This window comes from Legionella sheltonii, from assembly GCF_026191355.1.
GTDB classification, from domain to species: Bacteria; Pseudomonadota; Gammaproteobacteria; order Legionellales; family Legionellaceae; genus Legionella; species Legionella sheltonii.
In genome coordinates, this window is the sequence record NZ_JAPHOQ010000016.1 from 57,672 (window position 1) to 100,560 (window position 42,889).

The window sequence follows — 42,889 nt, forward strand, 5'->3', positions numbered from 1 at the left end:
CATCTTCTTCTTGGAGATGTGCACTATCACGTAATAAGAGCTCACATAAATCTTTAGTTCCGTACGTGCAATAAATGGGTTTATTGAAACCATTTTTTACTAATAAAGGTAGATAACCGGTATGATCAATATGGGCATGTGTGAGAATGACAGCATCCAATATTTCGGGATTAAACGGCAGTGGGCTCCAATTTCTTAGACGTAACTCCTTTGGACCTTGAAAAAGCCCGCAATCCACCAAAATATTTTTTTTATCAACTGAAAGAAGGTACTTGGAACCTGTAACAGTTCCATTGGCGCCAAGAAATGTCATTTGCATAATAATTAATCCTTTAATAACAGCGCAGATAAAAAAATTTAATTATTAAAGTCGTAATGTTAGAACATCACATGGGGCATGATTAACCGTAGCATGCGCTGTACTGCCTAAAAAGGAATGCAAACCAATAGAAGAGTGGCTTCCAATAATAATAAGCTGGCAATTTAATTCTTTAACTTTATTAAAAATATGTTCTTTGACTGAGCCTACTTCAACAAACTGTTGTTCTTGAGGGATATTATAATTTTCACCCAGTAAGGCTAAAACGGTTTGCGCATCATCTTTGGCAGGATTTGCTAATTCTGTAAAACCTAGACCTTGGGCTAGTTGGAAACTCGCAGGAAGCTCTATAACATGCAACAGGTATAATGTAGCATTAAACTGTTTGGCAATAGAAATTGCTTTTTCTGTGAGATGATTATGCTCCTTGAGCAAATCCGTAGCAAATAAAATATTCTTATACATAGAAGCCTCACAATGGTATTTATTATTGTAAATAATAGTAGATTCCTTGATATAAGTACCTATTTTACATTACAAAATATGAAATAATTTAGTTTAAATGGCTGATAGGTGGTGTTATATTGACCATATTTTTTAGAGATTGATCATGGTGGATATTTGATGGTGTCTAATTAGTCATTTATGCTGAGACTACACGATTGCGCTACATCTGAAACCAGGATTTATTTCCTTCAGAGGAGTCAAAACAAAATCTCGAGAGTGAATGTGTGGATGAGGAACGATGAGTTTCTTAGATTGAACAACACGATTTTCATACAAAAGAAGATCTATATCAATAATTCTAGGACCCCAGCGTTTTTTCCGGATTCTTCCTTGTTTCGTTTCAATTTTTTGGCATGCATTGAGTAGTTCTAAGGGAGATAAAACTGTAGCAAGCTCAACCACTGCGTTACAAAAATCTTGTTGTCCTTGTAATCCCCAGGCTTTAGACCAATAAAAGGATGATACTTTAGTAACGACAGTACAGCGCAACGCTTTTATTGATTTGATTGCTTTACGAAGTTGGCGTTCAGGGACGTGCTGATTTGATCCCAACCCTAAATAACAAACATTCATTATTAATCGCTTGTTTTTTTGCTTTTTGGCTTACGTCGACGTTTACGCTTATGCGTGTCAGGTGTTAATTGCGCAACCATATTCGCTTGTTCCGCCTCATCTGCGTCCTGGAACGCAGTCCACCATTGTGCGAGCTCTATGGACTCATCTCCTGCAAGAGCACGTAATGCCATAAAATCATAAGCTGCCCTAAAGCGTGGATGTTGTAAGAGGTTAAAGGCTCTTCCTCCGAGTCTTTTGGCAAAACGATACTGTAGTAACCAAATTTCACGAATAATTTGTGTATAGCGTCTGGGGATGGAAATAATTTTGTTTTGCTCAGCAAGCACCAGTGACATTGCTTTTTCTATAGATGGAAGTGGATCAATTCCAGTTTTTTGTAAGTCCTTTGAACATTCAATCATAGGAAACCATAAAAGGACTGCAAATAAAAATGCCGGAGTAACTGGTTTATCTTCCTTGATGCGCGTATCGGTATTTTCCAGAGCAATGGCTAATAAGGCATTTACAGGATACGAACTGTTTAATAGGGCATTGGTTTGTGGACATAAATATTGAAACAAACCATATTGCATAAGCAGCTTTTGAACCACCTCAGCATTGCCGCATTGGTATAATTTGGTCATTTCATCGAATAAACGTGAATTGGAGACATGCGTTATGAGATGGCTAATTTCAGGGAAAGGAGCCTCTGTTTCGGGTGCAAGTTTGAAATTTAATTTTGCACTAAATCGAATCGCCCGTAACATCCGCACGGGGTCTTCCTGGTACCGTTTTGTTGGATCGCCAATCATACGAATGAGCTTTTCCTCAACGTCTTTTACACCACCAGTAAAATCAATAATAGTGGAATCATTAATATTGTAGTACAGCGAGTTAATTGTGAAATCGCGTCTCCAAGCATCTTCATCGAGTGAGCCATAGGCATTATCACGAACCAGCATTCCGCGTTCGTTTGTTTGTTGGCTTTCATCAGCAGCCATGTGTCCTCGGAAGGTGGCAACTTCAATAATTTCTCGATGAAAAAGTATATGAACAAGCTTGAATCGCCGACCAATAATTCGCCCATTTCTGAATAAATTCTTGACTTGATTTGGTGTCGCATCGGTTGCAACATCGAAATCTTTGGGGGCTTTATGCAGTAATAAATCTCGGACACTTCCGCCCACAATATAGGCTTGAAAACCAGCACCAATTAGGCGGTTCAGTACTTTGAGCGCGTTGCTACTAATGTCCGCTTTAGATATGGAATGTTTATTCCTTGGGATTATGTAAGCTGAAGCAACAGGAAGCACATGTGCTCTGTTTTTCTTTAACAGCTTTTTGATGAATTTGATGATCTCTTTATCTCACAAGATTAACGAAACGTTGAATATTATATCGAAGCAAAAGAATAAAGTGAATATTTGCCTTTATAAACATCTATTTTTAAGTCAAATTTGTATGGTCAAGGTTACAGAAAAGCTTAGGTAATTATTAGATTAAGAGTATATCATATAGTTTTTCAATTTCTGACATCTGAGGCTTCGATGGATTTTATTGATGTTATTGCGAGTTTAATCGTTTTAATCATATTAGAAATTGTTTTAGGAATAGATAACCTGGTTATTTTGTCCATTTTATCTGAAAGATTACCTCCAGAGCAGAGAAAAAAAGCGAGGCGTTGGGGGCTAACCCTCTCCTGGATAATGCGGTTGCTCTTACTTGCGGTTGCGGTGGATTTGATCAAATTAACTAAGCCCTTGCTGACAATAAATCAGATTTCGTTCTCTGCACGTGATTTTTTTCTCATGCTAGGCGGTGCTTTCTTAATCTGGAAGGCTACCGATGAAATTCACCAGGATGTCACTGAAGATAGCGTATTAGTGAGTGAAAACAAAAAGCATTCATTTAAAGCAACATTCAGGATGGTTATTTTGCAGATTGTAATCATGGATATTATCTTTTCTCTCGATAGTGTCTTAACTGCCGTGGGCTTGACCTCTCGATTTTGGGTTATGGCTCTAGCTATTACTTGTGCCATTTTTATTATGATTTTTGCAAGCGAAATGGTTAGTGCGTTTATTAAACAACACCCGACGATTAAAATGCTTGCCTTGAGTTATTTAATTCTAATTGGCATGGTGTTAGTTGCCGATGGATTTTCTTTTCATATTCCTCGAGGGTATATCTATTTTGCAATGGGTTTTTCCTTATCAGTTGAGTCCCTTAATTTATTAAAGCATTCACGAAAAAAAAGTAAACGGAAATCTGGAAATTAATTATGTTATATATTAAAGCGTTTCATATTATTGCGATAGTTGCATGGTTTGCTGGATTATTTTATTTACCGAGATTATTTGTTTATCACGCGGATACTTATGACGAGACAAGTGTTATCCGTTTTCAAATAATGGAAAAAAGATTGTACTACGGAATCACCTGGCCTGCGGCATTACTGACCACTCTCTTAGGATTGTGGTTGCTCAGCTACAATCCTGCTTATTACCTTAAGGCAGGATGGATGCATGCTAAATTGAGCCTTGTTGTTCTTTTATGGGTTTATCACCTGCTGTGCGGACATTATCTAAAAGCATTTGCTCAAAATAAAAATCAAAAAAGCGCACTTTTTTTTCGCATTTATAATGAAATTCCAACGTTATTCTTAATAGCAATCGTGTTATTGGTTGTAGTTAAACCGTAACTTGAGTGTTGATGGAAATCATAATGTGGTTGCTTAGCCCGGGGTAGCAGCCGAACCGGGCTATATACTTTGCTGGGGATGGCTTATAGTCTTATTCCATTTCCACCATGTCAAAATCTTCTTTACCGGCGCCACAATCTGGACAAAACCAATTTTCTGGCACATCTTCCCAACGTGTACCCGGTTCAATTCCATCCTCTGGCCATCCTTCAGCTTCATCATAGATAAAACCACAGATGACGCAAATATATTTTTTATACTCTTGCATGATAGTACTCATTATAAAAGGGCTTAATTTAGCTATTGTGGAACCCAATGTAAAGATTAACCTCTTTTTTTTGCCAATTTTTCGCAATGTCTGTATTATTATATCGCAAAATTATGGAGATTTTTATGACCCGTTCAACAGATTTATTTCATCAAGCCCAAGACCTGATTCCTGGTGGGGTTAATTCACCCGTACGAGCTTTTAAAGGGGTTGGTGGTGATCCTATCTTTTTTAAACAAGGTAAGGGGGCATACCTTGTCGATGTTGATAATAATGAATACATTGATTACGTTGGGTCTTGGGGACCATTAATTCTTGGTCATTGTCACCCGGCTGTGATTGAAGCGGTAAATAAGGTGCTTCATAGCGGTATGAGTTTTGGAGCACCTACAGAACTTGAAGTACTCTTGGCTGAAAAAATTATCTCTTTAATTCCTTCAATTGAAAAAGTACGGATGGTGAATTCTGGTACTGAAGCCACGATGACTGCTATTCGGTTGGCTCGTGGTGTTACCAAGAAAAATAAATTTATAAAATTTAATGGTTGTTATCATGGACACAGCGATAGTTTACTCGTCAAAGCGGGCTCTGGTCTTCTTACCTTAGGTATTCCCTCAACGCCCGGAATTCCACAAAGTGTTACAGAACATACTTTAACCGCCAATTTTAATGATCTAGAGCAAACCGCACAATTATTTGAAAAATTTCCTGACGACATCGCCGCAGTGATTTTAGAACCTGTTGCGGGAAATATGGGTTTCGTTTTGCCAGATTTAGAATTTTTGCAGGGATTGCGCCAGTTATGCGATCAATACAACGCCTTATTGATTTTCGATGAAGTCATGACTGGTTTTAGAGTGGGGTTAACTGGAGCTCAAGGCGTATTTGGAATCACTCCTGATATTACTACCCTGGGTAAAGTTATTGGTGGGGGCATGCCAGTCGGTGCTTTAGGTGGAAGAGCAGAAATAATGTCCTTTCTAGCACCTGAGGGGCCAGTGTATCAAGCAGGGACACTCTCTGGAAATCCATTAGCCATGGCCGCAGGTCTTGCAACTTTATCTGAAATCGAAAAAGCTGGATTTTTTGATTCGTTAAGTCAGTCCACAAAAGCGTTAATCCAAGCTTTAGCCTCTGTTGCTGAAACATTAAATATTCCATTTTTTACTGCTTCATTAGGTGGAATGTTTGGCTTTTGTTTTACGGAGAAAACTCGCATTGCAGATTATGCTGACATCGCTGCATCTGATGAAATTTTATTCAAAAAGTTTTATCATGGAATGTTAGGAAAAGGCGTTTATTTTGCTCCTTCTATGTATGAGGCTGGATTTGTTTCCAGCGCACATGGAGAACATGAGATTGTTAAAACTCAAATGGCTGCAGAAGAAGTTTTGAGCCAATTAAAAAAATAAACAAACTTCTAACCCATCAAGAGTAAAATCGAGTTTCCCCCTGCAATAGCATTGCATTTCAGGGGGAAAATTCTTGCCCCGATCGAGATGATATGGGTGGTAAATAGGATGTATAAAAAGATAAAAAATAAATTTTTAAAGGTACTAGACAGTAATTTTTCCTCATGTCATATTCAGAGTGGGTCTTGAATTAACAAGGAAGGCTATAATGTCGGGAATGACAAAAAAGGAATTCATCAAATCAATGCCACAGGGAATTGTCCCTCTTTTCTTTATTCAAATAGTCTCCACTTTAAGTTTTAGCGTTCTTTACTCTACGCTCGTTTTGTACATGAAAGGGAAGTTGGGGCTTCAAACCAGCACTGCGAATAGCATTATGGGAGTCTTTATTGCATTCAATTATGGCTTGCACTTGCTTGGTGGTTTTTGGGGCGGACGCTTGCTCTCTAATCGCGCATTGTTTTGTGCAGGAATGGTGGCGCAAATTATAGGTTGTATCTTATTATCGTTTGGTGATATCTCATTCCTTTATTATGGATTGGCAGCTTTTTTAACCGGGTCCGGTTTAAATGTAACCTGTTTAAATTGCATGTTAACCCAACGTTTTTCCCCAGAAGACACTCGTCGAGAGGCCGCTTTTCTCATGAATTATGCGGGAATGAACATTGGCTTTTTTGTTGGTTTTAGCATGAGTGGCGTATTTCAGCTCACTCAGAATTACGAACGACTTTTCTTAATGAGCAGTTTAGGAAATTTAATTGCTTTGATCATCTGCTTGTATTGTTGGCATCAGTTATCAGATAGGGAAACAATTTTTTCTCAAAAGGACAAGCTTTCTCAAAAAAGAGCTGCTCTTTTGGGATGCGCACTAATTATTGTACTGCCTTTCTTGTTGAGTGAATTGTTGCATTACGCTGACTGGGCTAAAAAGTTAGTCCTTGTGACTGGCGCGCTTATGATTGGAGTTATTTTATATTTAGCAAAACAACAACCAACAAAAGAAGCCAGAGATAAAATCATTGCTTTTGCCGTACTTATGGTTGTCGGAACCGTTTTTTGGATGCTTTATCAAATAGCTCCTATGGGGCTTACTGTCTTTATTGATCATAATGTCCAGAGAGAGTATGCGAGCTGGATTATTCCACCACAATGGTTTCAAAATATAAATACTGTGGCTATAGTTATTGGTGGTCCATTATTAGGCGTGTTATTGCATAAAATGCGCAGAAACGGGGTGCAAATTAATATTCCTACTCAGTTCGCGCTGGCATTGCTCTTTATTGGAATGGCTTTTGTTATATTGCCTATTGGTATCGCGTACGCTAATTATGAAGGGCTAGTGAATCCTAGCTGGATCATTATTAGTTATATCTTACAAAGTTTAGGGGAGCTTTTAATATCCCCAATTGGTTATGCTATGATAGGCTATTTGGCTCCATCATCATTACAGGGTGTAATGATGGGCATGTGGATGCTCAATACGGGTGTTGGTGCAACTTTGTCTAGCTACAGTTCAAACTTGATGATTGAGGGGCAAGACAGTAGTTCACCTTTAGTGACTAATAGTGGCTATAGTCATGTATTTTTAATGTTAGGGTTATTTGCAATTGGTGCTTCAATTGTACTTTTTATCATCGTACCTAAGCTGCGAGAGCTAATTCAGGAAAAAAAGTCACCTGAAGCACAAGAGGCCAAAGGGATGGCGACGAATCGAGTGGTTGTATGTGAGTAATTTTTTTGTACCGATTAATAAGGCAGAGCTGAATTGGCATGGTACTCTGCCTTTTTCAACACAATATGATGATGTGTACCATTCTTCTGAAGGGGGAATGCATCAATCCCTGCATGTCTTTATTGATGGAAATGATCTAATTAAGCGTTGGCAATCACTTTCTAATCATAAGCCCCAAAGATTTACCATTGCAGAGACTGGTTTTGGAACCGGCTTAAATTTTCTTGTAAGTTGGAGTTTGTGGGAACACTATGCGCCTGAATCCTGTCAATTGCATTTCATTTCATGTGAAAAACACCCTGTATCTCTTACTGATTTAAAACGCAGTCTCGCTTTCTGGCCGCAATTGGAAAAGCAGGCTCAACAACTGATAGCCAGTTACCCTGTATTGACGCCTGGATATCATCATCTGTCATTTTGTGATGGCAAAGTGACCTTAACATTGATGCTGGGAGAGGCATTGGAATGCTATGAACAGCTGTTAATTTGTGGGGAATCCTCACTTGAAAGGCAGCTTCGAACAGTTTTTGTCGATGCCTGGTTTTTAGACGGTTTTGCTCCATCTAAGAATAAAAGTATGTGGTCTGATGCGCTCTTTAAAACAATAGCCATGCTATCTGATGAGCACACTACCTTAGCAACTTATACTGCTGCAGGTTCTGTTAAAACAAATTTAATCCAAAATGGGTTTGTTGTTGAAAAAAGAAAAGGCTTCGGACGAAAACGGCATATGCTTTGTGCCCGTTTTGCTGAAATGCCAATCTACAAAGCAGCAAAACGACATACACCTTGGCATGTGAGCGTACCTGAAAAGTACGCCAACAAATCAGCTGTTATTTTAGGAGCAGGTTTGGCGGGGTGTTTTACTGCATATACCCTGAGTAAAAGAGGGTGGAAGGTTACCCTTATTGATGAGTTAGCTCAGGTAGGTCATGGCGGTTCAGCGAATCAGCAAGCGGTTTTGTTCCCTAAGCTCTCTGCTTACAATTCACCCCTAACACAGTTTATGCTGGCAGCATTTTTATATGCTGCACGAGTTTATCAAGGTATTTTAAATCAGACAAAGATAGGGGAGTTGTGTGGCTCTTTGTTACTTGCATATTCTGACAAGGAAAAGACAGCGCAATCTAGTTTACAATCCTGGCTGGCTCATTATCCAGAGTTGGGTTCGCTCGTAGATAAACAAGAAGCCTCTGTTTTAGCCGGTTTTTTGTTAGATAAGCCTGGATTGTATATTCCATTGTCAGGATGGATAAATTCTCCAGAATTATGTCAGTTTTTAATTCATCGGGAAGGTATTACTTTGTTAACGAATACTTCAGTAGACCAATTGATTTTTGATAAACGCTGGATAGTAAATGATTTGGAAACTGAAGTACTCATTTTAGCCAATGGTTATAAAATTAATTCGTTTAAAGAAACGAAGCATCTGCCTGTTAAGCCTATTCGCGGTCAAATGACAGCCATTCCGTCAACGGAGCAAAGTGCCTGTTTAAAATTACCTCTATGTGGTGATGGTCATGTTCTTCCTGCTTTTAAAGGGATACATCAATTAGGCGCCACTTATGAGTTAAAATCAGCCGAGTCTCAAATTAAATCTCATGATGATCAGATCAATTTAGCGAAACTTGGGCAACTGGCTCCAGAAATTTCATGGTCTGATGAAGTAAGCAATCATTGGGCTGGGGTAAGGGCATCAACACCGGACTATCTGCCTTTAGTCGGTAAAATTGCTGAGGCGGAACAGTTTTTACATCAATTTGCCCAATTGGAAACGAATGCAAAACGTTGGATAGCGCAAGGTGGACCTTACTACCCTGGGCTTTACGCCTGTGCTGGATTCGGTTCCCGCGGTCTTACAACCATTCCTTTATGTGCGGAATGGCTCGCGTCAGTAATTAATAATGAAATAAGTTGTTTACCCAGAAACTTGCAACAGGCTTTATCACCCGCACGTTTTTTACGTAAAAATATAATTCGTGGAGCTATTAAAATCGATTGAGATGAGATTCTCATTAGAGCATAATAATAAATCTGTAGTCCTCGTCATCTCTCGCTATCGAGATAACGACAAGAAACCAGAGTTTCATCGCTGCACCTAGACTACGATAGTTCATATATTTAAGATCAAGGAGTGACAATTAATGGCTGGTTCCATGGGCAAAGCCTTCAAACAGACAATCAAAGAAAATAAACCCTTACCCGTATTGGGTGCCATCAATGCTTATTCTGCTATGCTCGCGCAATCTGCTGGAGCTAAGGCAATCTATCTTTCAGGAGCAGGTGTTGCAAATGCCTCTTATGGCATACCTGATCTTGGCATGACCAATTTATCGCAAGTGCTCGAAGATGCACGAAGAATTACCGAAGCCTGTTCTCTGCCTCTTTTGGTTGACGTAGATACTGGATGGGGACATGCATTTAATATAGCCAGAACAGTAAAGTTAATGGAAAAAACAGGGGTTGCCGCAATACATATTGAAGATCAAGTATTGGCAAAACGATGTGGACACAGACCCAATAAAGCCATTGTATCCATGAAAGAAATGGGGGATCGAATTAAATCTGCTGTTGATGCACGACAAGATCCTGATTTTGTCATTATGGCAAGAACAGACGCCTATGCTGTTGAAGGCATGAACGCAGCGATCGAACGAGCTTTGCTGTGTATTGAATTGGGGGCAGATATGATATTTCCTGAGGCGATGACTCGCCTCGATGAATATCAAACATTTACGAAGGCAGTTCCTGTGCCTGTGTTGGCGAATATAACGGAGTTTGGTAAAACTCCTTTATTTAGTCGAGAAGAGCTCAAACAAGTTGGTGTATCACTGATTCTATATCCTTTAAGTGCATTCAGAGCAATGTCTCAAGCTGCTTTAAATACTTATAGGACAATTCTTCGAGATGGAACGCAAAAAAACATATTGGATAAAATGCAAACTCGAGAAGAATTATACGAAGTACTTGGTTATTATCAATACGAACAAAAACTAGACCAATTGATGGAGGAAGACAATGAGTGTTAAAAGCGGCGGTTTAGCCGGTGTTGTTGCAGGACAATCAGCAATATGTACAGTTGGACTAGCAGGTAAGGGGTTAAATTATAGAGGCTACTCAATTGATGATTTAGCTGAACACGCTACGTTTGAGGAAGTAGCCTATTTGTTACTCTATGGGAAACTGCCTACTCAAAAACAATTAGATGAATATACAAAAAAACTGACTCAGTTAAGAACATTACCAGAAAGTTTAAAAACAGTTCTTAAATTAATTCCTAAAAACACTCATCCTATGGATGTGTTGCGAACCGGATGCTCCTTTTTGGGAACAATTGAACCTGAAGATAATTTTTCTCAGCAATATCATATTGCAGATCGTTTGTTGGCTTTATTTCCAGGAATGATGTGCTACTGGTATGCATGGCATTTCCATAATAAAGAAATATCTGGTTTAAGTGATCAAGAAACCACTGGAGCTCATTTTCTTGCTTTATTACATGGAAGAAAACCGAGCAAACTAGAAGCTCAAATGATGAACGTATCCTTAATTTTATATGCAGAGCATGAGTTTAACGCCTCTACCTTTGCTGCGCGAGTTACTGCGGCAACGCTTGCTGATTTTTATTCTGCAATTACGAGTGCAATTGGTACATTACGTGGTCCTTTACATGGAGGTGCTAATGAAGCGGCAATGGACCTTATCGGACGTTTTAAAAGTCCTGATCAAGCCGAAACTGAATTGAAAAAAATGTTGCTTAATAAAGCGCTCATCATGGGATTTGGACATCGTGTGTATACAACAAGTGATCCTCGCTCTGACATTATTAAAAAATGGTCATTTCGCTTAGGTGAGGAAAAAGGCGACCTTCTTTTATATCATATTTCTGAACGTATTGAAGAAGTGATGTGGAATGAAAAGAAATTATTCCCGAATCTGGATTTTTATAGTGCTTCAGCATACCACTATTGTGGCATACCCACATTCTTGTTCACTCCCATTTTTGTAATGTCACGTATTACAGGATGGTCAGCACATGTGTTTGAACAAAGAGCAAATAATAAACTGATAAGACCTACTTCTGAATATACTGGGCCTGAGCCACAGAAGTTTCTTCCTATTGAATCGAGAGGATAATTGCGAAATCCATGCGTCAATTGGAGCGTGGATGTAGTTTGGCAATACCATTAAGTTAAGGAGTTTTTCTTCTCCTTCGTCCCCGTTTCCCGAGCTTTGCTAGGGATCTCCTTTTGTAACACTGTGCCATAGCGTGGGAGATCCCGCTCGGGATGATGGAAGTAGTAGAGGAGAGGGGATTACTTAACTGATGAGAAAATATTATTTATACACAGAGGTTATTATGCACAGTTATGTAGAAGATAACATTAAGCCTGATTACGATCAGGTTATGATTGATATTGCTGATTATGTATTAAACAAGAAAATTGATAGTGCTTTAGCATATGAGACAGCACGTTTATGCCTTATGGATACATTGGGGTGTGGGATTCTGGCATTAAATTTCCCTGAATGCACCAAACTTTTAGGCCCAATTGTTCCCGGTGCTACCCTCGCTGGCGGGGCTCGGGTTCCTGGCACTGCATATGAGTTAGACCCAGTACAAGCTGCTTTTAATATTGGCGCTATGATACGTTGGCTTGATTTCAATGATACTTGGCTTGCAGCGGAATGGGGGCATCCTTCTGATAATTTAGGCGCGATCCTTGCTGTTGCAGATTATATGTGTCGACAAAATTGCTCCAAAGGTAACCCCCCAATTTTAATGCAAGACGTACTTACTGCGATGATTAAGGCACATGAAATTCAAGGGTGTCTCGCTCTTGAAAACAGTTTTAATCGAGTGGGATTAGATCACGTCTTTTTGGTCAAAATTGCCAGTGCAGCTGTTGCTGCTCAATTGTTTGGTGCCGATAGAGATACGATGTTAAGAGCCTTGTCCCAAGTGTTTGTCGATGGCCAAAGTCTGCGGACCTATAGACATGCTCCGAATGCCGGTTCTAGAAAGTCATGGGCTGCAGGGGATGCAACATCCAGGGCAGTCCGATTGGCATTAATTGCTAAAGCTGGGGAAATGGGTTATCCCAGTGCATTAAGTGCCCCAAAATGGGGTTTTTATGATGTTCTTTTTGAAAAGAACGTATTTAAATTTCAACGTCAGTATGGCAGCTATGTTATGGAAAATGTTTTATTTAAGTTATCCTATCCCGCTGAATTCCATGCACAAACCGCCGTTGAGTGTGCCGTGATGTTGCATCCAATAGTGAAACAGCGATTCAATGATATAGCTCGAATTGATTTAGTAACACATGAGTCGGCAATTCGAATTATTAGTAAGCAGGGGGTTTTGCATAATCCAGCAGATCGAGATCATTGTTTACAATACATGGTTGCTATAGGTTTATTATTTGGCGATTTAAAAGCTGAGCATTATGAAGACGATATTGCCTCAGATCCACGAATCGATGCATTGCGTGCCAAGATGCATGTTACTGAGGATCTGCGTTTTTCAAGGGATTATCTTGACCCAGAAAAGCGTTCTATTGCAAACAGTATTAGGATAATTTTTAACGATGGTACTGAAACTGATTTGATTACAGTGGAATATCCAATTGGCCACAAACGGAGACGTGAAGAAGGTATCCCTGTTTTGTTATCCAAATTTAAAAAGAATTTAAGTACGCAGTTTCCAGCAGATCGCGTTGAACGTATCATGCAAGTAATGAGTGATACAAATACACTGGCTGCAATGAAAGTAGAAGATTTTATGCAGCTATGGGTTGTCTCATAGCCTTTAAGTACTGTATTGAACCTCGGGATTATTAATAACCCGAGGTTCTTGTTTCTAATCGCTTACCTTTGCTTATCCCAATTAAATGTATATAATTTGATCAGGTGTCCGATGATTGTCAGGGAGAGGCGATGAACCTAAAACAGACTTATCTCTCTGTGTTATATTCAATGATGCTTGGAGCTTCTGTTTTTGTAGCGCATGCTTCTTCAATTAACACGAAGGACGCGGTGAATGGAAAAATTGTTTCTGTATATTTGCTTATAGATAAACCGGAACAGCTTCAACAATACGTTAATGATTTGCTTAAACTACAAAAACCGAATTTTAATCGTGTGCTCTTTTCATTTGTCCGACCAACATTAATCGATTATCAGAGTGGTAGCCTCGCTGATACGGGAATATTGGGCTATTATACGGATCATGATGGCAAGGGCGCCCAAGCTTTTAATGCATTAAAATCAGCGATCAAATTATCCAAACAAAAGAACATTCAAACATTCCTCTCTGTAGGGGGGTGGAATTACAGCTGTAATTTTGATTTAACTCAAGAGGCTTGTGGTCCTCGTTCTTCAGCTATAAACCAGATTTTTTATGATTGGTTTCCGGACCCATCTGATAAAGATCAAGCGAGCAAGGCAAAAACCTCTTATGCAAATATAGTCAAATTAGCGAATGATTTAGGTGTGGACGGTATTGATATTGACTATGAAGAATTTTGGCATGCTGATCAATATGCTGTGACTTGGGGACCCAGCTCGGGTGGTGAGTGGTCAACAGATATAGCCCAAAGAATACTTGATGCGGGTGGACCCAATTATGAAAATCTTATGAAATATGGAATCAGTTCAGGTTCTTCATTTGTTATGCCAAAGACAATTGATAAAGTTGATGCAATTTTACATACAATAATGGATGATCCGGGAGCTAAATACCTTAAGTTTTCTACAGCTGCGCCCCCAGTTGGGGCTCGTCCAATTACAGGTTTTGTCTATGGAGACAAACTCCCCGATATCTATACGAAGGGTGGTCTTTGGTGGAAAGGAAATCTGAAAGGGTTATGGTATAACCTGATGAATAAGGATGAAGCGGTTGTGTCACGTTTTGATAGCTTGGGTGTGATGACCTATGATTTGTGTTGTGATGACCCAACTGTATGTGCGCCTTACGCTGACGGACCTTTGGATTTGCCTGGTCAAGTCAGTGCTTATCTGAAGGATTACACGAATTGGTTGAAAGCAGAGAGTGTAAGCAAACCTAGCCTAACAATTGATAACATTGGAAAAGTAACTTTTTTACCTGCCAAGTATCATATTCAAGCAAAAATTCTCTTTGGGTTTGAAGTAAATCAGCCCGCTTATCCTAAAAATATTAATGGCCAACTACAGCTAACCAATGAATTAGTTAACAAAATTCTTGATCAGCAAAAGCACAGTGGAGGCGTTATGATCTGGCAAATGTATTCAAAACAAAATACTGAGGTTCCAGATTCTACTACAGTAAAATATACGATTAATCAAAGTTGTAAGACTTTTTTAGCGAATGATAAACGATATGATTGCAATGCTGATTTTCCCAGTGTTCCGAAATAATTTTTATTTTCAATGATCTTAAAAATAACTATATGATTCAATGGGATGCACAAAATTCATTTCCCAGGGAAAAGCCGAGCAAGAAAAGGAAATCATGATTTATTCAGAACAAATCAAAACTTAAGTACGCTAAAGGACACCAGAAAATTTCTCCAGCACGTTAATCATCAAGCTGTAGCAAAGATGCTTTAGAAAAATCTCGCTTTAATGCAGTTAAGGGGGCTAGTGAGCGCCAATTAACTTGTTAGAGAACCAGTACAAAACTGATATTAAACGCACAGTTTTTACAGTGTCTATAATTTTCTCTGTAAGCCTGAAGCAGCGAGTATTTTGGTTGATATTTCTTCTATAGAATATTTTGTCGAATTAATGTAAGGAATTTTTTCCTTTTGATACATCGCTTCTACTTCATTTACTTCGAGACGACATTGCTCAGGTGAGGCGTACTTGCTGTTGGGTCTACGCTCAGCTCTAATGTGTTGCAAACGTTGTGGATCAATGGTTAATCCAAAAAGTTTATTTTTATAAGGTCTTAGTACTTCAGGTAATTTAAAACCTAATATTTCATCTTCAGTAAAAGGGTAATTTGCAGCTAGAATTCCATATTGAAGTGCCATATACAAACAACTTGGTGTTTTTCCACAACGTGAAACACCAATGAGAATAATATCCGCCTTGTCATATCCACGAGTTTTTACTCCATCATCATGAGATAAGGCAAAATCTATTGCTTCAAGTCGATGCAAATAAAGTTTACTGTTTACCACTCCATGAGTTCTTCCAACAGTATAAGAAGATTTTTCATTCAGCTCTTCTTCCATAGGGCCGATAAAAGTATTAAATAAATCAAACACACGCGCATTGGCTTTTTTAATGTAATTTCTGATTTCTGGGTCAATCAAAGTCATAAATACCAAAGGTTTAATTCCCTGTTCCTCAAATGCACGGTTGATCTGTTCCACTGCGTGTTCCGCTTTTTTTAAGGAATCGATATAGGGAATAGTAAGCTTTTCAAATTTTATATTTTCAAATTGGGTAATTAAGCTATGGCCAAAAGTTTCGGCGGTAATTCCTGTACCATCAGAGATCATAAAAACATAGCGCTTCATATGCTGCCTTAATAAAAAGTATCTATATTATATTTTAAAATGAATTAGTTAATATCACCAGTAAGTGTACTTATTTAGATCTATCTGCTATCTTAAATTTAAGAAAAGGATATTTAAGGTTACTATGGAACAAGATCGATTTAGCAGCAACAGTAAACTCTATATTTTAGGCATGATATGTTTGGTTCTTTGCCTGGGGTTATTTTTCTTTAGTTTATATATCTTGCCCTACCTGGCTTGGGGGCTAAATTATAATGTGCCTGCTATTATTTTAGATCTTTTGAGCTCATTGCAAGATGACTATAATTATAGTGTTGGAGCCAGTAAGATTCTTGTTTGGCTTATATTTTTTGTGCCGAGTATGATTACCGGACTGATCTCCTATTTTGTATCGAATTACATAGATAATAATCTTTATAAATCAGAGTTGAATATAAAAGAGGAGCAAGAAACTCCTCCAAGTAAACAAATTGGGAAAGAAATAAGAGAGTCTGCTGGCTTTGGATTAAAGATTCTTGGGTTAATGATCCTGATTGTTCTTGTAATTTTTTTATTGCAATATCTCATCCAATCAACATCATAGCAAACGGCAGGAGAAGTTATGGCCTATTTAAAACGCTGGAAAATTAAAAAAATTACTAAGCGAATAAAAGCGATGCAAGCCAATCGGGTAAATAATCAACCCGGAGATGAAATGCTAAAAAAGGAAATTGCTTACTATTTTGAGCTTGCATCTATATACGGTAAGTTAAAAGGCAATAAAAAATTCCCTTATGCAAATTTAATGTACATGGAATGTTATAGAGCCGCTGCAGGATTGGATGATGCAGAGGCTAATTATCAATTAGGGCAAATGATTCTTGAAGAAGCTAAATTCAGACAAAATTTAGAAAAAGAAGGTGTTTTCAAGAGCGAAACGAATTTAAAAAAATGCAACCAGCTTTTTGAAGAGGCACATGCTTATTTATCTGCGGCAATCGCATTAGGTCATGTCGGTGCAAAACGGTTAAGAGGCCTAAGCTTTATTAATGGTTGGGGACTTGAAGCTGATAAGAAGGCCGGTTTTGAGTTAATTGTTGCAAGTATTGAGGAAGAAGGTTCATGGGATAGAGTACCGCAAATTTTTGCGTCCATGGGCCTGAATAAGCCTGAATTTTTTTCACAAATTATGCAACGCAGGAAGTCATCATAAGCATATAGTCTGGGTATATGGTAAGACATTGCCCAGACATTTTTTTTTACCTTCGTTAGGTCAAAAAATTGCGCATAGTGCTTTAGCTGCTCCTTGAGACATTGGTCCAGCGAGCTTTGCCTATTGAGTCACAAAAATTACCTTCTACCAGTAAGTCTCTCCATGACATGATTTTAATACTCTCCTGTGTTCATTACCTGTATGAACTTAATAAATTAACTTGGGTATACTTAAATCAACATGTGTCATAAGGTCAAATATTTGCGTATGCCTTATCTTTTCCTCTTGAAGTTATTGATAATCATGCTACTTTTGGCGACCTGGGAGAGGGTTCAATGCAAATGGCTAACATGAATAATGAAATGGTAATAAAAATAATTTCTACTGCGCATCATGTTGGCTTTGGTGAAGGATTAGAGTAGCTATGAGTTTATCCAACTCCATATAATTTTCTTCTCTCTCATAAAACTGTGTGAACCGTACTTTAAATTGGTTTTTAAGGAATGTGTAGATGAACATTTTAGTTACTGGTGGTAGAGCACCTGCTACCATGGATATTATGCGTAGCCTCATGAATCAGGGATATCAGGTTTATAGTGCCGAAAGTATGCTTTTTCCACTCGCGAGATGTGTTAAAGGAATAAAAAAGCATTTTGTAATCCCTAAGCCCAACCAGGATCTCGCCGCGTTTATAAAAGCATTAAAAGAAATAGTGATTCAATATAAAATTGATCTACTTATTCCTACATGTGATGAAATTTTTTATATCAGCAAAGGCTATGAGGAACTATCAGAACACACTAAGGTTTTTTGCGAACCTTTTGAGCGTTTAAATCAGTTGCGTCATCAATATACGTTTAATCAACTTGTGCGCGAATATGGTTTGACTGCGCCTCAAAGTTGGTTAGTTAACACAGATAAGGACAAGCAAAATCTTCCTCGGGACGCAGCGTTGGTTTTAAAACCTGTTTTTTCCCGTTTGGGTTCGCATACGCTCATTAAACCGTCACCCAAAGTTCTTGCTAATCTTACCATTAATGAACCGTATATTGCGCAAGATTTTATTCAAGGAAAAGAATACAGTACTTATGCTATTGTGCGTAATGGAGAGGTATTAATTCAATCGTGTTATTACTCTAAATATCGGGTAGGGCGCTCTACTGGAATTTACTTCGAGCCTGCAGAAATAAAACCAATTACCGAATTTATCAAAACATTTTGCAAACGTTTCCAATTTAGTGGCCAAATTGGGTTTGATTTTATTTTGATGAACGATATGGCCTATGTTTTAGAGTGTAATCCAAGAGTAACTAGCGGATTCCACCTTCTAACCGATAAAATTGATTGGCATAGTATTTTAAGTGGGCAGCGTCAATATGATATTCCCAATATGCAACATATGCAGCCGTTCATGCTTGGCCAGGGAATGATGCTTCATAGCTTCAAATATTTGCTAAAAAATCCAGTTCGTTTCATCAAAGACTACCGAAGAGCACATGATGTATTAAAAAACAAAGCATATCCCTGGTTAAGGTTTAAAAGTACCCTGATGATCCTGAATGTGCTTTGCCGAGCAATCAGAGTGAAGAAAGGATTTTACCCGGCTTCAACTTATGATATTGATTTTAATGGAGTAGAGAATCCATCAAGATAAAGTTTATTAGCTACCGCCTGGGTGAACGCAGGGTAACCTTTCTTGCCGTCATCCTGAGTGCAATGAGGGTTCTTCGACTTGGGCACAGTGTTGCAACCGGAGCTTCCTCATTGCACTCGGAGCGAGGGTAATAAATGCCCCCAATTTCTTTATTGCCTATACTTAAAAGAGTTAATGCTTTAAGGATATAAAAAATGAAAAGAATATTTTTGTTTGGTGTTGGATTTTTACTGGGCACCCAAATTTTTGCTCTTAACACATATACACCTACAGCGAATTTAGATGTAAATAAGTCCTTATTACCATCACCTTTTCCTGTTTATATTCTTGGAAATAATGGAGTTATTAATCATCCTTATCCAGGTGCTAAACAGGCTTTGTTACCCACAGATAATAGTTACACTCTGGATCCAGGTTGTTATATTGCATGTTACTCGCATAACCAAGGTATCTATCCTGTGGCTGAAAATATTTATGTAATGGGGCAAATCCGGGTTAGAGGAAGATATCTAGATCGGATATGCGAGCCAGAAGGATATAAAGGAATAGATATAAGTAAGATAGCCCATTTTAAATTTCTCTGTTCGGTAAAAATCGATGCATGTAAAAATAATTCATGTTGGGCTGGAGGCGATACAGGGGGTTGGTTTGGCGTGCAGTAATACAGCTAAAGCAAGGAGATTTTCCGATAGGTGGGATGACGGGTTTACCTGGTTTTTTGAATGGCAAGGAGTTATAAATCGATGAAAATAGCAGTGTGTAGTGATGAGCTCTATCCAGTTAATGAGTTCGTTGTACAAGAGCTTGAGCGTTTAGGGCATCAAGTGGTCCTTTTTGGGGCAATCAAAACAGGGCAAAGTGAACCATGGATAAAAACTGCGCATGTTGCCGCTGATGCAATTCGTAAGGGTGAGTGTGATGAGGGAATTTTCTTTTGCTGGACTGGTACAGGTATTTCGATCGTGGCGAATAAAATTCCTGGTATAAGGGCTGCTCTTTGTACTGATGCTCAAACAGCAAAGGGTGCAAGAATATGGAATTGCGCGAATGTTTTGGCTCTATCCAATCGTTTGTTAACCCAAGATTTGGCCAAAGAAATTTTAGATTCTTGGTTTAATACTCAAACTGATGAAAAAGGGAAAGCGGTTATTAAAGAAATTGATGCAATAGAGCGGGGATATCATTAACTTAGATTCATTGAAATTACCATTAAGTCGCTGACCCGATTCCTATGTGGTTAGACCATTTTTAATATAGCATAATTAAGTACTTGTATCATTATGACTTTTTGGGCTAAATTAGACTTTTGCCTGCATGAGGTTTATTTATGTTAAAACGTGATATTTCAACAACTAACATTCTAATTGTCTCTGCAGGTGGAATGATTGGTTCCGGATGGTTATTTAGTCCATTCATTAGCGCCCAAATGGCAGGTAGTAATTCATTAATTTCATGGGGTATTGCTACTGTTTTTATGCTATTTATTGCACTCCCTTTATGCGAGCTTGGAACGATGTTTCCCATTTCTGGAGGAATGTCTAACTATCCAACTTTTACCCATGGGAAGGAAGTCGGATTTTTGTTTGCATGGACATCGTGGTTGTCTTACGTTGTTATGACTCCTATAGAAATTCAGGCAATTCTGCAATATTCAAGTCACTTTTTTCCAGTATTAATTGTCAAAGACTCAACAACGTTTACGCTTTCTGGATATGGTTATGCTGCTGCAATAAGCATCATGCTTTTTGTCGTTTTATTGAACTCCTATGGAATTAAATTGCTGGTTGAATGCAATAAGTATGCAAGTATTATTAAATTTATATTACCAAGCATTGCGATCGTTTCTTTACTGCATGTTGCACCAAACCTTGGCAACGTTCAAATTGATTTGTCTGCAAAAGAAAGTTGGATAAACATTTTCACCGCACTTTCTGCTGGAGGTATTGCCTTTGCGTTTACTGGATTCCAGAATGGTTTGATATTGGCTGGGGAGGTAAAAAATCCTCAGCGAAATATCCCCATTGCGATATTAGGGGCTGTGCTGATCGGGTTTATTTTGTACTTTATGTTGCAATTGAGTTTTATCGCAGCAGTTCCTCAGAAATTCCTAACGAATGGCTGGCATGCCCTAAGTTATCCAGGTGATAGCGGACCTTTAGTGGGCTTAGCTTTACTTTCAGGACTTAGTGTTGTAGCAACTTTACTGTTAATTGATGCTGCTTTTTCACCCTTTGGAACAACGCTTGTTTATACAGCCGCAACTTCGCGCATTTTATATGGGATGGCACTAAATGATCATTTACCCAAAATCTTTTTAAAGGTAAATCGACATAAGATCCCTTATGTGACGCTGTATGCAAATTTATTGGTTGGAATGCTTTCATTTCTACCATTTCCTGGGTGGCAAAAGTTGGTGGCTTTTCTTTCTTCAGCAAGTATTTTGTCCTATAGTATCGGGCCTATATGTCTTTTAGCAATGCGTAAATTACAGCCTCAAACACCAAGACCTTTTAGACTTTCCGGTGCCTTAGTTTGCTCTCATATTGCATTTTATTTTTGCAATTTAATGCTGTATTGGTGCGGGTTTTCGATCATATGGAAACTGGATATTGCTTTACTTATTGGTATTCTGATTTATTGCATTTACCATCGAAAAAATTCTTGGGATAATAGCGCACTTTTATATTGGTTTTTATTTTATATGATGACGATACTGGTTATCTCCTATTTGGGTGTTTTTGGAGGTATTGGTATTTTAAAGTTTCCCTTCGACTTGTTGAGTTTATTACCCTTAAGTATCTTTATTCTTTATTCATCTCAAAAATTGTTGAGTCCTGAGCATCATGAACATATTGTCTCTCCATCAGAAGAACCCACTGTAGTGTTAGAGGAGAAGATTCTTACATAAAGTCATTGTATTTAAGGGGAGTAGGATTCTGAATGGGAAGTATCCCTAACATTCTTAGTCATAGGGGTTGCACTTCGGCGCTGAATGGGTAAAGCTATACTTTATGTCACCTATTAGGGTAAATGTCGTGCGCTATTCTAATTATTTGTGGGCCTTTGCTGCTTTTTTCTTTAACCAAATGGGCTATTCTCAGACGCTTTCGGAAAAAATAGATGGGATTATTGCACAACAATTACCCCATGCAACTGTTGGCATCCTTATTAAAGATGCCCAGACCGGACAAGTCGTTTACAGTCGAAATGCTGATAAGCTACTATCTCCAGCCAGTGGTATGAAGATACTTACAGCTGCAGCAGCGCTTTATCAATTAAAACCAGACTATCGTTTTATAACAACACTGTCTCGGAAAAATCAGGATTACTATATTCAATTTACAGGTTCACCCTCTTTTACAGTCGGGAATTTGAATTCTTTGTTACAAAATTTGCAAAAAAATAGCGAAAAGGTAATCAACGGCAATGTGGTAATTGATAGCTCACAATATCAATCTCCGAATTATCCAAGTGGAACCTCTTATGATGATTTAGGGTGGTACTATGCTGCTCCAGATACAGCGGCAATATTGAATGAAAATAAAGTGACGTATGAATTAATTAGTGCTAAAGAATTAGGCAAGCCTGCCGAGGTTAAACCAAAAACTCTTCCTAAAGCTTTAACGCTCATTAATGAAGTCGTCACTGTGAGTAAAGAAGAGGAAAAGAACCATTGTAGCTTAAATCTTGAAATTAAACCCCAAAATACAATGCGATTATATGGCTGCATGATTCAAGAAAAAAATCCAAAGTTAATAGAGCTTGCAATTCCCGACCCTATTTTATTGGTAAAACAAGTAGTCAAAAAAGCTATTGATAAAAGCAGCCTTGTTTTGAAAGGAAAGATTCTTACCGGTACATCCCCATCGGATACTGCTTTTCTTGCGAGTTTTCAATCTAAAACCCTTAATCAATTAATAAAGCATATGTTACAGCAATCCGATAATCTCTATGCGAACAGTATAACCAAAAAATTAGGTTACACGCTCACAGGAAAGGGAACTCATAAAGAAGGTGCTTTCGCGATTAAAAAAATACTATCTGAACATACTCACCTGGATTTGTCTCAAATGGAGATCGTCGATGGAGAAGGAACTCGCTATAATTTGGTGACAGCGGAACAAATGGTAATCCTACTTAATGACCTTTATCAGGATAAAGACTTGAACAGAATTTTTTTCGAGTCATTACCTCAAGCAGGTGTTTCAGGCACTCTCATGGACCGAATGAAGAAGACTATGCTTGAGAAAAAAGTGTATGCCAAAACGGGTTCAATGCATGATATCTCTTCCTTATCGGGCTACATGATTAATCCAAATCAAAAAACATTTATATTTTCTATTATTATCAATGGTTTAAATCAACCCTTAGAAAAAGCTAAGTCACTTGAAGAAAAAATATTATTGGCCTTGGATGAATACAGTTTAGAGGCTAGCCCCACTTAATTGTTTTAGGTCCAGCCACGGTTTGTTGTGACACTAGGGATATCTTTTTATCCTTATGATGGGAAGGGTAGATGACTTGATATCAAAAGCGGATGATGCACTTTATCAGGCAAAAAAGATGGGGCGTAATAAAGTCGTGGCAAGTACAAGTGTGCATCAAAATCGAAATCGTTAAAAGCTAAGCGTCGAATGGAGGACGTTATTAGGTTTCTCTTGTTATTAATAAAAAATTCTGGATAATCTGCCAAAAATATTATTCTAAGGTAGAAATCGGTGAATACTGAAAAACTATTTTCTTATGGCACATTACGATATGAATCGGTGCAATTAAGTAATTTTGGCAGAAAATTACAAGGAACCAAAGATAGTCTCCCAGGGTTTGGAATGTCTAAAGTAAAAATAAAAGACTCGAGTGTCATTGCTACAAGTGGCGAAGAGGAGCATCCGATTATAACTTATACTGGAAAGTCGGTGGATAGTGTAGAGGGTATGGTTTTTGATGTAAGTGCCGAGGAGTTAAAAAAAGCAGATTCTTATGAAGTGGCAGACTATAAACGGATTCAGGTTAAACTTGCTTCGGGGCTATATGCTTGGGTTTATGTTCATGTTGAGAGTATTGATTTAACTTATTCTGACGATTAAAGCTGCAGTTCTCGCCTTCTGGATTAACGAGCGTTTGCTGCACCTTTTCATCGCTCAGTTCAAAGATAAATCCTTATTTAAGTGATCCTACAAAACGAATCATTAAGCTCACAGAGAGACTTAATGATTCGTTATGTTTTAATGGGCTATACGATGCTCGTCTTTAACCCACCGCATCAAAAAGGCTCCAATTATTTGGTATAAAGGCAAAATAGCCAAAGCAATATGGTAACTAAATAATGAAAAATCATGAGAAGGTCCTGCATTACTGAACGCATCAAGAAGTTTCCCTATTGCAGGCTCAGTTATTGCATCCAGAAAAGCGTCACTCGCATTGATTAAGGAGGTTACTGTGCCCGCCAGATATAATGGATTTGATTCTTTTCCAATGACAAATACTATGGGAAATGCGCCTAAACTAAAACCAAATAGAAAAAGCAATACACTCAATAGCCAGATTGGCATGGGGTGTGCGTAAATAACCAAGCTAATACATAAAGCAGAAACCAAGGTGCTGTAAAACATAAAAGAACAACGATTTTGTATGCGGTTAATGAATAATGCGAATACAGGGCATGCAATTGCTAATCCTACAAAGACTAAAGAAATAAGGGAGGGAGCAACCAATTTATCTAAATGGTACGCTTTCTGTAAAAAAGGGTTTCCCCATAAGCCACAAAAAATAACAATGGGAGAGAATGCTAAACCACTGAACCCTGTTAATAACCAGTTTTGTTTATTTTTTACAATAAGTGCAATATCTTTCCATAAATGAGGGTTTTTAGAGGCATGCTGAGGTTCTGAATCGGATGCTTCAATGGAAGATGAGGGTTTGTCTTTAACAATAATTAGGAACAAGAACGACAAAATAATTCCCATCCATGCTACATTTGCTAAACTGGCCCTCCAGCCTATCTGACTAACTAACCAGGCCAGTGGCATTTGCCCAAAAATGGCACCAATCATTGCGGCAGTAACAAGTAATGACGTCAATAAGGCATAGTATTTTTTGGGAAACCATACTGCCGATAATTTAAAATAGGCGATGGAAGCAAAAGAAACACCAACACCCGTTAAAGAACGCCCCAAAATTGCAGTATTTAATTCCTGGGCTTGAGAAAAAATATAAATACCAATCGCACAACAAAAAATGGCTCCTGTTGTAATCCATCGTGTTCCATAACGATCGAGAACAATTCCTACAAATAGTGGTACAATAAGATACGTCCAGAAATACACTCCTGATAAAACACCAAGGCCTAGTCCCTGTAAGTGAAACGCATCCATCAATTGTTGAGGCATTACACTTGGAAAATTTTGGAGAATGTATTTATAAAATAAAAATGCAGCACATAAACTAATGATAAAGATAGCGCGATAAGTGATTTTTTTCTGCGATGCCTCTGCATCAAGTGTGTTTCCCATGGTGAATCTCCTCAAGATTGTTAGTCGTATCGCTTGATTATTTAGCCTTCTCCCTAGAGAGGCCGAATAATCAAAACACAACTCTAGGGCGAGGAAAGGAAGGCCACGACCACCACCACAACAGAAACGATAGAAGTAATAACACGCACCAACCCGAAAGAGTTGTTTAAAGAAAATTGAGGTTGTGTGTTATTGTTCATGTATATTACGGAGTGTGAAATAAATTATTTATTACGAGATAGTAACAATTTGTATTAGATCTTGTCAAATGGATTATCAAAATTTATTTGATTATGCGTGGATTTCAAATTATTTCAAGAACTCATTTTTATTTAAATACTTTCTTTTAAGTGAATTGAGCGGTTGTAAATCTGTCTGATTTTTATAGAAATCCGAGACATAAATGCCTCGGATAATTGATTTAGGTGATTATGAATTGTTACTTTTTATATTTTAACTCGGAATCCAATTCAGGTGCAGGAATATCCGGCATCTGTTTTTTGGCTCGATAAAGCCAATCAAGTCTTAGTTCCGGCTCCATAATTTGAGCAGGTTTCACTTCATTGAGCAGCTCATCCAACTCAACTTTAGGTGCTGGTGCACAGGTTGGTACCAAACATTTTAAATTAGGCATCATAAGCGAATAACTACATTTGGGTTCAATTTTAGGCGCCGTTTTTGGGGTTGGTCTGGGTGACATTGACAACGGAGTGATTTCCTCCTGAGGTTGACTTAATAAGGCGCGTTGTGCTTTAGCACTGGATAATGCATGAAGTTGCTCAACCTTAGTTGCTTTAACTTCATGAAGGCGGTCAATGAAATTGCTTTTCTTAGTGAGAAGAGGTTGTCTGCGCTGATCCAGTGAGTCAAGTTGTTGTTGTCTTCTTTCATAATAATCTGCATTGACGCAACAAATATCAGATTTCAACCTTTCGTAATTTAGTTTTGCTTGCAACAAATCATCTGCACTCAAGCGATCTGGCTGTATATCTTCAGAAAGGACAACATAGGAATTACCGTGTTTTCGATAACGGGCTCTCTCATTTGGATCAATGATTAAATAAGCTTGAGTAAAATCACTGACCGGCTCCAACTGGGAGTTGAGGAGAATTTTCTCTTTTCTCAAAAGCTGTTGCGCTTGTAAGTACGCGCGTTCTTGTAGTCTTAAACCTTGTAATTCACGCTCACGAAACGTCATTGGAATTTGTATTTCATTGGAACGTTGTAACTCGTCTAAGCGGGCTCTTACTTGTGCAATTAATTGCTGAACTACTTGTTCTGAACTTTGAGGCGGTTGTACAAACTGGTTTTTGAAAAAGTCGAGTCGATTTTGCAGCATTCGAATTCTTCTATCAGTAGGTGATTCAATGGCTTGTAGTCTACTGACATCGCTTGAGGTAGAAGTTTGGGCTGTATGTTGTGCTTTAAGCGCTGCAAGCTGTGAAGATAAAGAAGCGATTTGTTGGTTTGAATAGCTAATAAATTGAGTAATTGGTTGATTGTTGAACAAGGGGGCTTGCAGGAAGACATTAAGTTCATCCAAATGGTCAGTCATATGGACATGAGTCTCTTCCATTAACAATGCTTCTTCTTCAAGAGCATTCAATTCTTCTTCTACCTCATTCAGTTTTTCTTCGAGGGATTGCTCTTCCTCTTCTAAAGCTTTGAGTGCCTTACTGTATGCTTGAATATTAGCGTCAACAATCTGTAATGCAAGGAAGCTATCTTTTTGTCCTTCAACAGTTTTTGGTTCTTTAAGTTTTTGATCGATTTGCTGTTGAATAATTTCGTTAACGTGTTTTGCAAGTTTTTTATCCTTTGCAATGAACGTCATAAGAAGGAAAAGCAAACGTTGTTGTTTGAGCTGCTCCTCTGCATTTCGTTCCCTAATTAATTGAAGTTGTGCCTCTTCTTTTACAAGCTCTTGCACTATCATATTTATTGTTTCGTTACCACCGGCTGTTTTAAGAAACTCGGTCACCTGTTTTGCATTGCGCAGTCCAAATCGAGAAAGAAATTGAGTTGCTAAATAAGGATCTTCCTCTGAAGTATTCGGATGCTCATTCCGTTCTATATTAGCAACCCATTGCTCTAATTGACTGGAAGTTAAAGTCATTGGGGTCGATTTTGGGGAGGACGATGTGGTAGGCACGGAATAACTCCAATATTAAACATCTGTTCAAATTATAAACTTTTTTGGATTTGAAGTAAAGTAGTCATTTTACTAATAAGCTGAGAAATCAAGGTGTTAATCTTGAGTCTGTTGATTCAGCATGAATTTAAACTGTTTTACATTCTTAGGTGCTATTTTTATGGCTCTTTTCCATAAGAGAGATGAAAAGCCAATGAGAAGCAAGCAAACAATAATAAATAAACCATAATACAAAAGGGAACCATATTTTAACGATTCAGGAGGTATAAAACTAACCGCGAGTGAAATTGTAATGCCTATGAATCCAAAAATGGAGGAGGTAATAATTAGCCAATAAAATCGTTTTTTTTCTTGCCACGCCAAGCGGATTGCACCTGCAAACATACACCCGTACATGAATAAATACATTTGAGTTGCTAAAGTAATCATGAACCAGTATGACGCATTAATACTCGGGAATAATAAAAAAAGAGAGCTTATAAAAGATACGCCACATGCTTGAATCAGCAAAAATTTAGTAGAGGATTGATGCATCGTATTGGTGAGTTCATTGCTTGCAAATGACAGACCTTTGAGGGGAGAGATAAGCCAATTATTGGCACAGCCTATACATCCGAGGACAATTAACAGATTGACAATCAAACTTAGGTTGGCAAATTGAATTTGAGTAAAAAATACTTCAAACAATGCAGGAATACCACTAATAAGATTCAATTGCTGTGGGGAAAGAACCATCGCTAGAGTCAAGGAGCCAAAGAGCATTGTAGTAAAAATAATAAGTACTGAGAGTGCAATGGCTTTAGGCAAAGCCGCTGGCTTACATTCTTGGGTATGAACCCCAGCAATTTCAATACCGCAAAAAGATAGAATAATAGCAGTTAGAGATGTCCATGAGTCTTGATTGGAAGAGGGGATAAGTTTTAAAGGTTGAGGATGAAATATCATCCAAAAAGCGCCTATAGCCAAAATTAAAACAAAAGGGAGCAACAGTCCAAATATAGAGCAAAAAACAGTTACTCGATGAGACAAGTAAAAACCTTTAAGATTCACCCAGGTTAAGCACCAAATGAAGAGATTAATCAGCGAGAAAAGTAGTATTTTGTTTTCAATAAAATATGGGTTAATACAGTATAAAAGTGTGCCCGCGATAAAACTAAGAAATGTAGGATAGATAAGGATATTTTGCATCCACTGAAACCAAATAGCGATAAAGCCAGCATTTTTGCCCAAACTTTTTTTTACCCACCCATAAATTCCCTCATGAGATTTAGAGGAAAACCATCCTGCAACAATTGCACTGGGTAATAAGAAAAAAAATAAAGCCAGTCCAAAATACCAAAAAATATCTGTTCCAACTAATGAGGCAGCAGGTAAATTGCGAATACTATCTACTGAACCGACAGTCATCAAAGTTAAACTAAAAACGGTGAGTTTTTTATTCATTAAAATCTCAACGACAAACAGCTCAAACCACCATCAATTTTACGGAATTCACTTACATCTACAGTGACCACCTGAAAACCTAAATTGTGTACCATTTCAGTGGTTTGATGAAACCCTTGAGGCATAATGACCGAATTATTGACTCTAATACAATTCGCTGCATAGGCTTCATTATCGGAAACAACTAATTGTTTAAATGACTTAAAAGCAGGATGATTAACTAATTCACCATGGACGAGCAGGTATCCGTTCCCTAAAGAGGAAATACCTGTTTTTAAATGTAGGAATTTTTTAAGCTCGATCAATACACTTTTATAACCGTACTGTGCTAATAAGGAAGTCAATTGTTGTGCCCCTTCCAGATTAGTACGCTGTGAAATTCCTATGTAAAAAACATCTTCAATTTGCATGACATCGCCTGCTTCCAAGGTTCCTGGAGCTTCTATCTGATGAATACGTCCTTTATAAAAGGTTTGAATGCAGGGTTTAATTAAATCCACTTCGCCTTGTCTTGATAGAGCACCGGGTCGAGTTAGGATCGCAACTTTATCAGTAAGAAGCGCTGGGTCCTCTACGAAACATGAATCAGGGAAATCGTCTGATGCAGGTAAGGCAGTAACTTCCAAACCACACTTTATCAGTGCATTCATGTAATTTTGATGTTGTTCTAGAGCTTTAATGTAATCTGGGCGACCTAATTCTATGGTTGATGTTAATCCATGAATCATGTTGGGGGATGGTGTGCGTACTATTGCTTGGTGAAACATAATAAATCCCTTTTGTAAATAGAATTGGCATCGTTCGATATACTGATAGTCACAAATCTCATGCCTCAAATCAAGAGGATTCGTTTGTAAAAATAAATATTAAATGTTTGCAGCGGTTTTGTTCTTTGTTGCCCGGATTAGCCAGCATAATCAGGGGATTTTTACTCGGGACGACGTATGTGCTATTGGATTATGCTGCGCTAATCCATGCTGCAGAATTATATTAGACTGCGATCACTGCCGCTCCAGTAAATCGTCCATGACGCAGGTCATCGAGGGCTTGATTGACTTCAGTCAATGGATAAGTATGAATCTCGGTTCTAACAGGAACTTGAGGCGCTAATGATAAAAATTCCTCTCCATCTTTTCTCGTGAGGTTTGCAACAGAGCAAAGCGAGCGCTCACCCCAGAGAAAATCATAGGGAAAACTAGGTATATCACTCATATGAATTCCAGCACAAACTACGATCCCACCTTTTATCGTATTGCGAAGAGCAAGGGGGACGAGTGCGCCAACAGGTGCAAAAATGATTGCAGCATCAAGAAGATGAGGAGGGGATATATCTGAATCTCCCGCCCATGTTGCTCCAAGTTTATAGGCAAACTCTTGGGCTTGGTGGTCTCCTGGGCTAGTAAAAGCATATATTTTACGCTTTTGATTTTTCGCTATTTGAATCAAGATATGAGCTGCTGCGCCGAAACCATATAACCCTAAGTGCTCAGCATTATTGGTTTTTAATAAAGCACGATAGCCAATTAATCCGGCACAAAATAGTGGTGCCGCTTGATAATCAGAATAGCCATCAGGGATAGGAAAACAAAACCGATGATTCGCAACACAATATTCTGCAAATCCACCGTCAATTTGATAACCAGTAAAACGAGCTTGATCACAAAGATTTTCACGTCCTGATAAACAAAATTGACAGGTCTCGCAACTTCCACCCAGCCAAGGAATACCGATTCGTTGGCCGATTTTAAAATGGGTCACTGAAGAACCGACGGTTTCAATGGTACCAACAATTTGATGACCAGGAATAAGAGGAAGTTTAGGGTGTTCTAATTCTCCATCGACAACATGTAAATCGGTACGACAAATACCACAGGCATGCACTTTTACCAGCACTTCATTGTTCTGGGGGACAGGTTTTTCTACTTGCTTATAGACCAATTTATGTCCCGATTTTTCTAATACCATAGCATGCATCATCATTTCCTCATGTTTCCAGATATTAAGAAGTATCTATAAAAATAATATAGAAATATCAATTAAACTGTAGCCTAAATAATGAAAACTGTTTCTCTTGACAAATTACTTTTGTATATCAAACTTATTATGGTGTATTTTTTAATATGAATAAGAAACTATAATGAATGGAGTCAACAACATGAATACGCTATTAAAATGGAAGAAAGCAAATCCCTTAGCAGAACATTCTCAACATCCTTTTTTAAACCTGCAAAATGAAGTTGATAAAGCATTCCGAGATTTTTATGATATGTTTGGATCCAATAAGAGCTGGGAACAATTCGAGAACCTGAATTTAATGCCTTCTATGGATGTTGTAGAGGATAAAGATCATTTTACCATTCAGATGGAAATGCCAGGTATGGACGAGAAAGACATCAGCGTGTCTTTTAGCGGTAATATGCTTACTATTACAGGTGAAAAATCAACCTCTAAAAAAAATGATAATAAAAAATATATTTCTCGAGAAATCAATTATGGTAAATATGAACGCTCGCTCTCTTTACCTTCAACCGTTGATATCGATAAGGCAAAGGCAAGTTTTAAAAAAGGAATGCTTTGGGTTGAGTTGCCTAAAAAATCCGAAGCAAAAGGGAAGTCTCGTGATATAAAAGTAGAACAAGCAAAATAAATAGCTAATAGCCCCATTGTCCGTATGGGGCATTATTCTTCGCTTTGCATAGACTAATTATCCTTCGAAGCGGATTTTTATAAACATATATTATGACAGGCATGCACATGAGTTATATAAAAAATCGCGTCTTTGATGAACTAAAAATTGGAGAATCAGCAAGTCTAGTACGGACCTTAACTAAGGAAGATATTGAGCTTTTTGCGGTTATGTCTGGCGATGTAAATCCTGCACACGTTGATGCAGAATATGCTAAAAATGATATGTTTCATAAAATTATTGCTCATGGGATGTGGGGCGCATCACTTTTATCTACAGTTTTAGGAACAGAGCTTCCTGGTCCTGGGACTATTTATTTAGATCAAACTTTAAAGTTTGAACATCCGGTGACTTTAGGCGACACAGTCACCGTTACTCTTGAGGTAGTCAATAAAATACCAGAAAAACACATCGTTGAACTTGATTGTAAATGTATAAATCAGTTGGGAAAAATGGTCATTAGTGGTCTTGCACGGGTTATAGCGCCGACCGTCAAAATTAAAAGAAAACGCATTGAGCTACCTGAAATAGAACTTAAGCCAAAACAAGAACATTGGTATCATCGTTTAATCACTGCGAAAGATTCTTTAAAACCACTTGTAACCGCTGTGGTGCATCCAGTAGATGTATTATCAATTAAAGGTGCAATTGCTTCCGCAGAAGAGGGATTAATTACCCCAGTTCTTGTTGGCCCTAAACAAAAAATTCTTGATGCTGCAAAAGAAGCGCACATTGATATTTCAGCTTATGAACTTGTTGCCACAGAGCACAGTAATGAAGCAGCTGAAATAGCGGTTAAACTGGCTGCGACAAAAAAAGTTGAAGCGATAATGAAGGGGAAAATTCATACTGAAGAACTGATGAAGCCGATTGTTTCCAAAGAGAATGGCTTGCGAACAGGGCGTCGTATGAGTCATGTATTTTCTCTGGATGTACCTAATTATCCAAAACCAATTTTTCTAACTGACGCAGCAATTAATCTTTTCCCTAATCTAAGGGAAAAGTGTGACATTGTGCAAAATGCAATTGATTTGTTCCATGCACTTGAATTGGGTACCCCTAAAGTGGCTATTCTTTCTGCTATTGAAACGGTAAATGAAAAAATTCCATCGACTCTCGATGCGACCGCATTGTGCAAAATGGCTGAACGTGGGCAGATAACTGGCGGTGTTTTAGATGGTCCTTTAGCATTTGATAACGCTATTTCTATCGAGTCAGCACGTGAAAAAGGCATTTGCTCCCCAGTTGCTGGTAATGCGGACATCTTGGTTGTTCCCGATGTTGAATCAGGCAACATGCTTTACAAACAAATGACTTATTTATCTGGAATTGAAGCTGCAGGAATGGTATTAGGCGCACATGTTCCTATTATCCTCACCAGCCGTGGCAGCAATGAATTATCACGAAAAGCATCTTGCGTTATGGCTTTATTATATGCACGAAGAAAAAAATAATGAAATTAAATCAAACTGATGAAGTCATTCTAGTCATTAATGCAGGCTCTTCCAGTATTAAATTTAGCCTTTTTCTCTCTTCTTTAACGTTAATCTATCATGGTGAAATTGAAAGTATTTTTGATAATCCACAAATTACGGTTTCTAACGCGAAACATATTCAAATTGTTAAAAAATCGATTTTATCATCTGGTTATGAATCGGCATTAAGTTATTTATTTGAATGGATAGCGCAGTTACCTACTGATTACCTTATAAAAGCGGTTGGGCATCGGGTGGTTCATGGAGGGAGTTTTTTTGATCATCCGGTCCTAATCAATGCGGATTCCATTGAAAAGTTATCCTCATTAAATCCTTTGGCACCCCTTCATCAACCATATAATGTTGCCATCATAAAAAGTATTTTGAAGCTTTATCCTGAGATGCGGCAAGTGGCTTGTTTTGATACGTCATTTCATCGAACACAAGATAAACTAGCAACTCTTTTTGCTATACCTAGAGAGTTAAGTGAGGAAGGGATTGTTCGCTACGGTTTTCATGGTATTTCTTATGAATACATTGCTTCGGTATTGCCTGAACCAATAAAAAATAAAAAAGTAATCGTCGCTCATCTTGGAAATGGTGCCAGTATGTGTGCTATGGAGTATGGTAAAAGCGTTACAACTTCTATGGGGTTTACGGCATTAGATGGTTTGATTATGGGAACCCGCTGCGGGGGCATTGATCCTGGAGTAATTTTATATTTGCTCCAAGAAAAGAAATTATCAGTAGAAGAGGTAAATACCATTCTTTATAAAAAATCGGGTCTTTTGGGGGTTTCTGGGATCAGCAGTGACATGCGCGAGCTGCAATCAAGTACAGAAGCCAAAGCTGTTGAAGCCATCGATTTATTTTGTTATCGAGCAGCACGAGAATTATGTGCTCTAGCCAGCAGCTTACAAGGGTGTGATGCGATCATTTTCACTGCGGGGATAGGTGAACATTCTGCACTGGTAAGAAAAAAAATAAGTGAACGTTTGAGTTGGTTGGGTGTTCTGTTGGATGAACACGCAAATCAACAAAATGCTGCAGTGATTAGTCATCTTCAAAGCAGAGTATATGTAGGCGTCATCCCTACAAATGAAGAATATATGATCGCGAAACACACATTAAATGTAGTATCTTAGATTGAGCCAAAATGGTGGTAGAGCACTACTTCTCGAGTACAGCGATGGATCTCCAACCTGGATCCAGGGGGACAATATGCGATCGCTCGCTTCGCTCAAGATGCTGGGGGATTGCTTACTGTTCAACACATAAATTATCTGGAGTGTTATTTATGTTTCAGTGGTTTTTTAGATTGCTTTTAGTCATTTCAGGATCAATTGCGAGCTGGTTCGTGGCACATGATGAGCTCAAGTTTCCTATTGTTCAAATGGTGATTGCCGTCATTTTATTTACTCTTTTTATTGGGATTATTGCTTTTTGGCCTGAATTAAAAAATTGGTTGAAGCGAATTAGAAAAGATCATTAATTGAAAAAGGTGATATGAAATCTAGTTTTCAAAATCGCCCATATCCATCAATTCATGTTAAATGAAATCTGATCATTATAGTTTGCACGTTTTTATAAAAGGGATTAATTTAGGGCGTGTTGCCAATTTATCCCCACCGGCTACGTGCCGCGACGTGTTCGCGGCATCCAGGAAATGGTCAAGTTAAAGATGAACTTAATTCATTGCTCTAATCGATTGATGAATAAGAGCAAACTCATAATATATCGATTTCAATATCAAGTATAAAACGAGTTTGCAATGGCTAGACTGATGCTCCGTGATGAGCTATGGTCTAAGCTAAAGGAGATAATGCTACAACATCAGATATATGACAAACCTAATCTTCGTATGATGGTTGAGGCAATGTTATATCGCATGCGTGTAGGCTGCCCTTGGCGAGACCTACCTAAAGAGTTTGGATTTTGGAATTCTGCCTATCAACAATTCAATCGTTGGTCCTCAAAGAACAAGTTGATGATGATTTTCAAAGCGCTCATACAACATCCTGCTCTTGAATGGGAATTTATTGATGGCCGTATCGTTCGTGCCCATCAACATAGCTCAGGCGGCATAGGAAAGAAACATCAAGCAATAGGGAAATCCGTTGGTGGTAATACAACAAAAATTCATAGGGCAGTTGATGCTTGCGGCCTTCCGATTGAATTTCAATTGACTGGCGGAGAGGTACATGATGCTAAAGCAGCTTCAGGTCTCATTGAAACACTCCCTAAAGCTGATTACACCATTGCAGACAAAGGATATGATAGCGAGGAAATTCGAGATCAGATTAGGCAAAAATCATCTACTCCAATGATTCCTCGGAAGACGAACTCTAAAACTGGGAATGCTGATATTGATTGGGGTCTATACAAATATCGTCATCTAGTTGAAAACGTATTTGCGCGACTTAAACATTTTCGAGCTGTTGCCACAAGATATGATAAATTGAAGAGAAATGATGCGTCAATGCTCGCAATGGCTTGTTCCTATATTTGGCTACCAATGTAATCAGTGAAATTTAGGTGATATCATCGCATTGAGTCCAACACTCTGAGCAAAACAAGGAAGCCAAATGAAGTCATTTTATGTCTATATTATGGCAAGCAAGCGAAATGGTACACTATACGCTGGTTCAACATCCGATTTAATTAAACGAGTATGGGAACATAAAAACAACCTGATTCCGGGATTTACAGCTAAGTACAATGTACATATATTGGTTTATTATGAGGTTCATGAAACCTATATAGAAGCTGCTCGACGTGAAAAGCGATTCAAAAATTGGCCCAGGCAGTGGAAGTTACATTTGATTGAGAACCTAAATACAGAATGGCATGATCTTTATGAAGAAATTTGCCACTGATTAAGATCGGCTGGTTGCCGCGAACACGTCGCGGCACGTAGGCGGTGGGGATGAATTGTCAACACGCCCTATTGAAAATAATAAATAAATTTAGGAGAAATTAATGAAAAAACAACATTCACAGGGATTTTTGACACTAATCGCCGAAACTAAAAATCATATCAAAGAAATCACACCCAAAGCTTTAAAAGAAAAAATTGAATCAAAAGAACCCATGTTTCTTATAGATGTACGTGAACTTAATGAATGGGAAACAGGGTATATTCCAACTGCAATACACTTAAGTAAGGGCATTATTGAGCGAGATATTGAAAAGAAAATTCCTAATTTAAATGATCAAATTGTTGTTTACTGTAGTGGGGGGTTTCGATGTGCGCTGGTTGCCGACAATTTACAAAAAATGGGGTATACCAATGTTTATTCATTAGATACTGGATTGCAAGGTTGGCTTGATGAAGGGTATTCGATACAAAAATGAATTTTTTGAATCTTTTTCTCTCATCACGATCGAAAATTCTCGCCTCTCCTCTCTTAAACCGGTTCATAGTTTTGAGCCTTTATAAGCTCAAGATTGGAGAGGGAAGGTGAGGTGGAATATTCACAGCGTAAGATTACGATTGATAAAATTCGCCATTAAGGTATCTTGGGAAACAGTTAGGCTTCTTTAAATAGCAACCTTGGGAAAGAGGATTTACTTAAGCAAAACATGCTCCTCCCCGTTTCCAAAAAATCACGTTCGATGCTTGAGTTCAGTAACAATACGATTTTAGAAGAAGCTTGTTTAATAAGAACGTATTTTTGCAGTTCCAGCATTCATAAAGTGAATCGTATAAGTATTATTCCAATGCCAATGTGTTCTCTGACTTGTTGTAATAACAAAGGAATCAACTTTTTTGGCATCTAATTTATCATTCTTCTCGTAGAGCATAGAAAATTCGACTGTATTTTCAATGAGTGGCGTGAGAAGAAAAGCCGATTTTGCCATGTTTGCAACTAGTCTATAGCGTTTTGTTGTGCCATTTCTTAAATTTAAACTAATAAATAATTGCTGTGGTTTGAAGAAAATGGTAGCTAAAGTTCCCCAAATTGTCGGTTTCAAATCAATCGCAACAAAGAGTAGCTGACTCTTGGGTAAGGGAACCTGCTCACCTAGGGTATGGGTTTCGCTTTTTAATAAAGACAAGTTGACTTGATGAGGGTATTTTTTTTTATGGAGAAATAGGAAATTTCGGATTAAATGAGTCGGTTGATAATTGACTAACAATAAAGGCCAACTTGCGCCATCTTCCAAAGAGGGGATGCGTTGGTCAATGGGTTGTATTTTAAAAATAATATTATCAGGCTTATTTTTGCCTTGAAGATGTTTTTTATTATCTTTAGCTAAATTTTGATTGAAGACAGAATAACTTTGAAATACGGGACGTGGTGACCAACGGTTTTGTGACGAGATTAAATAAGTTTGATCATATGAGTAAATATCAGTCGTCCCGGGTAAAACAGGGAAGGCTGCTTGCTCACGTAAAAAATCCATAGTGAAAATAAAATTTTTTTTAAGCCAATAAGGATCTTGTATTCTGCTTTTTAGGCCATGCCATGCTGAAGAGTAGGAGGAGATGAAGTTATTTCGGATTGATATGCTGGTATAGTGGCTATTAATATAATACCAGCTACTTAATGAGATAAAAATGAGTAGAAGACTCACTCTGAAATTCAAAATAAAGGGTAAAAATAGTGTTGCCAATAAAATAGAAGTCCCAGTGTAACCCCCCCATATTTAGTGGCAACCTAAATTAGAGTTCATTGCCTTATTTTTTGCCAGATATTCCCACGGTGTTAAATCATTTAGCGAATCATGCGGTCTCTCGTCGTTATACTCCTTTATCCAACTTTCTGTCAGCTCTCTAACTTCTTGTAAATTTTTAAACGCGTACATATTCAATATCTCTGTGCGGTAAGTTCTATTGAATCGCTCAATAAATGAATTTTGCGTTGGTTTACCTGGCTTAATAAATTCTAAAGCCACTTGATGCTTTTCAGCCCAGTCTGCTAATGTGCTTGAGATAAATTCAGGACCATTATCCATGCGTAATTTAGCGGGAAAACCTCGCCATGCTACAACACGCTCTAATACTCGAACCACTCGCTGAGCAGGCAAACTTAAATCGATTTCGATAGCCAACACCTCACGGTTAAAATCATCTACTATGTTAAATGTTCTGAAGCGTCGGCCACACATCAAAGCATCACACATAAAATCCATAGACCAACACTGATTGATGGATGCTGGCACACTCAAAGGGGTAGGTGAGCGATTAGGAAGCCGTTTTTTGCCTTCACGACGCATATTAAGCTTCAACTCACGATACACTCGATAAACACGTTTATGATTCCATCTATGTCCCTGGCGGCGTAACACTTTAAGCAATTTACTAAAGCCATATGCCGGATAGCGTTCGGATGATGCCTGCAGTGCCACGATTACATCTTCATCAGATTGGCTATCCGGTTTGTATCGATAAACCGAGTCACTAATACCTACAACCTTACACGCATGACGTAAACTCACAGCATGAGTATTCACTGCATAATCAACCAGCTCCCGTCTCACAGACGGCTTCACAGCTTTTTTTCAACAATATCCTTCAGGATTTTGTGATCAAGACTTAGCTCAGCATACATTTGCTTTAGACGACGGTTCTCTTCTTCAAGCTCTTTTAGACGTTTTACGTCGGATGCCTCCATACCACCATATTTTGCTTTCCAATTGTAATAGGTTGCATCTGAAATCCCATATTCACGACAAATTTCTTTTACCAGCCGACCTGCTTCGACTTCTTTTAGAATTTTTACAATTTGTGTTTCTGTATAACGTGATTTTTTCATTTTTGTTCTCCTCAAACATAGTTTAACTTGGAGAACTCTAATTAGATATGCACCTATTTTACGGGAGGCTTACACCAGGTATAAAGGCGTGACCTAAATGACGAGTAAAACCTGTTTTAAAGGAAACAAATAAAAACGCAAAATAAATTCCCAGCAAGAATATTTTAGCGGCAGCAGGTATTTGTTTTTGGGATGAAATAGCCAGGAAAATTAATAAGCAAGTAATTAAAAACACAATCACTTCATTCATATTTCCATCTGTGGACATTGCTTCAGTAAAACTTGAGGCAATACGCAGTGTGCTTGTGAGATAATCAGGTAAAGAAGCGAGTGGTTGTCCTGCTGCAAGCCAAAACGTAGTCATCGAGATTACAGGAGAGGCAAGACATATCAATGCCATTTTTGTTTTATTCTGGGTGCAAAAAAAGCTGAAGCACAAAAAAAGCACAAGAATGCATAGGATGAGCATAGACCCCTTAATTAGTGCAAGTAAGCCAAATGGGGTAAATAGAAAAAAAACCAGCAATAAAAGAGAGTTATTTGTAAGCCTATCTCCATTTTCTGGAGAAATGATCCAGAAGCTCATTAACCCTGCAAGTAATGGATAGGAAAAAAATAATGAGTCTCGAGCGTATATCATGCCTAAAAGGGGGACGCAATATATGAGAAACCAGTACCATCGCCTTCCTTTCATTAAAAAAAGAAGGCAGATCCACAAAGATACAGCTAAGCCAGTACACCCTAAAATCATTAGGAAATCCGTAGCGGGGTGATAAGCTTTTGTGTAAAGAGACGAATAGGGGCCGAGCGTAAAAATTATTTCCCGACCAAATGCTAATCCTTGAGCAACCGCTTGATTTAAACCAAGAGCCCAAGAAGGATCAATCCCTGGAGCTGGCATTTTAGGGGAAAAAGGAATGAAAATGCACATGATAGTCAGTAACAGCATCAGCTTGCATAGAAAATCAAAAAACACATTTGTTTTTTTGAGTACAATTATTTTTGATGTATTACTCAACGTACGCTTCCATAACTTTAATTTTACGTAGTGTAGCTTATTTTTTTATTAGAGAGTAAATTGAAGAATAGGTGATTACCTTAAATGTTAAGAGTATTTGCTGAATCTTTAGTGAAAAGTATTATGGCGTAACGACTGCAGTTTCCTCTTGAGTCTTAAGTTGCTCATTATCACTGACCAAACTAATAGCACGATTTATATGGATCAAAGCATCTTGTAATACTGTATCTGTTTTACCCAGAGAAGCGGGAAAAAATACACTAGAAACTAATTTTCTATTTTTATGTATATTAAAATATTTTATTGCTTTTATTATACAGATTGATCGTTAAGTAATAATTAATGGTTTTCATGGCTCAATTTGGCATTTGGATGTTTTGGTTGAAGAGCACTTTATTAGTGTGGGATTTTATGAGTGAACAGCATCGAATAATGGTTTTATTGTAGTCCAGTAGTCTGGATTGGTCTTCGTGACTAAATCGTCTACTCGAGTTTAATGAGTGATCTACCATCACAATACAGTGCTATAACATGGAGATCTTTCGTGAGTTTAGGATGATGCTCAGCCGGGTTGCGCCTAGGCTAATTGCTGTGGGTTATAAAATTTGTTCCAAAAATCAGAACAGCAAAGTTAAGCCTAAAGAAACGGTATTGGAAATATCCGGTGTAGTACTTTCATTTTCGAGTGTTTTAAATGTTCCGTAATTGTGTTCGTTTTCATATTCAACAAACATACTTAAAGCAGGAATAAGACGGTAGTAGGGTCTTACTGTGTAGCGCATTTGATTCAAGCCACTGCCAATTTGGGCATTAACAACTGTTTTGGTCGCTAAAATACTGCGAACTCCTGTCCTGATTAAAAAATTATTGGTAATTAGTGTGTCGCGGGATAATTCAATATCAAATTTAATACTGCCACCATAAAAGTAAGTTCTTATGTCGGTATCAATAAAAAAGGGCATTAATCCTTCCAGACCAAGACCTGCTTGCCAATAGGGCTTATTGGCCGGTTGATTAAAATAGTTTGCTCCACCTTTTATGGCCCAAAATTGACTGATTAAATGCCAGTAAAAGATATCTATATCTGCGTTTTCCAGTACCCCTTTATACAGTTCAGCATCATTGGTAAATAATTGCAGTTTATTATAATCAGGGCCAAACATGCCTTTGTAGGTAAGGCGCTGTGAATTGTGAACAGGATCTGCACCTACATCTAGAAAAGTTGATAACCAAAAGCCAGCGCCATGAGCCATGGGGTGTTTCACTAAATCCAGGTTAATCGGCTTAATCGCTTCGTCGACTCGTATTATGGGGCGGTTGTCATACGAGGTGTCTTTAATAATATGTTCTGGATGGGTTTTGTCCTCGGCTATTTCAATTATGGTTGTATATTGGAAGACGCGGTTCATTCCAGTCATCATGTGATAAAGCATATGACAATGGAAAAACCATTGGCCGCTTGCATCAGTATCTACATCCGCTGTGATTGTTCCTCCTGGTGGAATATCAAGCGTATGTTTTAGCGGATCAAAAGTGTCTTTTCCAGTACGAACAATAAACCAATGACCATGTATATGCATTGGATGATGCATCATGGATGGATTTGTAAATACAAAGCGATAACGTTTACCCGGTTTTAAAGGTATAGGTTTTGCCTTATAACCAGGTACTCCATTCACAAACCAAATATATTGCCCCATATAGCCAAATAATTCCAAATTAATGACTCCCTCTACCGGTTTATTGGGATCATTAGTCGGAACCGCAGCAGTCAAATCGCGATACTTTGTTTCCAATGAGGTCATATAGGATGAAGTGGTAGGGGCTATTGCATCGTTAAATCGAGTTGGTTCAGTAGGCATTTGCATGTTCATGGAGTGTCCCATAGGCATACTATGATCCATGTGCATGGTGTGCTTATGCTGTGAAGAAAGTGAATTGTCTTGTTTTTTTTGCGTTAAGGGGAAACTGCCTTGATAATGCCCGCCCATCATGATGTTCATCATTTCTCTTGTAACCGGGATGGGTTCAGGGAACGGTTTGACTTGAGCATAATCGACTGTTTGCTCATTAGTTGTTTTTAGAGCGCCATAGACAATACCCACAGTATCTTTGGAACCCGCATAAATAATATAAGGCTTATTTTTTTCTATTTTTATTAAAACATCATAGGTTTCAGCAGGAGAAATGGATAACTCCTTAATAGAATAAGGTTTTACGTCGTTTCCATCCGCTTGTATGACAGTCATCTTAGAATCAGGTATTTTAATACGGAAAATCGTGCTGCTTCCTGCATCAATAAATCGCAAGCGGACAATATCACCTATTTGAACTGGAGCAGTCCACGGATTGTTTTTAGGATGGCCGTTCATCAAAAATGCATCAAAGGCAACGTCACTAATGTCATAAATGCTCATCCGCATTTGCTGCATGCTTTTATAGTCGTCAAGAAGTCTTTGTCGTTCACTTTTAGATGCTTTTTGGTAATCATGGATAAATTTTGTCAGGGATGGTTGGAGAGGAAAGCGCGGAGCATAATAGTCGCCGGATTTTTTTAAATTAGCTAAAACTTGCTCCGGTTTGGTATTAGTCCAATCCGATAAAACGATGGTGTAATCTTTAGTGAAGGTGTAATGAGGTGGTTTCTTAGGATCAATCAAAAAAGCACCGTATAATCCCTGTTGCTCCTCTAAGCCAGCATGGGCATGATACCAGTAAGTACCTGATTGCTTTAAAATAAATTGGTAGTGAAAGGTACTACCAGGAGGAATTTCAGTTTGAGCCACACCTTCTACACCATCCATTTGCCAAGGAACCAAAACACCATGCCAATGGATCGCTGTTCCTTTATCAAGATGATTCGTAACATTTATGGTTACCCGATCACCCTCTCTAAAATGTAATGTGGGTGCCGGGATTTGATTATTTACTGCAATAGCTCTGGCTGGTTTATTAGTAAAGTAGACCGTTTTATAACCAATATCCAAATTGATA

At 38.2% G+C, this 42,889-nt stretch carries 39 protein-coding genes (1 of these 39 running past the window's edge); 24 read left to right on the forward strand and 15 right to left on the reverse strand.

The genetic code is table 11. From position 1 onward, the window contains the following. From OQJ26_RS16725 to pcnB, 4 genes are all read right to left on the reverse strand, one after another. A protein-coding gene (locus OQJ26_RS16725) for an MBL fold metallo-hydrolase RNA specificity domain-containing protein (protein WP_265704861.1) crosses the window boundary here: on the reverse strand, positions 1-319 show its 5' end (the start). Its footprint begins 1,037 nt before the window's first position; only the first 319 of its 1,356 coding nucleotides appear in the window; the start codon lies at positions 317-319; the stop codon falls past the left edge of the window. A 45-nt stretch (positions 320-364) separates the two neighbouring features. Then, the gene (locus OQJ26_RS16730) at positions 365-784 is read right to left on the reverse strand and encodes a universal stress protein (RefSeq protein ID WP_265704862.1); all 420 of its coding nucleotides are present in this window, start codon (positions 782-784) and stop codon (positions 365-367) included. Positions 785-973: 189 nt separating this feature from the next. Continuing rightward, positions 974-1,399, reverse strand: coding sequence for a 2-amino-4-hydroxy-6-hydroxymethyldihydropteridine diphosphokinase (folK, locus tag OQJ26_RS16735; protein WP_265704863.1), 426 nt, complete (start codon positions 1,397-1,399; stop codon positions 974-976). 2 nt (positions 1,400-1,401) lie between these two features. Continuing rightward, complete coding sequence (gene pcnB, locus OQJ26_RS16740) at positions 1,402-2,694, reverse strand: polynucleotide adenylyltransferase PcnB (RefSeq protein WP_265704864.1); 1,293 nt, start codon at positions 2,692-2,694, stop codon at positions 1,402-1,404. A 234-nt stretch (positions 2,695-2,928) separates the two neighbouring features. On the opposite strand from pcnB, the gene OQJ26_RS16745 reads away from it, so the two are divergent. Both OQJ26_RS16745 and hemJ read left to right on the forward strand, forming a co-directional pair. Next, entirely contained in the window at positions 2,929-3,660 is a 732-nt protein-coding gene (locus tag OQJ26_RS16745; RefSeq protein ID WP_265704865.1) for a TerC family protein, read from the forward strand. A 2-nt stretch (positions 3,661-3,662) separates the two neighbouring features. Beyond that, positions 3,663-4,082, forward strand: coding sequence for a protoporphyrinogen oxidase HemJ (gene hemJ / locus OQJ26_RS16750; RefSeq protein WP_265704866.1), 420 nt, complete (start codon positions 3,663-3,665; stop codon positions 4,080-4,082). Positions 4,083-4,173: 91 nt separating this feature from the next. Here the strand turns inward: hemJ and OQJ26_RS16755 are convergent, their stop codons facing one another. Further along, complete coding sequence (locus OQJ26_RS16755) at positions 4,174-4,350, reverse strand: rubredoxin (RefSeq protein WP_019232400.1); 177 nt, start codon at positions 4,348-4,350, stop codon at positions 4,174-4,176. 125 nt (positions 4,351-4,475) lie between these two features. Between OQJ26_RS16755 and hemL the strand changes: the two genes are divergently transcribed. The 7 genes from hemL (at position 4,476) to OQJ26_RS16790 (ending at position 14,895) form a co-directional block, all read left to right on the forward strand. Beyond that, positions 4,476-5,762, forward strand: a complete 1,287-nt coding sequence (gene hemL / locus OQJ26_RS16760; protein WP_265704867.1) for a glutamate-1-semialdehyde 2,1-aminomutase — start codon at positions 4,476-4,478, stop codon at positions 5,760-5,762. Positions 5,763-5,970: 208 nt separating this feature from the next. Further along, complete coding sequence (locus tag OQJ26_RS16765; RefSeq protein ID WP_265704868.1) at positions 5,971-7,494, forward strand: peptide MFS transporter; 1,524 nt, start codon at positions 5,971-5,973, stop codon at positions 7,492-7,494. Further along, positions 7,487-9,496, forward strand: coding sequence for a bifunctional tRNA (5-methylaminomethyl-2-thiouridine)(34)-methyltransferase MnmC2/FAD-dependent 5-carboxymethylaminomethyl-2-thiouridine(34) oxidoreductase MnmC1 (gene mnmC / locus OQJ26_RS16770; RefSeq protein WP_265704869.1), 2,010 nt, complete (start codon positions 7,487-7,489; stop codon positions 9,494-9,496). Before OQJ26_RS16765 ends, mnmC begins: the two co-directional genes overlap by 8 nt. Positions 9,497-9,638: 142 nt before the next feature. After that, complete coding sequence (gene prpB, locus OQJ26_RS16775) at positions 9,639-10,523, forward strand: methylisocitrate lyase (RefSeq protein WP_265704870.1); 885 nt, start codon at positions 9,639-9,641, stop codon at positions 10,521-10,523. Continuing rightward, entirely contained in the window at positions 10,513-11,631 is a 1,119-nt protein-coding gene (gene prpC / locus OQJ26_RS16780; protein ID WP_265704871.1) for a bifunctional 2-methylcitrate synthase/citrate synthase, read from the forward strand. Before prpB ends, prpC begins: the two co-directional genes overlap by 11 nt. Before the next feature lie 223 nt (positions 11,632-11,854). Beyond that, entirely contained in the window at positions 11,855-13,303 is a 1,449-nt protein-coding gene (locus tag OQJ26_RS16785) for a bifunctional 2-methylcitrate dehydratase/aconitate hydratase (RefSeq protein WP_265704872.1), read from the forward strand. A gap of 131 nt (positions 13,304-13,434) precedes the next feature. Continuing rightward, positions 13,435-14,895: a glycoside hydrolase family 18 protein gene (locus tag OQJ26_RS16790; RefSeq protein WP_265704873.1), complete on the forward strand. Its 1,461-nt coding sequence runs from the start codon at positions 13,435-13,437 to the stop codon at positions 14,893-14,895. Positions 14,896-15,188: 293 nt separating this feature from the next. Here the strand turns inward: OQJ26_RS16790 and ppsR are convergent, their stop codons facing one another. Then, positions 15,189-16,004 carry a posphoenolpyruvate synthetase regulatory kinase/phosphorylase PpsR gene (ppsR, locus tag OQJ26_RS16795; RefSeq protein ID WP_265704874.1) on the reverse strand — a complete coding sequence of 272 codons (816 nt, stop codon included), beginning with the start codon at positions 16,002-16,004 and terminating at the stop codon, positions 15,189-15,191. A 124-nt stretch (positions 16,005-16,128) separates the two neighbouring features. On the opposite strand from ppsR, the gene OQJ26_RS16800 reads away from it, so the two are divergent. From OQJ26_RS16800 to OQJ26_RS16835, 8 genes are all read left to right on the forward strand, one after another. Next, positions 16,129-16,587 (forward strand): hypothetical protein, encoded by a 459-nt coding sequence (locus OQJ26_RS16800; RefSeq protein WP_265704875.1) that lies wholly within the window; start codon positions 16,129-16,131, stop codon positions 16,585-16,587. Positions 16,588-16,605: 18 nt separating this feature from the next. Then, positions 16,606-17,196, forward strand: a complete 591-nt coding sequence (locus OQJ26_RS16805) for an SEL1-like repeat protein (protein ID WP_265704876.1) — start codon at positions 16,606-16,608, stop codon at positions 17,194-17,196. Between the two features lie 511 nt (positions 17,197-17,707). Then, positions 17,708-18,850, forward strand: coding sequence for an ATP-grasp domain-containing protein (locus tag OQJ26_RS16810; RefSeq protein WP_265704877.1), 1,143 nt, complete (start codon positions 17,708-17,710; stop codon positions 18,848-18,850). Positions 18,851-19,044: 194 nt separating this feature from the next. Continuing rightward, positions 19,045-19,512 (forward strand): hypothetical protein, encoded by a 468-nt coding sequence (locus tag OQJ26_RS16815; RefSeq protein ID WP_265704878.1) that lies wholly within the window; start codon positions 19,045-19,047, stop codon positions 19,510-19,512. An 81-nt stretch (positions 19,513-19,593) separates the two neighbouring features. Next, a complete protein-coding gene (locus tag OQJ26_RS16820) occupies positions 19,594-20,037 on the forward strand; it encodes an RpiB/LacA/LacB family sugar-phosphate isomerase (RefSeq protein WP_265704879.1) in 444 nt (147 codons plus the stop codon). Between the two features lie 140 nt (positions 20,038-20,177). Continuing rightward, positions 20,178-21,758, forward strand: a complete 1,581-nt coding sequence (locus OQJ26_RS16825) for an APC family permease (RefSeq protein WP_265704880.1) — start codon at positions 20,178-20,180, stop codon at positions 21,756-21,758. Between the two features lie 127 nt (positions 21,759-21,885). After that, the gene (gene dacB / locus OQJ26_RS16830; protein ID WP_265704881.1) at positions 21,886-23,295 is read left to right on the forward strand and encodes a D-alanyl-D-alanine carboxypeptidase/D-alanyl-D-alanine endopeptidase; all 1,410 of its coding nucleotides are present in this window, start codon (positions 21,886-21,888) and stop codon (positions 23,293-23,295) included. A gap of 273 nt (positions 23,296-23,568) precedes the next feature. Beyond that, positions 23,569-23,937 carry a gamma-glutamylcyclotransferase family protein gene (locus OQJ26_RS16835; protein ID WP_265704882.1) on the forward strand — a complete coding sequence of 123 codons (369 nt, stop codon included), beginning with the start codon at positions 23,569-23,571 and terminating at the stop codon, positions 23,935-23,937. Between the two features lie 138 nt (positions 23,938-24,075). On the opposite strand, the gene OQJ26_RS16840 is transcribed toward OQJ26_RS16835, so the two are convergent. The 5 genes from OQJ26_RS16840 to OQJ26_RS16860 form a co-directional block, all read right to left on the reverse strand. After that, entirely contained in the window at positions 24,076-25,362 is a 1,287-nt protein-coding gene (locus OQJ26_RS16840; protein ID WP_265704883.1) for an MFS transporter, read from the reverse strand. Positions 25,363-25,801: 439 nt separating this feature from the next. After that, complete coding sequence (locus OQJ26_RS16845; protein WP_265704884.1) at positions 25,802-27,514, reverse strand: hypothetical protein; 1,713 nt, start codon at positions 27,512-27,514, stop codon at positions 25,802-25,804. Between the two features lie 96 nt (positions 27,515-27,610). Then, on the reverse strand, positions 27,611-28,957 hold the full coding sequence (locus OQJ26_RS16850; RefSeq protein WP_265704885.1) for an APC family permease: 1,347 nt from the start codon (positions 28,955-28,957) through the stop codon (positions 27,611-27,613). Beyond that, a complete protein-coding gene (locus tag OQJ26_RS16855) occupies positions 28,957-29,724 on the reverse strand; it encodes a dimethylarginine dimethylaminohydrolase family protein (RefSeq protein WP_265704886.1) in 768 nt (255 codons plus the stop codon). The genes OQJ26_RS16850 and OQJ26_RS16855 overlap by 1 nt, the downstream gene beginning before the upstream one ends. Positions 29,725-29,947: 223 nt before the next feature. Further along, positions 29,948-30,931 carry a zinc-dependent alcohol dehydrogenase family protein gene (locus OQJ26_RS16860; RefSeq protein ID WP_265704897.1) on the reverse strand — a complete coding sequence of 328 codons (984 nt, stop codon included), beginning with the start codon at positions 30,929-30,931 and terminating at the stop codon, positions 29,948-29,950. A gap of 181 nt (positions 30,932-31,112) precedes the next feature. On the opposite strand from OQJ26_RS16860, the gene OQJ26_RS16865 reads away from it, so the two are divergent. The 7 genes from OQJ26_RS16865 (at position 31,113) to OQJ26_RS16895 (ending at position 36,472) form a co-directional block, all read left to right on the forward strand. Further along, positions 31,113-31,604, forward strand: coding sequence for an Hsp20/alpha crystallin family protein (locus tag OQJ26_RS16865; RefSeq protein WP_265704887.1), 492 nt, complete (start codon positions 31,113-31,115; stop codon positions 31,602-31,604). A 107-nt stretch (positions 31,605-31,711) separates the two neighbouring features. Further along, positions 31,712-33,097 carry a bifunctional enoyl-CoA hydratase/phosphate acetyltransferase gene (locus OQJ26_RS16870; protein ID WP_265704888.1) on the forward strand — a complete coding sequence of 462 codons (1,386 nt, stop codon included), beginning with the start codon at positions 31,712-31,714 and terminating at the stop codon, positions 33,095-33,097. Then, positions 33,097-34,263: an acetate/propionate family kinase gene (locus tag OQJ26_RS16875; RefSeq protein ID WP_265704889.1), complete on the forward strand. Its 1,167-nt coding sequence runs from the start codon at positions 33,097-33,099 to the stop codon at positions 34,261-34,263. Before OQJ26_RS16870 ends, OQJ26_RS16875 begins: the two co-directional genes overlap by 1 nt. Before the next feature lie 152 nt (positions 34,264-34,415). Next, positions 34,416-34,610 carry a hypothetical protein gene (locus OQJ26_RS16880; RefSeq protein WP_265704890.1) on the forward strand — a complete coding sequence of 65 codons (195 nt, stop codon included), beginning with the start codon at positions 34,416-34,418 and terminating at the stop codon, positions 34,608-34,610. A 279-nt stretch (positions 34,611-34,889) separates the two neighbouring features. After that, positions 34,890-35,639, forward strand: a complete 750-nt coding sequence (locus tag OQJ26_RS16885; protein WP_265704891.1) for an IS5 family transposase — start codon at positions 34,890-34,892, stop codon at positions 35,637-35,639. A 64-nt stretch (positions 35,640-35,703) separates the two neighbouring features. Beyond that, a complete protein-coding gene (locus OQJ26_RS16890; RefSeq protein WP_265704371.1) occupies positions 35,704-35,994 on the forward strand; it encodes a GIY-YIG nuclease family protein in 291 nt (96 codons plus the stop codon). Between the two features lie 103 nt (positions 35,995-36,097). After that, entirely contained in the window at positions 36,098-36,472 is a 375-nt protein-coding gene (locus tag OQJ26_RS16895; RefSeq protein ID WP_265704892.1) for a rhodanese-like domain-containing protein, read from the forward strand. Positions 36,473-36,775: 303 nt separating this feature from the next. Here OQJ26_RS16895 and OQJ26_RS16900 read toward each other — a convergent pair whose 3' ends face one another. The 4 genes from OQJ26_RS16900 to OQJ26_RS16915 all read right to left on the reverse strand — a co-directional run. Beyond that, a complete protein-coding gene (locus OQJ26_RS16900; RefSeq protein ID WP_265704893.1) occupies positions 36,776-37,525 on the reverse strand; it encodes a hypothetical protein in 750 nt (249 codons plus the stop codon). A 243-nt stretch (positions 37,526-37,768) separates the two neighbouring features. Beyond that, positions 37,769-38,877, reverse strand: a protein-coding gene (locus tag OQJ26_RS16905; RefSeq protein ID WP_416209969.1) for an IS3 family transposase whose coding sequence is annotated in 2 segments (ribosomal slippage) — positions 37,769-38,625 and positions 38,625-38,877 — 1,110 coding nt in all. Because the reading frame shifts where the segments join, the coding sequence is not laid out codon by codon here. A 58-nt stretch (positions 38,878-38,935) separates the two neighbouring features. Continuing rightward, positions 38,936-39,895 (reverse strand): hypothetical protein, encoded by a 960-nt coding sequence (locus tag OQJ26_RS16910; RefSeq protein ID WP_265704895.1) that lies wholly within the window; start codon positions 39,893-39,895, stop codon positions 38,936-38,938. 617 nt (positions 39,896-40,512) lie between these two features. Then, on the reverse strand, positions 40,513-42,889 hold a 2,377-nt coding region (locus OQJ26_RS16915), incomplete at its 5' end, for a multicopper oxidase domain-containing protein (protein ID WP_265704896.1).

What these genes read in the sequence shown, in the direction of transcription:
- OQJ26_RS16730 (WP_265704862.1), bottom strand. Translation starts at nt 784, where the DNA reads ATGTATAAGAATATTTTATTTGCTACGGATTTGCTCAAGGAGCATAAT.
- folK (WP_265704863.1), bottom strand. Translation starts at nt 1,399, where the DNA reads ATGAATGTTTGTTATTTAGGGTTGGGATCAAATCAGCACGTCCCTGAA.
- OQJ26_RS16745 (WP_265704865.1), top strand. Translation starts at nt 2,929, where the DNA reads ATGGATTTTATTGATGTTATTGCGAGTTTAATCGTTTTAATCATATTA.
- hemJ (WP_265704866.1), top strand. Translation starts at nt 3,663, where the DNA reads ATGTTATATATTAAAGCGTTTCATATTATTGCGATAGTTGCATGGTTT.
- OQJ26_RS16755 (WP_019232400.1), bottom strand. Translation starts at nt 4,350, where the DNA reads ATGCAAGAGTATAAAAAATATATTTGCGTCATCTGTGGTTTTATCTAT.
- hemL (WP_265704867.1), top strand. Translation starts at nt 4,476, where the DNA reads ATGACCCGTTCAACAGATTTATTTCATCAAGCCCAAGACCTGATTCCT.
- OQJ26_RS16765 (WP_265704868.1), top strand. Translation starts at nt 5,971, where the DNA reads ATGTCGGGAATGACAAAAAAGGAATTCATCAAATCAATGCCACAGGGA.
- prpB (WP_265704870.1), top strand. Translation starts at nt 9,639, where the DNA reads ATGGCTGGTTCCATGGGCAAAGCCTTCAAACAGACAATCAAAGAAAAT.
- prpC (WP_265704871.1), top strand. Translation starts at nt 10,513, where the DNA reads ATGAGTGTTAAAAGCGGCGGTTTAGCCGGTGTTGTTGCAGGACAATCA.
- OQJ26_RS16785 (WP_265704872.1), top strand. Translation starts at nt 11,855, where the DNA reads ATGCACAGTTATGTAGAAGATAACATTAAGCCTGATTACGATCAGGTT.
- OQJ26_RS16790 (WP_265704873.1), top strand. Translation starts at nt 13,435, where the DNA reads ATGAACCTAAAACAGACTTATCTCTCTGTGTTATATTCAATGATGCTT.
- ppsR (WP_265704874.1), bottom strand. Translation starts at nt 16,004, where the DNA reads ATGAAGCGCTATGTTTTTATGATCTCTGATGGTACAGGAATTACCGCC.
- OQJ26_RS16800 (WP_265704875.1), top strand. Translation starts at nt 16,129, where the DNA reads ATGGAACAAGATCGATTTAGCAGCAACAGTAAACTCTATATTTTAGGC.
- OQJ26_RS16805 (WP_265704876.1), top strand. Translation starts at nt 16,606, where the DNA reads ATGGCCTATTTAAAACGCTGGAAAATTAAAAAAATTACTAAGCGAATA.
- OQJ26_RS16810 (WP_265704877.1), top strand. Translation starts at nt 17,708, where the DNA reads ATGAACATTTTAGTTACTGGTGGTAGAGCACCTGCTACCATGGATATT.
- OQJ26_RS16815 (WP_265704878.1), top strand. Translation starts at nt 19,045, where the DNA reads ATGAAAAGAATATTTTTGTTTGGTGTTGGATTTTTACTGGGCACCCAA.
- OQJ26_RS16820 (WP_265704879.1), top strand. Translation starts at nt 19,594, where the DNA reads ATGAAAATAGCAGTGTGTAGTGATGAGCTCTATCCAGTTAATGAGTTC.
- OQJ26_RS16825 (WP_265704880.1), top strand. Translation starts at nt 20,178, where the DNA reads ATGTTAAAACGTGATATTTCAACAACTAACATTCTAATTGTCTCTGCA.
- OQJ26_RS16840 (WP_265704883.1), bottom strand. Translation starts at nt 25,362, where the DNA reads ATGGGAAACACACTTGATGCAGAGGCATCGCAGAAAAAAATCACTTAT.
- OQJ26_RS16850 (WP_265704885.1), bottom strand. Translation starts at nt 28,957, where the DNA reads ATGAATAAAAAACTCACCGTTTTTAGTTTAACTTTGATGACTGTCGGT.
- OQJ26_RS16855 (WP_265704886.1), bottom strand. Translation starts at nt 29,724, where the DNA reads ATGTTTCACCAAGCAATAGTACGCACACCATCCCCCAACATGATTCAT.
- OQJ26_RS16860 (WP_265704897.1), bottom strand. Translation starts at nt 30,931, where the DNA reads ATGCATGCTATGGTATTAGAAAAATCGGGACATAAATTGGTCTATAAG.
- OQJ26_RS16865 (WP_265704887.1), top strand. Translation starts at nt 31,113, where the DNA reads ATGAATACGCTATTAAAATGGAAGAAAGCAAATCCCTTAGCAGAACAT.
- OQJ26_RS16870 (WP_265704888.1), top strand. Translation starts at nt 31,712, where the DNA reads ATGAGTTATATAAAAAATCGCGTCTTTGATGAACTAAAAATTGGAGAA.
- OQJ26_RS16875 (WP_265704889.1), top strand. Translation starts at nt 33,097, where the DNA reads ATGAAATTAAATCAAACTGATGAAGTCATTCTAGTCATTAATGCAGGC.
- OQJ26_RS16880 (WP_265704890.1), top strand. Translation starts at nt 34,416, where the DNA reads ATGTTTCAGTGGTTTTTTAGATTGCTTTTAGTCATTTCAGGATCAATT.
- OQJ26_RS16885 (WP_265704891.1), top strand. Translation starts at nt 34,890, where the DNA reads ATGGCTAGACTGATGCTCCGTGATGAGCTATGGTCTAAGCTAAAGGAG.
- OQJ26_RS16890 (WP_265704371.1), top strand. Translation starts at nt 35,704, where the DNA reads ATGAAGTCATTTTATGTCTATATTATGGCAAGCAAGCGAAATGGTACA.
- OQJ26_RS16895 (WP_265704892.1), top strand. Translation starts at nt 36,098, where the DNA reads ATGAAAAAACAACATTCACAGGGATTTTTGACACTAATCGCCGAAACT.
- OQJ26_RS16900 (WP_265704893.1), bottom strand. Translation starts at nt 37,525, where the DNA reads ATGGATTTTTTACGTGAGCAAGCAGCCTTCCCTGTTTTACCCGGGACG.